We start from the raw sequence: 55,465 nt of genomic DNA on the forward strand, positions 1-55,465 counted from the left end.
TCGTGGCCGATCGTTTCCTGCCTCGTTCATGTCAGCCACGCTGGCTGAAGGCGGATCGCAACATGCTGCTTGAGACCGGCGGTCTTGCTCTCAACCTTGCTGATGGAGAGGTCACTACTGTCGCCGCATCGCAAGGGGAGCATGGTTGGTGGCGCGGGGAAGGGGACTGACACCCCTTAAGACCCCGCGCTCACCTTAAATCAGTGATAGCGACGAAGCAGGCCTGCAAGCTTGCCTTGGACCTTTACCTCGTCGGAGCCATAGACCTGCGGGTCGTGAGATGCATTGGCGGGATCAAGCCGCACCAACGCGCCGTCCTTGTGCAGGTATTTGAGAGTGGCCTCCTCATCGCGGACAAGCGCCACGACAATTTCGCCATCGCGGGCAGTGTCAGTCCGACGCACGAGCGCGAAATCGCCATCGAAAATGCCCGCTTCGATCATGGAATCGCCCGAAACTTCGAGAGCATAATGTTCTCCCGGCCCAAGCAACGCTGCCGGAACCGGCAGGGAGCTCTGCCCCTCGAGCGCTTCAATCGGCGCACCTGCCGCAATCCGTCCATGAAGCGGGATCTCGATCACGTCATTGGCCGCTGCGGGCACAGGCGGCGCAGAGGCAACTGTCGAAGCCATTGGATCATTCGCCGGAGCCACGCTGCGCGGAGCAGGCGTTGAATCCTCTGGCATCTTGATCACTTCAAGCGCGCGCGCCCGGTTGGGCAGACGCCGGATAAAGCCTCGCTCCTCGAGCGCAGAGATCAAGCGGTGGACGCCCGACTTGCTCTTCAGGTCGAGCGCTTCCTTCATTTCTTCAAAGCTCGGCGAGATGCCGGTTTCTTCAAGCCGCTGCTGAATGAAGCGGACCAATTCGTGTTGCTTTGCCGTCAACATGGGCAAACTCCGTTAAGGCGCACATATCAAGCGGCGTGAGAACGCCCCTAAGTGCCGAATCTCAACGCGCCCCCAGAGGCACCTCCATTTGGGAACATGTGAGGTGCATTTCAGAACGCTGCCCGCGCACCGTATGGTGAACGAATGTGGAACAAGTAGGCAACTTGATCCGTCAAGTCAAGCCGGTGAAACCGTCAAAACCGCGCAATTCAGGCGTTTAGGAATGGAAGAACCGTAACCGGCTCCCATTCTTCGAGCGGGCCAGAGTTTTCGTCCCGCACAATCAAGCAGTTTGCCTCTGCGAGCTCCCGCAAGGCGCTGGAGTCCTTGGAAGCCAGTGGGATCACTCGGTGCCCGCCAAACCAGCCTCTCAAGAATGCGCGGCGCGGCCCTGTTGCCGGAAGTGGTGCATCAGTGCGGGCCTTGCGAAATCGGGGGAGGGGATTCGTTCTTGCCCATCCCCAAAGCACGACGCAGCAAAGGTAGGGCAAAGAGGAAGCAGGTGACAAAGCTCGACACCGGATTACCGGGTAGGCCGAGGATCACCTGCTTGCCGCGCTCCGTCTGTCTTTGAGCCACCATCAATGGTTTGCCCGGTTTGATCGCGACCTTCCAGAAAGCGATCTCCGCGCCCCAGTCGCGCAAGGCGGCCTGTATAAGATCGTGGTCGCCGACTGACGCCCCTCCAGAGGTGATGAGGATGTCGCAATCCTCTGCTTGAGCCAGAGCTTTGGCCAAAGCCACATGGTCGTCTGCGACCGGTCCGATGCGCAAGGTTTCCCCAGCCAAAGGCGCGAGCATAGCGGCTATCATCGCGCCATTGCTGGCAGGAATCTGGTCCGGTCCACAGTCTTCGGGATTTGCGGTGAGCTCGTCTCCGCTGTCGAGGATTGCGACCTTGGGACGCTTGCTGACGGAAAGGCTTGCATGGCCCGCTGAGATGGCGAGAGCGATGTGACCGGGACCAATCTGTGTGCCGGGTTTTAGGACTGTGTTGCCCTGGTGAAAGTCGAATCCTGCTCGTCGTACATGTTGGCCCGAGACGGGTGGAGTGGTTGCAGCGACAGCCTCGCCTTCGACCAGGGCGTTCTCCTGGATCAGCACCCTGTCCGCGCCTTGCGGCATATGCGCGCCCGTTGAGATACGCGCGCACTCTCCGGGGCTCAGTGCACCGTCAAACGGAGCGCCAGCGCGGCTTTCTCCGACCAAGCGCCATGGCCCATCGCCGGCGCCAATCGCATAGCCATCCATCGCGGAGAGATCGGCGGGAGGCTGAGTACGGCGCGCGGCAACATCGCCTGCCAGAACCCTCCCTAGCGCTGCCTCAACGGCGACGCGCTCGCTCTCCATCTTTGGGGCGAGGGAGAGGAGCAGACCTTGCGCCTTTTCGAGGACCATCAGTTCGGGCATTAGTCGGAGGGAAGCTCCGGCGCTGTCCAATCCCCTGACTTGCCCCCGCGCTTTTCCAACAGACGTATCTCGCCGATCACCATCGCCTTGTCGATCGCTTTGGCCATATCGTAGATCGTAAGCAGCGCTGTTGACACCGCGACCATCGCTTCCATCTCGACCCCGGTTTTTCCCGTCAGCGAAGCTGTGGCGGTGGCGCGGATCGCGGTTTGCTCAAAGGCAAATTCCACGCTGACCGCTTCAAGGCCCAGCGGATGACACAGCGGGATCAGCTCTCCGGTGCGTTTAGCGGCCATGATCCCGGCGATGCGCGCCGTGCCCAGGACGTCTCCTTTGGGAGCATCGCCAGCGCGGATAGCGCCGAGGGCTTCCTCGCTCATACTGATCTGGCCAGAGGCGATGGCGACGCGCTGAGTTTCAGCCTTGCCGCCGACATCGACCATATGCGCTGCGCCCTCGTCAGACAGGTGCGTGAGTCGGCTCATTGGTACGCTCCCACAGGTGCGGTTTGACACACTTGGCACACTGTCCAAGGGTTGAAATCCTCTCGATCAATAAGACGCGTTTCAATCGTCTTTGTCGATGTGTGGCTGAGCGGTGTTTGCGTCATCCGGAGACCTTGCCAGCTTTGCGTCCTGTAGGACAGGTTCTCACCCTTCGATCAGCGCCCGTGTGGCCGCAGCAACATCGTCAGCGCGCATCAGGCTTTCGCCGACGAGGAAAGTGCGCACGCCGCTTTTGGCCAGCCTTTCGCAATCCGCATGGGTCGCGATCCCGCTTTCGCCCACGAGCAGAGTGCCTTCCGGCGCGAGTGGGGCGAGGCGTTCAGTGACGCTGAGCGACGTGGTGAAGGTTTTGAGGTCGCGGTTGTTCACCCCGATCAGGCGGCTTTTGAGATGTGTCGCCGCGCGCTCCAGCTCCGCTTCATCATGCACCTCGACCAGAACGTCCATCGCATGGTCACGAGCGGCGGCTTCGATCTCTTGCATCAGCGTATCGCCCAAAGCTGCAACGATGATCAGGATCGCGTCGGCCCCCATGGCTCGTGCTTCGAGGCATTGCCAAGGATCAACCATGAAGTCCTTGCGCAGGACCGGCAGGTCGCAGGACCTGCGTGCTTCGATCAGGAATTCCGGAGCACCCTGAAAATACGGCCCATCGGTCAGCACAGAAAGGCAGGCCGCGCCTCCCGCCTGATAGTCGCGGGCGTGGTCGGCGGGGCGGAAGTCTTCTCGGATGAGGCCTTTGGAGGGGCTGGCCTTCTTAACCTCGGCGATCAGCGCAAAGCCGGTTTCGGCGCGGGAGCGCAGGGCAACCTCGAAACCACGCGGGGCTGATTGCTCAGCCGCGAGGTCAGCCAGCGTCGCCTGCGTGACAGCAGCCTTGCGCGTCACGATCTCTTCGCGCTTGGCGAGGCAGATTTCTTCGAGCTTGTTCATTTCCGTCAGACCGCCATCTCGATCCATTTGGCTAGCAAGCGAGCTGCCGCGCCGCTGTCGAGAGCCTCTGCAGCCATCTCTGCCGCTGTGCCCCAATCCTCTGACTTGCCAGCCACAACCAGCGTTGCCGCCGCGTTGAGGATGACTGCATCGCGGTACGGGCCGGGTGTGCCTTCCAGCAGGGCCTTCAAGGCCTTTGCATTATGCACCGCGTCATCACCCCTGATCGCCTCAATCGGCGCGTTGGGGAGGCCGATCTGGCTCGCATCCATCCGGCGCATTGTGAATCCATCGCGCGTTACGTCCGCAAGCTCGTTCCCGCCAGCAAGTGAGAGTTCATCCAGCCCCTCATCACCCGACACGATAAAGGTCTTCTCCGTGCCCAGCTTCGCCTTCGCTTCGGCATAGATTGGGACATAGCCGGGGCGCGCAATGCCGATCAGCTGGCGCTTCACACCGGCGGGATTGGAGAGCGGGCCCATGAGGTTGAAGATCGTGCGCTTGCCGATTTTGAGGCGGATGGGCTGGATGCGTCCCATTGCGGGGTGATGGTTCTTCGCGAAAAGGAAGCAGATGCCAATTTCCGCGAGCGTCTTTTCAGCTGTGCGGCCCGCTGCATCCATGTCGAGGCCGAGCGCTTCGAGGGTGTCCGCCGCGCCCGATTTGGAGGAAGCTGCGCGGTTGCCGTGCTTCGCCACCGGTACGCCGCAGGCTGCGACAACAAGGCTGACTGCGGTGGAGACATTGAGCGTATGATGCCCGTCGCCCCCAGTGCCGCAGCAATCGACCGCGCCTTCAGGAGCCTCAATCGGGATCAGCCGAGCGCGCAAAGCCCGTGCGGCCCCTGCGATCTCGTCCGCCGTTTCGCTGCGCTCGGTCATTGCTAGGAGAAAACGCGCGATTTCCTCTTCGGACGCCTCTCCGTCGAGGATCCAGCCGAAGACTTCTTCAGCTTCCGCCTCATTCATATGCGGAACGGCAAGCGGTAGGGTCTTCATGGGCTTACGCCTTCCGGAATTTTCGCCTCGATCCCGCAAACTTCCAAGAAGTTAGCGAGCAGGTCGTGGCCATATTGGGTAGCGATGCTTTCCGGATGGAACTGCACGCCGTGAATGGGAAGTGTGTCATGCCGAAAGCCTTGCACATGATCGTCGTCGGAGGTCGCGTTGACCTTCAGGACGGTCGGAATATTCTCGACCACGAGGCTGTGATAGCGCGTCGCGGTGAAGGGCGAGGGCAAGCCTTTAAACACGCCGGAGCCGTCATGCGTTACCGGAGATGTCTTGCCATGCATAAGCCCGCCTCGCGTCACTGTCCCGCCAAAGTGCTGGCCGATCGACTGGTGACCCAGACACACTCCTAGGAGCGGCTTTCCCGCATCCGCACAGGCTGCCACGAGTTCAAGGCTGATCCCGGCCTCATTCGGAGTGCACGGGCCTGGCGAGATGAGGAAGCCTTTGGCGCCCGTCGCCAGCGCCTCAGCAGCGGTCAAAGCGTCATTGCGCTCAACGCGCACCTCCGCCCCTAACTCCATCAGGTAATGGACGAGGTTGAAGGTGAAGCTGTCGTAATTGTCGATGACAAGGATCATGGCATGCGCTTTGTCTGATTTGTCGGGGCGGTTCAAGGCTTGGAAAGGCGTCTATCGATCACCAGCGCTGCCACCGCTCCGACCAGATAGGCGACAATATCTCCCCAGCTGAAGGTCGTCCCCAGCACAACGCGCGCAATCGGGTGCTGCTCGAGGCCCAACAGCGTGAGCGCGTCGAGATATTGCATAGCCTCCACAAGGCAGGCGATGGCAAACGCAATGATCGCGGCTGTGATGCGACGCGTGTCAAACACAGCGAGCCAACCGCAATAGACCAAAGCCGCCGCCAGTACATCTCCGAAGATGGGCCGAATGAAGGCGTCGCGCACAAACAATGCGATCACCACCTCGACCGCAAAGATGGCGAGGGCAGCGCCCAAATAGCCGCGATGAAGCCTAACGATCCGCAAACTCATCCGTCGCGCGCACTAGCCCGTCGATAATCCCCGGCTCCATTGCCGAGTGGCCTGCATCCTGAACGATCCGAAGGTCCGCCTCCGGCATTGCCTTCTTCAAGTCCCATGCAGAGCGGGGCGGGGTGCAGATGTCGTGGCGCCCTTGAACGATGATGATCGGGATATCGCGGATCTTCTCGACGTCGCGCAACAGCTGCGCTTCCTCGAGGTAGAAGTCGTCCATGAAGAACCGCGCGCAGATACGGGCAAATGGGACAGCCTTGGAAGGATCTTCGAAATCCGCCAGCAAATCGTCATTGGGCAGCAAAGTCGCGACATTGCCTTCCCATAGCGACCACTCTTTGGCAGCGGGCAGGCGCACCGCGTCATCGTCGCTGGTGAGGCGCTTGTAATAGGCTTGGACAAGGTCCCCGCGCTCGTCAGCAGGAATATGGCCGGAGAAGCTGTCCCATTGCTCGGCCATGATCTCGCTCGCGCCATATTGGTAGAGCCAGCCTTTCTCAGCCTGGCGGGCAAGGAACACACCGCGCAAGATGATCTCACTCGTCCGCTCGGGAAAGGCCTGTGCATAGGCGAGGGCGAGCGTCGCACCCCAGCTGCCGCCAAAGACCTGCCACTTCTCATGCCCGCACATCGTGCGGAGAGCTTCGATGTCAGAGACGATGCGCCATGTGTCGTTCGCCTCGATCTCGGCAAAGGGCAGCGACTTGCCGCAGCCACGCTGGTCGAACAGAAGGACGTCGTATTTGTCTGGGTTCCACTGGCGGCGGTGGGAAGGCGCCATGCCACCTCCCGGGCCACCGTGAAGGAACACAGCCGGCTTTGCACCAGGCGTGCCGACCCGCTCGTAATAGAGCTGATGGCCTTCGCCCACGTCGAGCATGCCGGTCTCATACGGCTCAATCTCGGGATAGAGCGTGCGCTCATAACTCAGCATGTTGCTATTCATCCATTGTCTCCACCACGATCAGCGGGCCCACGCGGCGATTGTCCATCCGGCCCGTTGCCGGATCCCAGAGCGAGGACACATTGCCATCGAGGAACAGGGCGTTGGGCGTCTCCACCTCATCGCGGAAGAAGCGCCCGAACTGACCAAAGCTGATCGGCTCGTTCGAAATAACGAAATGCGCACGACCTTCCGCGTCGATCCCGACCCCGTTGCGCAATTGGCGCGAGGGGCCATTGTCCTGAAATTCGGGATGGAGATCACCGTCGATCACCAGCATCGGGCCTGATTGCGTGCCGAATTGCGGCCGAGTGCCGACAGTGCGCAGAAACGTCTCGCTATCGAGAATACGCCAGCGCCCGCCGGTGCCGAAGAAAACGCCGTTGGGTTTGAGGTAGAAATTCCCCGATCCACTGCCCGTATCAAGCTCCTTCAACCGGTCGCTATCACTGACGAAGTATCCCAAGGGCTTGAGCACATCGTCATACATTCCGCCATTCATCACAAAGGCGATGGAGCTCTCGTTCCGCCCCGCAGCCCATCCCTGAATCGTCCCAAAATTCTCGCCCGAGACCGGAGCAAGGCTTGTGCTGATACGATGCTGGGCCGGATCGGCGATGCAATGGGTGAGGGCAATGCCTTCAAAGGTGGCGGGCTGGCAGGCGGAGCCTGTGTCAGTGGACGCCACTTCAGGCGCAATATCGAGTGGCTCATCACTGGCCACAGGCTCTCCGATTTCCGCGCGCACAACGGGCTCTCCCGCAGGCCGTTCATTGCATGCGGTGAGGGCGAGGGCCGTGCCGATTAAGAGCGCAGAAGCCCTCACTGCCCGAACCCCGGTTCGCTGGCGAGGCGCACGGCTTCGCGGGCGGCGGCGGCGAGGGCGCTGGCCTTGGCTTTGCACTCGGCGAGTTCATAATCGGGGTCGCTGTCGGCGACGATTTCTGCGCCGGCTTGAACATGCATCGTCTGGTCCTTCACGACCGCGGTTCTCAAGACAATACAGGAGTCCACCGATCCATCGGGCGCGAAATAGCCGACGCCGCCTGCGTATGCGCCGCGTGTTTCGGGTTCGAGTTCGGCAATGATTTCGCATGCGCGGATCTTGGGAGCGCCTGACACGGTGCCTGCGGGGAAGCCAGCAAACAGCGCGTCGAGCGCGTCTTTGTCACCGGCCAGCTCTCCGATCACGTTGCTGACGATGTGCATCACGTGGCTGTAGCGTTCGATGGAGAAGCTGTCGGTGACTTCGACCGTGCCTTGCGCGGCCACTCGGCCCACGTCGTTACGCCCCAGATCGAGCAACATCAGGTGCTCGGCACGCTCTTTTGGGTCGGCGATCAGGCTAGCCTCATTCGCGTCATCCTCAGCGCGGGTGGCTCCGCGTGGGCGCGTGCCAGCAATGGGCCGGATAGTGATCTCCGCTTTACCCGCGGGGTTGTCGCGAACGCGCACTAGTATCTCCGGGCTCGATCCGACGATGGCAAAGCCGGGCAGGTCGAGGAAATAGAGGAAGGGCGAGGGGTTTACGCGGCGAAGGCTCCGGTAAAGTTCCAGCGGAGGCAGCGTGAATGGGCAGGTGAAGCGCTGAGCGAGCACTACCTGAAAGATGTCGCCAGCAAGGATGTAGTCCTTTGCGCGGGCCACCAGAGCCTTGTAGTCCTCGCCCGCCATGGCTGGCTCCAGTGCAGGTTCTGGCGTGTCGGCGACGATGCGCGGTTCGTCCGGACGAGGTTGGATGAGAGCGCGCAGCGTCTCGTCAATCTTCTCGCCCGCTGCGGCGATGGCGGCATTGGGGTCGCTAGCGCTCCAGATCGGGGCCACGCAGAACAGAACGTCCGAGAGGCTGTCGAACACCAGAATAACCGTCGGACGCACAAACAGCATGTCGGGCAGAGCCAACTCGCTAGCGGGTGCACGCGGCAGCTTCTCTACAAGGCCGATCGTCTCATAGCCGAAATAGCCCACGAGGCAGGCTAGGGCTGGGGGCAAGGGGTTGGTGACGTCTTCGGGAACGTCCACCCGGCAGCTATCGGCAAGCGCACGCAACTCTGCCATCGCATCGCCATGGCATGGCACAAACGCGTCTCGGTCGGCCTGCCAATGCCGGTTGATCTCTGCCTTTTCCTCGCTTGCCCGAAAGACAAGGTCGGGGTTTAGGCCGAGCAGGCTGTAGCGTCCGCGAACCTCTCCGCCTTCAACCGATTCCAGTAGAAAATCCCCGCGCCCTGGCTCAATCAGTCGGCGCGCGGCGCCTACCGGCGTATCGCTGTCGGCTACGACTTTTCGCCAAACCAAAGCAGGTGCGCCGCTGGCGAGCGCTTTGGCCGCTCCCGCGTGGTTTTCCAGTCCTGAATAGGGCGCGGCTGCGGTTGTCACTTGGGCTAGATCAGTTTTCGCCCAGCAGACGCCGACGCAGCGCGTCAATCGCGTCTTCGTTGCGCTCGACACCGACTTCAGCACGGATCGCTGTGGCAAGCTGAGAATTGTATTCCAGCGCCAAAGCCTGGCTGAGCTGATTGCGGGTGTTCTCAAGAACGGGATTGTCGTCCGCGACCTCTTCTGTCTCAATTGCCGCGAGGTTCACAATGAACCAGCCGAGATTGCCTTGCTCTTCAAGAACCTTGGTCGAGCCCGTCGCCATCGAGAACATCAGCACAAGAGCGCTCGGCACGCGGCCCTGAGCGCTGGCGAGAAGCTGTTCGCGCGTGGTGTCGATGTCTTCGACCTGCGCTTGGTCGGTGCCGATACCCTCGGCGCGCAGAGCATCGCGCAGAGTTATCTCGCCGTCCATCGCGGCCATCACACGGTCAGCGACTTCCTTGGCCGCCTTGGCGCCTTCAGAGCGCTTCCACGCAGCAACCACCTGTTCGCGCACTTCGGCAAGCGGTGGAGCGGCGCTTTCCGTAATGTCAGAGACGTCGAAGATCATGAACTGCGCGCCGGGGACCAGTTCAGCCAGTTGCGGCTCGCTTTCGTCCATCTGGAACGCGGTCGGGATGATCGGGCGCAGGGCTTGGCCGACGCCTTGCAGCGATCCCATGATCCGGCCGTCTTCGGTAACATCGGGCACTGCGGTGACCTCCAAACCGTATTGCGTTGCCACATCGGTGAGCGAAGTGCCGTCATCAAGCTGGCGCTCGATATTTGAGCTCAACTCAACCAACTGTGCAGCGCGGGTTTCTGTGCGGACCTGCTGTTCGATCTGATCCCGGACCTGCGCAAAGGTGCGGGCCGGGGTGCGCTCGATATTGTCGACGCGGGCGACGTAGAAGCCCAAAGTGCCCTGTGCGGGGTCAACAACTGCACCGCGCTCGGCTGCAAAGACCGCTTCAGCGAGCGCAAAGCTGCTGGCAGTGGCCAGCGATTCGCGGTCGCGCAGTTCGCTCGTCTGGACATTGAAGCCCGCTTCACGTGCCGCTGTCTCAAATGCCACACCGCCTCGGATGCGCTCGACCAGCGCTTGGGCCGCGTCTTCTGTGGGGACAACGAAGCTGGTCACAGCGCGACGTTCTTGAGCGGCATAGAGCGCGGCATCCGCTTCAAACCGAGTTTGGAGCTGTTCTTCCGTCGGATCGATATTGACCGTTATGCTGTCTGCACCGAATCGCGCCACACGGATTGTCCTGCGCTCTGGCACGATAAAGTCGTCGCGGCTCTCATCATAAAAAGCACTGAGTTGCTCATCGGTCGGATCGGCGTCCGGCGCATAAAAGCGGCTTGGAAGCAATGCGATCTGCCCCCGGCGACGCTCCAGCACCAGCGCTGCATATTGGCGCGCGGCTGACTTGGGCAGGATGGGGGCAGCAAAGGCAGGACGCAGGATTTGCTGGTTGAGCAGACCATCGCCAATGTCTGAGCGCAGAATGCTGTCAGTGATCCCCTCGCGCCGCAGAGCGGCCTGATAAGTCTCTTGATTGAATTCGCCAGTGAGATCCTGGAACGCCGTGATCTGCAAAATCTCGCTGTTCACCAGGTTGTCGCCTGCACGCAGGCCGTATTTCTTGGCAAACAGGCCCGTCGACATCCGATCGATCAACAAGTCGAGCTCTTGCTCGTAGCCGCCGGATTCGATGAATTGCGGCATTGTGATTGTCGGGTTCTGAGCCCGCGCACGGGTGAGGCCATTGTTGACCGTGCCCTGCAATTCATTTGCGCCAACGCCTTCGCCGCCGATCACGACAACCTTATCGTCTCCGGTCAGGCCGCCAAAAGTAGCAGAGCCTGTCAGGTCACTCGCCGCGAAAGCGATGGCGACGATGGCGAGGAAACCGATGAAAATCGGCAGACCGATCTTCGACTGGAAGAAATTGCGGAAAAGCGAAATCATTACGGGGTGTCTTCCAAGATTTAATCAGCACAACATCAGCTGCGCATTGTGACTATTGCCAGCGCGCTTTATCCGCCCTGCGACCTCCCCGCAACAGGTTGGGACAGGTTTTGACTAAACTGCGACCCTCGGCTAGCGGACGCCACCCCCTGACCCTACATCGGGCAACCTAGAATCACTTTTCGCATAAAACATTAGACGGAAATTCAGACCTGATGCCATTGCGTCCCTACATCGTTGGTAACTGGAAGATGCACGGCACCCGCGCCATGCTTTCCGAAGCGCGCGCGATTGACCGCGCAGCCCAGCGTCACATGAAAGTCGAAGTGGCAATCGCGCCGCCTTACACACTGATCCACCCAGTCCACCGTGAGGCAGAGCAGATCGCGGTCGGCGCGCAAGACTGCCACCATGAAGAGGGCGGTGCCTTCACTGGGGATATCTCTGCGACAATGATCGCCGATGCGGGCGCAAAGTTCGTCATCTTGGGCCACTCAGAGCGCCGCGATGCGCATGGTGAAAAAGACGATATCGTGCGAGCCAAGGCCGATTCGGCGCTTGCCGCTGGCCTGCGGATCATCGTGTGCTGCGGAGAGAGTGAGGCTGTGCGCGATTCCGGCCGCGCTGTGACTACGGTGAAGAAGCAACTGCGTGCCTCTTTGCCTGAAAGCATCGAAGAGGTCGTTGAAAAGCTCACCGTTGCCTACGAACCCATCTGGGCTATCGGCACCGGCAAGACCGCTGAAGTCGCCGACATCGCTGAAATGCACGCCAAAATCCGTGCACTCCTTGTCGAACTTTATGGTGAGGAAGATGGCGCAGAAATCCGCATCCTTTATGGCGGCTCAGTCAAGCCAGAGAACGCCGCGGAAATTCTCGGCACGGCGGAGGTTGGCGGCGCGCTGGTGGGCGGGGCTAGCCTGACCGCAGACAGCTTCATGGGCATTGCCCTTGCTGCTGGGGAAACCGACGAAGCTTAGGTCCTCTTGTCGCAGCTCTCTTGCCGAGAGGCCCCAGTGTCCCTAGATGCGCTGGCAAGCACACTCACATAAACGTATTTCAACAGAAGAAACCTCATGTCGCTGTTCATTATCCTAACCGTGATCCAGGCCTTGGTGGCCGCTGCGCTGGTTGGCGTGGTTCTGATGCAGCGTTCTGAGGGCGGTGGCCTTGGTATTGGCGGCAACCCCAACGGCGCACTTGGTGCGCGCGGTGCGGCGGATTTTCTGACCCGTTCGACCAAGTGGCTCGCTGTTGTATTTGTCGCCTTGTCGATCCTGCTCGCCGCCTTGGCCGTTCAGGGATCCAGCATTGGCGAGGTCAATACGACACTCGACCGCGAAGTAACGACGCCAAGCTCGGACGATCTGCTGGGTGAAGGCGACGCTTCTGGTGCCGGAGCTTCTGCCGACGATCTGCTCGGCGAAACGTCTGAGGCCGAGGGTGCTTCAGACGACTTGCTCGCTGAATAAGTCGACCTTTTTGAACATGCTTGTGGATTGAGAGCGTCTTAGCGCTGCATTTCGCTTGCCCCGAATCCGCTTCGCAGCTTAAGGCCCAACTCCCATGGCGCGGTACATTTTCATCACCGGCGGCGTGGTCTCCTCGCTCGGCAAAGGTCTCATGGCGGCAAGTCTCGCAGCGCTTCTTCAAGCGCGCGGGTACAAGGTCCGTATTCGTAAGTTCGACCCCTATCTCAATGTCGATCCGGGCACGATGAGCCCGTATCAGCATGGCGAGGTCTATGTGACCGATGACGGGGCGGAAACCGATCTCGACCTCGGGCATTACGAACGCTTCACCGGCGTGTCGGCCGCGCAGAGCGACAACATTACGTCAGGCCGCGTCTATCGCGACATCATCGCGAAGGAACGGCGCGGAGACTATCTGGGCGCAACGGTGCAGGTGATCCCGCATGTGACCGACGCGATCAAGGAATTCGCGCTCGCTGGCCAAGACGACCATGACTTCATCCTGTGCGAGATCGGCGGGACCGTGGGCGACATCGAATCGCTGCCCTTCATGGAAGCCATTCGGCAGCTGCGAAACGAGTTGGAGCCGATGCAAACGCTCAGCGTCCACGTGACGCTCGTTCCCTACATCGCCGCGGCAGGCGAGTTGAAGACCAAGCCGACCCAGCACTCTGTCCGCGAACTCGCTTCACTCGGCATCAAGCCCGACGTGCTGCTCTGCCGCGCAGAGCATGAGATACCCGATGGAGAGCGGCAGAAGATCGCCAATTTCTGTAACGTGCGCAAAGAGGCGGTAATCCCGGCTCTCGACGCGCCATCGATCTATTCGGTGCCGCAGCAATATCACGAGGAAGGCCTCGACGCGGAGGTCCTGCGCGGCTTTGGCATCACCGATGCGCCAGCGCCTGACTTGTCGGCGTGGGAAGACGTAACCGATCGCTACTTCAACCCCGAAGGCGAAGTGACGATCGGCGTTGTCGGCAAATATGTCGGGCTGCCTGACGCCTATAAGAGCCTTAACGAAGCGCTCGTCCATGGCGGCCTCGCCAACCGCGTGAAGGTCAACATCAAGTGGATCGACGCAGAGATATTCGAAGGCGATGACAGCGAAATCGCTTCCGCGCTTGAACCGATGCACGGCATCCTTGTGCCAGGCGGCTTTGGAGAGCGCGGGTCAGAAGGTAAGATCGCAAGCGTCCGCTTTGCCCGCGAACGCAAAGTGCCGTTCTTCGGTATCTGCCTCGGCATGCAAATGGCCTGCATCGAAGGCGCGCGCACCGCAGGATTTGATGCAGCCTCCTCCACAGAATTCGGTGAAACCAGCGAACCGGTCGTCGGCATCATCGAGGAATGGATGAGCGACGAGGGGCTCCAGACGCGCGAATTTGGTGGGGACCTTGGCGGGACAATGCGGCTTGGCGCTTATGACGCAAAGCTGTCGGCAAACAGCCATACCTCCGCGATCTATGGTGGGGCAGAGATGATCTCCGAACGCCATCGCCATCGCTACGAGGTGAACGCGAAATACATCAAACCGCTCGAAGATCAGGGTCTGGTCTTTTCCGGCATGTCGCCAGATGGCCTGCTTCCAGAGATCGTGGAGCGTCCGGATCACCCGTGGTTCGTCGGTGTTCAATTCCACCCAGAGCTCAAATCAAAACCGTTTGATCCACACCCGCTATTCGCTGGTTTTATTGCTGCAGCGCTGGAGCAATCACGTTTGGTGTGATTGCCCGGCATTAGGGGCTGGAACTTGACCAAGTTTCGGGTATTGGACCGAGCGGTAAGTCTCATTTCGAGATTTTAATTGCGCAGGCGCTTTTCAGCGTGTCGCTTTTTTACAAGTTTGTAAGTTTGCCCTTGCGCAGGCGCGCCTATGCGCTTTACGCGAGGAGAGGCTAGAGGGTTTAATAAGGGAATGGCGTCAAAACCGTTCGTGGTTCCTCCAAGGAGCCGAACTGGTTTGAGTGCCTGTATCCAGAGTTACGCAGCGAAGCCGATCCGTCGGCTAACTCATTAAACGCTGCAACACAGCTCGCGCCTGGATTGGCCGTCTTCTGCGACCCGGACGGTCAGACCAAAGCGAGGCGACTTAATTGTCGCGGGGGCGGTTCCGCAAGGAGCCGCCCCCACTTGTTTTCATGTCGGTGTAGAACCTGCTGCGTGCCGAAATTTATGCGGCATTTGCAGCGTCATCAGACGCTTCATCGCTCTCGTCGGGAACAGCGGTCAGCGTCGTGCCGCCATTTACAGCGATCTTCTTTGGCTTCATGGCATCGGGCACTTCGCGCACCAGATCGATCACCAGCAGGCCGTCGGCGAGTTGGGCATTCTCCACGCGGACATAATCAGCCAGCTCAAAGCGGCGCTCAAAGCCGCGATTCGCGATCCCGACATGGAGCAGTTCTGCCCCATCATCGATATCGTCGCGCTTCTTGCCTTGCACGGTGAGCAAATTCGCCTGAGCCGTGATGTCGATATCCTGCGTGCGGAAACCGGCCACGGCGAGCGTGATGCGGTAATTGTCCGCGCCGCTCTTGGCGATGTTGAAAGGGGGGTAATTGTCACCCGAATTCAGCCGCGCCTGGTTCTCAAGAAGATCGAACAGGCGGTCAAAACCAACGGTTGAACGGCGATAGGGTGTAAAATCAAGACGTGACATAATCTTCAAATCCTCTTTGCTTTGAGCAATTTGTATGTTGCGCAGACCTGCCTCGTGCAGCGCCTGCCGGATGTCTCCTCAATGGATGCTTCCCGAAACCGGCGAAGCGACTGGATCATTGCGGCGACACACCCTAGTTAAGGGGCTCTGATTGGCTTTCAAGGGGGCGTGTGGAGCGCTCCCGAGGGACTTGAAAACATGACACTTCCGACGATCGATATTTACACCAAATTCGCCTGCCCGTTCTGTGTGCGAGCGAAGCATCTGCTCGACCAGAAGGGTGCTGCCTATAACGAATATGACATCACCATGGGCGGAGAGAAGCGCGATGAGATGATGGAGCGTGCTCCTGAAGCGCGCACTGTGCCGCAAATCTTCATTGGTGAGACCCATGTAGGCGGTTCGGATGATCTTGCTGCACTGGAAGCGGCCGGCAAACTCGACGCTCTGCTGGCGGGGTAGGGGGCTTTCTTGCCCAAGATCGCTGTCCTCCAGATGAATTCGGGCATCGACCCGGAGGAGAACTACGGCGTGATTGCTGCGGCGATGCAGGAGGCTAAGGCTGGCGGTGCTGAGGCTCTGTTTTCGCCGGAGATGGCGCTGCTGCAAGACCGGAACCGCAAGCGCGGGGCCGCAATAATGGCGACCCCCGATTACGCTGATTTTGACGAGCGGCTGCGCGAACTGGCGATCAATGTAGGAATTGATCTGGCGCTGGGATCGATGCCTGTGCCGCTGCCGAGCGGCAAGTGTGCCAATCGCTCACGCTACTTCGGCGCAGACGGTGCACAGCGCGCGCAATACGATAAAATCCACATGTTCGACGTCGAGCTTTCCACCGGAGAGACTTGGCGGGAGAGCAGCGCCTATCAGCCGGGCGAAGAGGTGGTCACGTTGGAGGATACTCCGCTTGGACGGCTTGGTCTGACAATCTGCTACGACATGCGCTTCCCCGCTATGTTTGAGGCTCTGGGCAAGCGGCGCTGTGATGCCATCGCCGTTCCCGCCGCTTTCACCAAGCCCACGGGTGCCGCGCATTGGCACGTTATGCTTAGAGCTCGCGCTATCGAGGCCTCTGCGTTCGTCATCGCCGCCGCCCAGGTCGGTAAACATGAAGATGGTCGCGTGACCTACGGGCACTCGCTCGTCGTTGACCCGTGGGGAGAGGTGCTGCTCGACATGGGCGGAGAGGAACCCGGCCTCGGCTTTTGCGACATTGACCTCGCGCGTATCGCAGAGGTCCGCGCTCAAGTCCCAAGTCTTGCCAACCGCCGCAAAATTCCCAATTAGACCAGCAGCATGATCGTATTCGACCTTCATTGTGAGCATGGCCACCGGTTTGAGGCGTGGTTCGGTTCCTCCTCCGATTATGAGGATCAGCGTGAGCGCGGGCTTGTGACGTGTCCGCATTGCGGCACAGATCAGGTAAGCAAGGCCCCGATGGCTCCAGCGGTACCTGCCAAAAGCAACCGCGAAGTGGCTCGTCCCGCCCCCAATCCTGCGCCGCAAGAGGTAGTCGAAGCGGGTGGCTCAACGCCGGTTTCCAACACCGAAATGCCCGCTGAAGTACAGGCCGCAATGCAGAAGCTGGCGGAGGCTCAGGCCAAGGCGCTCGAGAAGAGCACCTATGTGGGCAAGGACTTCGCCTCACAATCGCGCGAAATGCACTATGGCGAGCGGGATGAGGCTCCAATCCACGGGCAGGCTAGTCTTGAGGAAGCCAAGGCGCTGGTGGATGAAGGCGTTCCGGTTGCCCCGCTGCCATTTCCGGTCGCGCCGCCTGAAAAACTGAATTGATTGATTAGAGTGAAGGCAGTGCTATTGGGACGAGCAAGTCCCCGTAGCTCAGTTGGATAGAGCGTCGGATTCCTAATCCGAAGGCCACAGGTTCGAATCCTGTCGGGGACACGCTCTGCCGATCAGATCGAAAGGAGCGCTCGGCAAATCCGCAAAGTGGCTCAAAAGCCATTCGGAAAAGCCGAAGCGCCCTTTCAAATCCCAAGTCTCAACAGCAGACTGCTCTGCATCCGAAGCATTCGGTTAAACCGGAGCGAAGGGATGTGTGGTTCCCCGCATTCGGTAAGTTCCTGAGTGCCTCCGAAAGACACTTGATGACTACCTAGGTAGGGTCATCAAAACAAGAATGATGTCATAGGCATAGACGCGTAGGTACTGCTCCGAGGGCGCGCATTCAGACCTCGCTGTGCGCGGTCAAATCATTCCCGCCTTCTTGGCGACCAGGATGACGCCTTGCGCCAACTCGACGGGCCGATCTTCTTGGCAGAAGTGTCCGCAGGTCGAAAGGATGTCATGGGGCAAACCTTTGGCGCCTTTGACGCGCTCTGACAGGGTTTTGCCTAGACCCCCAGTCACCGGATCGTCCGCTCCGAACAGCGTCAGGAACGGCTTGTCAAAGGCAGAGAGGCCTTCCCAGGCAGCCTTGTTTTGCGCGATCCCGTCCATACCGTCTTCGACTGGGACCAATTGTGGGAAAGCGCGCGCGCCGGCCTTGCTCGGTTCATCGGGGAAGGGAGCGTCATAGGCAGCGATCTCTTCCGCAGTTCGTTCGGTTGCGGTGGCGCGTTGGAGCAGCTCTCCGATTGCAAACTCAGGCGAGCTCTTGGCGAATTCACGCCATGCAAGGAAGGCGGGGGAAGGCGTGCCTCCGGTCGGCAGGAAGGTGTTGCTGGCGACGACGCAGGTGAATTTCTCGGGTTCCTCACCCACCATGCGAAGGCCCAGTAATCCGCCCCAATCCTGACAGAAGAGTGCAGCAGGCTGCGGCACAACCGCCTCGCGCCATTGCTTAAGCCAGCTGATATGGCGGTCATACGTGTAGAACGCGACGTCATCGGGCGTGTCGCTTTTGCCAAAGCCGATGAGGTCAGGCGCAAGCACGCGGAAGCCTGCATCGACCAGCACCGGGATCATCTTGCGATAGAGAAAGCTCCAACTCGGCTCTCCGTGGAAGAGTAGGACGGGCGGGGCGTCCCTTGGTCCTTCGTCGATATAGTGCATGCGGCCTTCAAAGCCGTCACCCAGATCGACCGTCACCCAATTCTCCGCAAAGGGATAATCGGGAATGTCGGCAAATCGCGAAAGGTCCGCTTTGAGCACTTGCATGTTTCTCTCTCTCCCACGTATCGAATGGCGACAATCAGTAGCATAGGAAAACTGAAGAGCAATGCAGACCGAGACCGAAGAAATTGCCGAGATCCGGCGCGCGGTGCGCAGCCTATGCGATGACTTCCCCGGCGAATACTGGCGCGCAAAAGACGCCGCGCGCGAATATCCGGGCGAGTTCGTTGACGCGCTGACCAAGGCCGGTTTCCTCGCCGCTCTGATCCCGCCCGAATATGGCGGTAGTGGACTGAGCCTGGATGCAGCTTGCGTCATCATGGAGGAGATTCAGGCGACCGGCTGCAATGGCTCCTCTGCCCATGCGCAAATGTACATTATGAACACTCTGCTGCGTTACGGATCGGATGAGCAGAAAGCGCAATATCTCCCGCGTATCGCGAGCGGTGAATTGCGACTGCAGGCCTTTGGTGTCTCCGAACCTACCAGCGGGACCGACACGTTGAGCCTCAAGACAAAGGCGGTGCGCGACGGTGATGAGTATATCATCTCAGGTCAGAAAATCTGGACGAGCCGAGCCGAACACTCCGACCTGATGATGTTGCTTGCTCGAACGACCCCTCGCGAGTCAGTTGAGAAGAAGACTGAGGGCCTCTCGATCTTCCTCGTCGACATGCAGGAGGCTCTCACGTCGGGCATGAGCATCAAGCCGATCCGCACGATGATGAACCATTCGTCTTGCGAGGTCTTCTTTGACGATCTGCGCATCCCGGCTTCGGCACTGGTAGGCGAGGAGGGGAAGGGCTTCCGCTACATCCTTTCGGGCATGAACGCAGAACGCATCCTGATCGCTGCCGAGTGCATCGGCGATGCGAAGTGGTTCATTGACCAGGCCAAAACCTATGCCAGCGACCGCAACGTCTTCGCGCGGCCCATTGGTCAGAACCAAGGCGTGCAGTTTCCCATCGCGCGCTCTTACGCTCAGATGCGTGCGGCCGAGCTGATGGTCCACCACGCCGCACAGGTCTATGATCAAGGCGGCAATCCGGGGGCAGAGGCGAATATGGCCAAACTGCTCGCGTCCGAAGCCAGCTGGGCGGCGGCTGATATGTGCGTCCAGACCTTTGGTGGTTTCGGCTTTGCCGAGGAGTATGATGTCGAGCGCAAGTTCCGCGAGGCGCGGCTCTATACTGTTGCGCCGATCTCTACGAACCTGATCCTCTCATACCTTGCTGAGCATGTTCTGGGGTTGCCCAGATCGTACTGAGTAAGCGCGTTCGCGCACGTAATATGCCGATCTGGCAGCATTTTGCTTGCGCCGGGCGGTTAACTATGATTCTGTGACAATTCTTACACGGGAGTAGAGGGACCCCATGCACCGGCCGCCACGCGAACATGTCAAACAAGGGCTAGCACTGCTTGTGCTGGTTGCTTTGACCGTTGCCGCGATTGCTGGGCCGACGGGGCTTCTGGCGTGGGCAGAGAACTCTGAAGCGCTTGAGCAGCGAGAGGCCCGTATTGCTGTCCTTTCCGAGCGGCGGGATGCGCTGCGCAACCGTGTCGAATTGCTCGACCCCAATGGCGCCGATCCCGATTTGGTGAGCGAGCTGGTTCGCAAGGAGCTGGGCGCGATTCACCCGGATGAGATCGTCGTAACTTTGGAAGACGAATAGGCTGAAAGGCCACAATTCAGACGCCATTGGGTTGGCGATTTTTCCAGTTATAACCAGAACGGCTAAAAGCACGGCTTTCGTGCCACTTTACGTTGCGTCAGTCTGTGCTTTGCGTATAGCAAGCCGGACTTGGATATGCGCGCACTTCTCCTCCCCGGACGCGCATATTGGGATGAGAAAAAGGGATCAAAAACTTGGCTAAGAAACCAGCCCGCAAAACGCCTGCGGCTAAGAAAACCGCGCCTGCAAAGAAGGCCGCTTCGACTGCTACGGCAGACCCTCTGGCCCCATCGGATGATCCGGATTTCATCCTCCATTCGCTCCAGGAAGAGTTTGAGGCAGCGAAGAGCTTTGCGGCTTCTGACGATCAGATGTTGGAATTTTATCGCCAGATGCTCCTCATCCGCCGGTTTGAAGAGAAAGCGGGCCAGCTCTATGGCCTCGGCCTGATTGGCGGCTTTTGCCACCTATATATCGGTCAGGAAGCGGTCGCGATTGGGCTTCAGTCTGCGCTCGACAACGATAAGGACAGCGTGATCACCGGTTACCGCGATCACGGCCACATGCTTGCCTATGGGATTGACCCCAAGGTGATCATGGCTGAGCTGACCGGGCGCGAAGCGGGTATCTCAAAGGGCAAGGGCGGGTCGATGCACATGTTCTCGACCGAGCACAAATTCTACGGCGGTCACGGCATCGTGGGCGCGCAGGTCGCGCTGGGCGGGGGCCTTGCACTGGCTCACCAGTACAATGAAGATGGCGGACTGTGCCTTGCCTATTTCGGAGACGGCGCTGCCAACCAGGGTCAAGTCTATGAGACCTTCAACATGGCAGCGCTCTGGAATCTGCCGATCGTTTTCGTGGTTGAGGACAACCAATACGCGATGGGCACAAGCAGCTCTCGCTCCTCGGCAGAGACCCGCTTCCACCGCCGCGGCACCGCCTTCCGCATTCCGGGCATGGACGTGAACGGGATGGACGTGCTCGAAGTGCGCGCTGCAGCTGAAGTTGCCTTCAAGCATGTGCGCGATGGCAAGGGTCCTGTGCTGATGGAGCTCAACACCTATCGCTATCGTGGCCACTCCATGTCCGATCCCGCCAAGTATCGCACCCGCGATGAAGTGCAGGAACAGCGCGAGAAGCACGACCCTATTGAGCGGCTCAAGAAGACGTTGATCGAGGCGGGCCACGGCGAGGATGATCTCAAAGCCATCGACAAGGATATCCGCAAGATCGTGACGGAGGCGGCAGACTTTGCCGAAAGCTCGCCGGAACCCGCGCCATCCGAACTCTACACCGATGTTCTGGTGGAGGAGTATTGATCGATGGCTATTGAACTGAAAATGCCCGCTCTCTCTCCTACCATGGAGGAAGGCACGCTCGCCAAATGGCTCAAGGCCGAAGGTGACGCGATTGAACCCGGCGATATCATCGCCGAGATCGAGACTGACAAGGCGACGATGGAGTTTGAGGCGGTGGACGAAGGTGTCCTGTCCAAAATCCTCATCGCGGAAGGCACTGAGAATGTCGCGGTTGGCACAGTGATCGCTGAGTTGGAAGGGGAGGGTGACGAAGCTGCTCCTGCGCCGACGCCGGCTCCTGCCGCCGCAGCGCCTGCGCCTGTGCCCACTCCGGCACCCGCACCCACTCCGGCAGCAAGCAGCGCGCCTGTTAGCGATCCTGAGATCCCGGCAGGCACGAGCTTCACCTCCACGACGGTGCGCGAAGCTCTACGCGATGGTATGGCCGAAGAAATGCGCGCTGATCGGCGCGTCTTTGTCATGGGTGAAGAAGTCGCTGAGTACCAAGGCGCGTACAAAGTCACCCAAGGACTGCTCGACGAATTTGGCCCAAAGCGCGTCATCGACACGCCGATCACCGAATACGGCTTTGCCGGTATCGGCAGCGGGGCTGCGATGGGTGGGCTTCGTCCGATTGTGGAGTTCATGACGTTCAACTTTGCGATGCAGGCGATTGACCACATCGTGAATTCGGCGGCGAAGACGAATTATATGAGCGGCGGCCAGATGCGCTGCCCGATTGTCTTCCGTGGTCCCAATGGCGCGGCGAGCCGCGTGGGTGCGCAGCACTCACAGAACTACGGCCCCTGGTATGCCAGCGTGCCCGGTCTGATCGTGATCGCGCCCTATGACAGCTCGGACGCCAAGGGTCTGATGAAGGCGGCAATCCGCTCAGAGGACCCCGTTGTCTTCCTTGAGAATGAGCTGGTCTACGGCCGTTCCTTCGACGTGCCGGACCTCGACGACCACGTCCTGCCTATCGGGAAGGCGCGGATCGTGCGCGAAGGCAAGGATGCGACCATTGTGACCTACTCAATCGGCGTGGACCTTGCTCTTGAAGCGGCTGACGCGCTGGCAGAGCAGGGGATTGATGCCGAGGTCATCGACCTTCGCACTCTGCGTCCGCTCGACAAGGAAACGGTACTCAAGAGCCTCGCCAAGACCAACCGTCTGGTGGTCGCGGAAGAGGGCTGGCCCACGTGCTCCATTGCCAGTGAGATCATTTCGATCTGCATGGAAGAAGGCTTTGACGACCTCGATGCGCCCGTACTGCGGGTCTGCAACGAAGATGTTCCGCTGCCCTATGCCGCAAACCTTGAACAGCTCGCGCTGATCGACGCGCCTCGGATCGTCGAGGCGGTCAAAAAGGTCTGCTACGTCTAAAGAACCGCTGGGCGGGCTGTCCGAGCTAATTTAGCTGGGGCGGTCCGCCGAGAAGGTGCTGCACGAAGCCACGGGGCTCACCGGATTGGTTTGGTACAGCTGTGTGAGATCGCGGCTATCGCGTACGTTGAAAGCAGCGGTGTAGTTGAGGTCGGTATCACCAAAGAAGTCCAGCGGCGTGAGCGGCTGATAGGTGTAGGACACCTCCACGAACATCACGGCCGTGCCAGAGCTAGCGGTGATCATGCTGCCAGTCTCGCCCATGCCGGCAAGGTCAGTGCCTGAAGCGCCATCGCCTTCAACACCGTAGCTCGACGTGTGGTTCTTGGCACCGCGACAACGCTGCCAAGCGATCCATTGCCCGCCGTCAGAGTTCACTTGGAGGCTGGAGACGATAATCCGGCCTTGCTCGTAAATGTTGTATTGCGCACCCAGCTTCTCGGCGCCGACCAGCGTGCCATTGATGTCGTCTTCATAGACCTTTTTGGAGGTCAGAACATCGGACTCACCCACACGCGATGCGTTATCGGCCACCTGCATGGCGACCTGACTGATCTGCATATGCGTGATGGTATAGTAGGCTGTCTCGGTCCCAAGCAGGCCAAGGCCCAGCACAATCGGGGCCGTAAAGGCGAATTCAACCATAGCCACAGCGGAGTTGTCGCGGCCAAGATCTTTGAGCCACGCAAAACGCGATTTCGTCGGAGCAGGTGTCTGAGTGGTCATTAGGGGCAATTCCCGGTTGCAACGGTGACGTCTTGGACGTCGTAAGGTTGGTTACGAAGCACTGTCGAAGCGCGCACTTCCACAGTTTGGGGTAGGCCAGCGAGGCCGTACATCGGGAACAGGCGATTATAGCTCACAACAGCGGTGTAGAGCACAGCGTCGCGCGCGCCGCCGATCCCGGCTTTACCACGGTCAGCATCCCACTGACCGTTGCTGTTATAATCAACGAAGGGCTCGTTGTTATTGCAGACGCCGTCGCCGTTATCGTCGGAATATTCCTCTTCCTCGCCGATATCTTCGAACTCGAAGTGGGACAGTTTCTCGAGCGTGACGGTTGCGCTGTCAGGGACAACGTTCTGAACCTGAGTAATCACGACGTTGTCGATCTGACTTTGGTTCAGACCCGCACTCTCCAGCGTCAAGTCACGGCCCGCTTTCTGCATCGCGCCATTGACCAGGGCAGAGGTGTACTGCGTGTGCGCCAGATCAAAGATGCCCATGATCATGAGGATCAGAACCGGCGCGACAAAGCCGAACTCGACCAGTGTCGCGCCGTCTTCGTCACGGCGGATGCGCTTGATGGCCTTACCGAACATCATGCCGTCAACCTCAGCGCTGCGATCTTCTCAGCGATTTCCTTGAACGCTTTGTCCAGCGCATCGGCGTCCTGAGCAGAATATGCACGGCCCGGGGTCGCACAATCGATCAGGTTCTGAGACAGCGCAGTACCAAACGCGATCACCCAGACAGACACGTTCTTGTTACGCGCGGCACGGCAGGCGGCCTGGAAGCGCGCCGCGTGACGGTCATCAAGATCCGTGCTGCCGTCGGCAGTGACGCGGCGGTCCCACCACTCCAAACCATACGGATTATAGGAGTAGTTGATAGGCTGCAGCGTACCATCCGTCATGAAGACGATGTGGCGGGCAATGCTCTCACCGTTCGGTGCGGTGGTGTTTTCTGCCGCAAAGATCCCGTCCGGCGAGATGAAGCGAGCGCCCCAGATCATGCCGATATCGTGATAGGTGTTACCGGTTGCGGTAAAGCCATTGGAGGCCTTGAGCCAATCGGCCAGATCATCACGATCATCGAATTCAGCAAGCTTGCGCGCTTCCTTCGGACAGATTTCATAGCCCTGAGTCTTGTTCTCAGTCGAGATCAAGTCGGTCAAAACGCGGTCGGCTGAAGTGGCGTATGATCCGCCATCGACATACCGAGCAAAAGACAGCGATGGGAGCATCGGTGCCCACTTCTCGTCTTCAGTGGTAGGGATCAGATCGACGTCGAGGTCATAAGCGCCTGTTGGCACTGGATCCCAAGTTGCCGAGTTGACGGTTGCCGCTTCTTCGATGCAGCCGTCCCAGCTGTGGGTCTCATTGACCTCGTTCCAGCCCGTCGGGAGCGACACCGATCCGTTGGTGTACACGTTAGAGATGTTCCAACTTACCGGAGCGTAGTTCCACTCAAATGTCTGAACTTCGATCTCTTCACGAGTTTCGATCTGTGTGATCGTCGATTCACCATCATATCGATAATAGTTGTAGTCGACGGTGCACGCCCCGGTAGAGCTGTTGTAGTTCCAATTCGTCCAGTACCAAAGCCCGTAGTTTACAACGCCTTCATAGGTCGTAGTGCGGGGGTCGGATCCTGATTGAGAGACCTGGGTCCACCCTGATGAGTCGGGGCGAGGGTCAATGTCCCAAAAGTCGACGCGGTAAGAATCGCGACACTCAGATTCGCTCGAGGTGTTTACTGACGAGCCAGAGAAGCCATGTGCATCACCCACGTTGCCGGTCGTCTCGACGATATAGTTATAGCCGCCGCCTGTGCGGGTGTAGGTCGACGAAACGGGTTCGTAATCACCATAATCAATCGTGGTGGTCCATTCGGCCTCACGTGATTGGTAGGTGTGGCTGGTCTTCATGTACTGGGTAGGGATCGACTTCCCGACATTGACCTGCTGCGAATAGGGCACGATGCCATAGCGGACCTGCGCGCTGTCAGAGGTCGCAGCATCAACCGTGTCGTAAAATGTCAGAGCCGATTTCCGCAGCGACTCGATCCGAGTGCCGTCGGAGCTGCAAGAGGTCCAAGTGCCGTCGGGGCAGCGGTTCATCGAACCGGTGACGTCGAGGACGAAGACGATATCGGTGTTCGAAATGTTGATGTCAGCGGAGCATTCAACCTCAAGATCGAACGTCTCATAGCCAAAAGCGCCCATGATCGTCGTTGGCATATTGCCAGTCGCCGTACCGCTCACGATGCCATCGTCATCAGAGCTGTATTGGCGGCTTAGATCCTTCAGGCCAAAGGTCCCCTCGGGATAGTTGTGGTCGAAGAAGTTCTCGCCAATCGTGCGGTGTTCATCGTTGAAGTCGAGCTTGTCCATCGCCCGGCGCGCGGCGAGAGCGCCGGCGTCACAGGCTGCCTGGAGGCGCGTTTCCGCCATGTAGTAGCGGCTTGCATCGACACCCCCGCCGACCATCGCCATCAGCGGCACCAGTGAGGCGGCTGAGATTGCGATCGTGTTCGCAGCATTGTCCTTCGCAAAATTGCGAAGGAAAGACAGCGGTTGCCCGCCCGTCTCTGGTTGATCAATGTTATGGCCCATAACGTCTGCGTCCTTCAGGTCGAATCCAGCACGAAATAGTGCGAAATTTCCGATAGATGCGACATCAATAGACTATGGGGGGTAAGCGAATTCCCAAGCTGCGTGGTTAACGACAAGTTACTTTCGCCCTTTGCATTTAACTTCGATTTCGAACTGCGCATCGCGGTGGTCAGCCGCTTGACAAACACCCGACTTACAAGGCTAGCACGCACGCTGATGACCCATGAAGCCGATGAAAATCTGCCTAACGAAGTGCAACTGGCGCTGGCCTATACAGCGCCTGATTTGCGTGACGCGTTAAGGATATTCTTTGAGCTAGATGCGCGTCTGGCCCGCATTGTCGCGGGCACAAATGAAGCGATGCTGGGGCAAATGCGGCTCGCGTGGTGGCGTGACATGCTTGGACAAGAGGCGGACCAAAGACCCCGAGGCGATGCCGTGCTTGACGGGATCGGGACCTATTGGGGCGACCACGCGCCCGCTTTGATCGCACTGGTCGATGGCTGGGAATATATGCTGGCGGAAGAATTCGACGCCAAAGCTGCGATGCAATTCGCAACCAACCGCGCAAAGCCAGCTGGTGAGTTTGCCAGGATGGTGTCAGGCGACGCTGAACAAGCTGAACTGCTTGCCAAGACCTTTACACTCTGGGCGCTTGCCGATGCGGCGGTGAACATATCGGATGCGGGTGAGCGCGAGACCTTGTTGAGCCTTGCACGAGCCGAGCCTGCTAAGTCTCAGCGCTTCCCAAAGGCATTGCGCGGGCTAGCTGTTCTGACAGCGCTTGCCCGTCGATCAGTCCAACGCGATGCGCGTCCTTTGATGGAGGGACGGGGTGCGGCGTTGACTGCGATGAGAGCCGCTATGCTCGGGAGGTGATTATGTGTTATCCCTTGTCTTGAAGGTGCAGAACTTCAGGGGGTCGTAAGGCCCAAAACAGGGTCGGATAGAATGCGTCAAACAGTGTTGGGAGTGTTCCTGGGTCTCGTCTTTGCGAGCATCGGGGTTTTCTGGTGGCAAGGCCGCGCGCAGGTGGAAGACAATGCTCCGCCACCGCCCGAACCCGAAGCCTTGGCGGAGGCTGATCCAGAGGCACTGCCGGAGGTTGATCCGGGTGACATGGTGGGCCCCGCACCGCCTGAGGCAAGTGAGCTTACGCGCGAAGAGCGTCGCTTCTTCCGCTATGACCGCAATCGCGACCGGATCATCACCCGGCAGGAAATGCTCTCCACCCGCACCGATGCTTTCCGCAAGCTGGATGTCGATGGAAACAACCTGCTGACATTTGAGGAATGGGCGGTCACCACCTCGGACCGCTTTGCCAAGATGGACGGGAACGCAGACCAGCGTCTGACACCGGCTGAATTTGCAACCTCAGCCCCTGCGCCGCGCACAACGACGCGGCGAACCAGCTGCAATTGCTAAGGTGCGTGGTTAGGCGGGGGCCAGTTCCTCGCTCTCCCTGAGCCAGCTTTGCAGATCAGCCTTTGCGCGCGAGGTGTAGGCCTCCTTGCGCTGCTTCTTCTTCACCTCGTGCATCGGAGGGAAAAGGCCGAAGTTTACGTTCATGGGCTGAAACGTATCTGCCGCGGCATCGCCGGTAATGTGGCTCAGAAGCGCTCCAAGCGCAGTTGAGGCAGGCAAGGCGCGCCATTCGCGTCCCGCCAATTCGCACGCAGTCATCATGCCTGCGACAAGGCCGATGGCGGCGCTTTCAACATAACCCTCGCATCCCGTCACTTGCCCCGCAAAGCGCACATGAGGCGCTGCTTTCAGGCGCAACTGCCGGTCGAGGACCTGCGGCGAGTTCAGGAAGGTGTTGCGATGGAGCCCGCCGAGCCGCGCAAACTCCGCATTCTCAAGCCCCGGTATCGTCCGAAACAATTCAACCTGCGCGCCATATTTCAGCTTCGTCTGGAAGCCGACCATGTTCCAAAGAGTGCCTAGCTTATTGTCCTGACGCAGCTGCACGACGGCATAGGGCCATTTGCCCTGAGGGTGCTCCTCAGAAGTATCGTAGGGATTATCGAGCCCGACGCCCTTCATCGGGCCATAGCGCAAAGTCTCCACTCCGCGCTCGGCCATCACTTCGATCGGCATACAGCCGTCGAAATAGGGCGTGTCCTTCTCCCACTCCTTGAACTCGGTCTTCTCGCCTTCGACGAGGCCTTTGTGGAAGGCGAGGTACTGTTCCTTCGTCATCGGGCAATTGATGTAGTCGCCGTCCTCGTTTGACGCTTCAGTCCGCTTGTTCCAGCGTGATTGGATCCAGCATTTCGACATGTCGATGCTGTCGCGGTGGACGATGGGCGCGATGGCGTCGAAGAATGCGAGCCGTTCTTCTCCGGTCGCGCCCACAATGCTCTGCGCCAGCGATTGTGCGGTCAAAGGCCCAGTGGCAACGATGGTAAGGCCAGCTTCGGGGAGTTGGTCGATCCGTTCGCGCACGACGGTGACGTTGGGATGCTCTGTCAGCATCTTCTGAACTTCGTCAGAGAACACATCACGGTCCACCGCCATCGCGCTGCCGGCCGGCACCCGCGCCACTTCGCCTGCGCGCATCACGATGGAGTCGAGCTCGCGCATTTCGTGGTGGAGCAGGCCTACCGCGTTCTTGGTGTCATCGTCTGAGCGGAAGGAGTTCGAACATACCAGCTCTGCCAGTCCATCGGTTTGGTGTGCAGGGGTCATCTCCCCAGCGCCGCGCATTTCCGAAAGGCGCACCTTTACGCCGCGCCGGGCGAGCTGCCAGGCCGCTTCGCTGCCGGCGAGACCGCCGCCGATTATGTGGACATCGTGGAAGTTGGAACTGTTCGTCATGGAGAGCGAAGTAGTTGCGTGCTAGCTTCCTAGCAAGTCCGCATCAGGGAAGGGCCGTTTCAAAATGGCAAAACGAGCGCTGATCGAACATCGCCCTTGGCTGCTGGCCGCGGTGGCTTGCGCGGTTGCGTTCTACTTCCTGCGCGACAATCCCATCGGCGGCGTCTGGCTGATCCTGCTAAAAGGCGCGGGCGTCGGCTTTCTGGCGATCTATGCGATACGCCGTGCACCGGGCGCAGACGGTGTGTTGTTGGGCGTCGTTATGGCCTTGTCCGCGCTCGCTGACATGGCCTTGGAGCTCTATTTCACGGTGGGTGGCGCGATCTTTGCGGCCTCCCATGCAGTGGCAATCGTGCTCTATATGCGCAACCGGCGGGAAAAAACTGTCATCAGTCAACGCTTGTTAGCGGCGACCATGCTGATCGGAGTGCCATTGGTGTCGTACTATCTGAGCGGACGCATCGACATCGCCATTTACGCAGCCGTTTTGGGAGCCATGGCCGCAGCCGCCTGGACAAGCCGCTTTCCGCGTTATCGCGTCGGTATCGGAGCGGTGCTCTTTGTCGTGAGTGACTGGCTGATCTTTAGCCAGGGCGGGGCAGTGGACCTTGGCGATATTCCGAGCCTGCTGATCTGGCCGCTCTACTTCGCGGGCCAATTGATGATCGCCACGGGCGTCACGCAAACCCTGCGCGGCGAGCGGGTTACAACCTAGGCCGCAATCGTGGTCCGGTGTAGCTCGCGGCGATAGCCGTCATAGCCGCCTGTCGCTTTGTGCAAAACGCTGCGATTGTCCCACAGAACGAGCATGTCCCGCTCCCAGCGATGGCGATAGACAAACTCGTCACGCGATTGCCACGCGGCAAGTTCCATCAGCATCGGGATGGCTTCGTTTTCCTCCATCCCCTCTATTCCGATGATATAGCCAAGCGTAGAGTAAATCGCCTCTTCGCCTGTCTCTGGATGAGTGCGGATCAGGGGGTGTGTGCGGGTGGCATTGGCGCTCTCGTCTGGGCGGATCGCCATGGAACGTCCTGCTTTTGCGTCTTTATCGCCATAGGTGCCATCAGGGGCATAGGCCAGCTTGGCCGAGTGGATCGCGGTAAGGTGACGCAGCTCCTCTTTGCGGGGTTCGGGAAGGGCGGCAAAGGCTGCAACTTGGTCTGCGAACAAAGTGTCGCCGCCAACCGGAGGGATATCTATCGCCAGCAGGCAGGTGCCCGAAGGCGGTGCGGCAAGGAAGCTCCAATCCGAGTGCCAATTCTCTGCAAACAGCGGCGAGGTTTCATCCGCCTCACGCAGGATCGCGGCGATGTTCTGACGGCCTTCGATGGGATCAAAGAACGGGTCTTGGCCAAAGCCGCCCATGGCTAGAGTAAAGCGCTCCAGCGCATCGTCATCCATGCGCTGGTCAGCAAAGGCGAGCACCTTATGCTCCAACCATGCCCGCCGAATGCCAGCGGTGGCTTCGGCATCCAGCGGCTGCCCCAGATCCAGTCCGCGCACAATAGCCCCGCATGCCTGTCCCGATGGTTCAACAATCATACCTGAGCCTCTCCCTCCCAAGTCTGACCTTAAGGCTAATGAGGAGGGGGAGGCTTGGCAATTGCCCTATTCGGGTGGCTCTTCGCCGATATCCTTGTCGGTCTGAGGCGTAGTGTCAGGAGCGGTTTCGTCGCCTCCGCCGCGACGCTCGACCATTTCCTCGGCGATGGCCTCTTCGGCCTCGTTCTCTGGTTCTTCGGTCTCGTCAATTTTGACCGCGCTCACGATCTGCTCGTTCTTGCCAACGTTGAACAGGCGGACCCCTGCGGTGTTACGGCCCATGACGCGCAAGCTTTCGAGCCCGATGCGGATCAGCTTCGCTTGATCGGTGACAAGCATCAATTGCTCGCCCGTCTGGACGATAAAGCTCGCCACAACAGAGCCATTGCGGTCAATGTTGTCGATATTGACGACACCCTGACCACCGCGTCCGGTCTTGCGATATTCGTAGGCGCTAGAGATCTTGCCATAGCCGTTGGCGCAGACGGTGAGGATGAATTGCTCCTTCTCCTTAAGCATCTCATAGCGCTCTTCGGAGAGGTCCGGTTCACCCTCTTTCTCGCCCTTCCATGGGGCGAACTTGATATATTGCTCGCGCTCTTCAGGAGTGGTGCCGGTCGCGCCCAGAGTGGCGAGCGAGACGACCTCGTCGCCATCAAACAGCTTCATACCACGCACACCGGTCGAGGTCCGCGAAGTGAACTCGCGCACGTCCTCTGCACCAAAGCGGATCGCCTTGCCTCCCTTGGCCGCCAGCATCACGTCATCGGATGGCGCGACAAGGCGCACGCCAATCAAGCGATCCTCACTGCCTTCTTCAAACTTCATCGCGAACTTGCCGTTGGATGGGATATTGGTGAAGGCGTCCATCGAGTTGCGGCGGACATTTCCCTTGGCCGTCGCAAACACAACCGAGAGCGCCCCCCATTCATCCTCATCCTCTGGCAGAGGCAGCACGGTCTGGATTGTCTCATCACTGTCGAGAGCAGGGAGCAGGTTCACAATCGGTCGCCCACGTGTCGTCGGGCCGCCTTCGGGCAGCTTCCAGACTTTGAGGCGATAGACCTTGCCTGCGGTCGAGAAGAACAGCACCGGATTGTGCGTCGAAGTGACGAACATCTCGGCAATCGCATCCTCGTCCTTGGTGCTCATCCCCGCGCGGCCCTTGCCGCCACGGTTCTGAGCTCGGAAAGTCGAGAGCGGCGTGCGCTTGATGTAACCGTCGAGCGTTACCGTCACGACCATGTCGTCGCGCTCGATCAGGTCTTCATCATCAAGGCCGTCCCAAGCAGGAGCGATCTCAGACACGCGCGGCGTGGCGTAAAGATCCCGGATCTCCTCCAGCTCTTCGCGCATCACTTGGTAGAGCTTCACCCGGTCAGCCAGGATCGCGAGATATTCCTCAATCTGGTCGGCGAGCTCTTTCAGCTCATCCCCGATCTCGTCGCGGCCCAGCGCGGTCAGGCGGTGCAGGCGCAGGTCGAGGATTGCCTTCACCTGACGGATGGAGAGGCGGTAAGTCCCACCCTCCTGATCCGCACTCGGCTCAATTGCTTCAACCAGACGGATATACTGCACGATGTCGCCAATCGGCCATTCCTTGGCGCGCAAACGTTCACGCGCCGACGCCGGATTGGGAGCGCCGCGGATGATCGCGACGACCTCGTCCAGATTGGAGACCGCAACCACCAGACCCAGCAAGATATGCGCGCGCTCACGCGCCTTGTTCAGCTCAAACTTGGTCCGCCGGGTGATGACTTCTTCACGAAAGCTGATGAACGCTTGGATGAAGTCGCGCAGCATCAGCGTTTCAGGCCGTCCGCCGCGAATGGCGAGCATGTTGGCCGGGAAGCTCGACTGCGCAGGCGTGTGGCGCCAAATCTGGTTGAGCACGACCTCTGCAGTCGCATCACGCTTCAGGTCGATGACGACGCGCACGCCAGTGCGAGAGCTTTCGTCGCGAATGTCGGAAATACCCTCGATCCGTTTGTCTTTGGCGGCCTCCGCGATCTTCTCAACCAGACCGGCTTTGCCGACCTGATAGGGGATCGAGGTGAAGACGATGCTCTCGCGGTCGCCGCGCATCGGTTCGATTTCATGCCGGCAGCGCATCAGGATCGATCCGCGTCCGGTCGTGTAGGCCGCCTTCGCACCGCTTGTGCCGAGGATCAGCGGTGCAGTCGGGAAATCAGGTCCCGGAATATACTCGATCAGCTCTTCCGAAGTGATCGCCGGGTTGTCCATAAAGGCAAAGCAGCCGTCGATCACCTCACCCAGATTGTGCGGCGGCACATTGGTCGCCATGCCGACTGCGATCCCGCCCGCTCCATTGACGAGCAGATTGGGGAAGCGCGCAGGCAGAACGGAAGGCTCTTTCTTGCGGCCATCATAATTGTCGACGAAATCGATCGTGTCCTTGTCGAGGTCATCGAGCAGCGTGTCCGCCACCCGCGCCAGTCGCGCTTCTGTGTAACGCATTGAGGCGGGCGGATCGGGGTCCATCGAGCCGAAATTGCCCTGACCATCGATAAGCGGCACGCGCATCGACCATGGCTGCGTCAGGCGTGCGAGTGCATCATAGATCGCGCTGTCGCCGTGCGGGTGAAAATCGCCCATCACATCGCCGACGATCTTAGCGCTCTTCACGTAAGGACGCCCGGCCACAAAGTTGCCGAGCTTGGACGCATAAAGGATCCGGCGGTGGACCGGTTTCAGCCCATCGCGCACATCGGGAAGTGCGCGGCTGACGATCACGCTCATCGCGTAATCCAGATAGCTGGTCTTCATCTCATCGACGATGTCGATGCGGCCATAGTCGCCCGAAGGTGCCGGGGCGGCGGGGTCGATAATGTCGGTGTCGTCGCTCAAGCGAATGCCCGTTCTTTATTGTCTAATTGATGGAGTTGTAATGTAGGCGCTCGCCCCCCTTTTCGCCACTCGAAGAAGCTCCAAAGACGGACCAAAGCCACGTTTTTCCACACTTGGAATAATGCGAGGCGAAGTGGGTTGTTATTGCGCTGGCCTGCGAACGATAATTTCAAGGCGCAGTAGCAATCTTTCCAACCATTCAATCCTCGTTCAGCCGCCATGCGCTAGATCGAATTGCAATCATGCGTGCTCTCGTTCAAGGAGCGCTCAGAATATACAAGGCAGCTCGGCCACCCCGGCTCGCCCCCTAGAAAACCACCCGTTGGAGGACCTTCGATGATTACCCTTTTCTCGCGCCAGCGTGCTTCAGCTCTTGCTTTGGGGATCGCTCTTGCGACGGGCACAGCAACTGTCGCGACCGCCGTAATCCCGACTGAGGCCAGCGCCCAGCGCAAACGGGACCGCGACCGTGGCGACTCCGATGGAGGCGGCTACAGTGATGAATTCCGTGCAGTCTACGTGCCCATTGAAGAGGCGGTGAAGGACGAAGCGGCTGACCTGACGCCCTATCGCGCGCAGTTCTTCCAGCTTGGTGATCTGATGAACACCAATGATGAGAAATATGCCGGCGGCAGCATGATCTTTAACGCTGGTGTCCGGACACAGGATCAGCAGCTGCAATTGTTGGGTATGGAAGCCATGATCGCCTCTGGCATGGTGCCAGTTGAGCAGACCGGCCGTTACAACTTCATCGCCTATCAACTTTCCAACGCAGCAGGCGACTTGGGTAAGGCACGCCAGTACCTTCAAGGCGCGATCAACTATAACTTCACGACCGATGGCATTGATGCTCCCGCGCTTCAGATTACCATGGCTGAGAACCATTTCTCCGCTGGTGAGTATGCGGAGGGTTTCACCTATTTCGACAATGCGGTCTCGATGCAGAAGAGTCGCAACGCCGCAGTTGATGAAAACTGGTATCAGCGCGGTATTTCAGTCGCTTACCGCAATGATATGCCTGAGAAGGTCTATGATATCGCCTATATGTGGGTCGCTGAATATCCCAGCGATTTCTCATGGCGTGAGACGATTAACCTGACGCGCAATCTCAATGAATACAGCGCTTCAGAGCGCCTCGATCTGCTGCGCCTCAACCGCAAGCTAGGATTGCTGGACGATGAAGCTGACGTAGAACGCTATGTCGAGGCCGCCGATCCGCGTCTTCTGCCGCAGGAAGTCAGCGATGTGGTGCGCGAGGCGCAGGCCGCTGGTGTCGCATCCTCGGGCAATCTCTACCTCGAAGAGGCGCTCCAGACCGCAACAACCCGCATTGGCATCGATCGCCGCGAATTGGCGGATATTGAACGGGATGCAAATGCTGCCGATGCGAGTGTCCGTTTTGTCGGTTCGACGGGCAACACTTTCATGAGCTATGGTGAATATGCCAAAGCGATCACCTTCTATGAGCGCGCCTTGACAATGCCCGGCGTCGACGAAGGTGAGATCCTGACGCGTCTGGGGATCGCTCAGATTGGTGCAGGCGACATGGATGCAGCCCGCGCAACCTTTGAAAAAGTCGGCGGCAATCGCGTGACGATTGCGCGCTTGTGGCTGGCCTATATCGATCAGGAAACCGCTGGCGAAGCGGCTCCGTCGCTCTCCGACCTGCTGGGCTAAGCTCCGCAAGGCCTAGGCCAACAAAAAGGGCGCTGCGAAATACTCGCAGCGCCCCTTTTTGTGCCTGTAACAGATGGGATCAGCGCAGGCGCTTTACATAGACCTGATTACCATCGCGCCGCTCCATGTCGAAGTTATCGAGCGTGTTGAAGAGGTCCGAAAGGCTCTTAAAGCCATAATTGCGTACATCGAAGCTGGAGCGGTTGCCGGCGATCTGACCGACTTGCTGGAGCTTCGCGAAGCCTTGTTCATCGCGCTTGGCCTCGGAATAGGCAGCAGTGATCAATTCTAACAGTTCATCATCGACTGATCCGTTGGGTGGCTTACTCGCCGACTTGGCCTTGTTCTCCCCAACATCAGCCTTGTCCGCCGCGTAATTCGCAATCAGCTGTTTGATGTCGATGAAGCGGGTGCAGACCGATTTGAAGGCAGGCGGGGTCTTCGCTTCGCCAAAGCCATAAACAATGATCCCATCCTGCCGCAGCCGTGTGACGAGCGGGGTAAAGTCGCTGTCCGATGTCATGATGCCAAAGCCATCGACCTTGCCTTGATACAGCAGGTCAATTGCGTCGATCGTCATCGCCATATCGGTCGCATTCTTGCCCTTCGATACGTCGAATTGCTGCTGTGGACGGATGCCGAACTTGTTGGTGATCTCAGCCCAGCGCTTGAGGTTGTCCTTGGCAAAGTTGCCATAGGCGCGGCGGATATTCACTTGTCCCAGCTCCGCCATCACGGTCAGCACAGGGTCAATCCCCTCCGGCGTCGTGTTGTCAGCGTCGATCAGCAGGGCGATGTTTTTAAGTTCTGTAGAAGTCATGCCGGGTTACATGGGCCGCCGGGCAGGGCGGGGCAAGGGCCAAGGCCCCGTGCCTCTAGTCTTCGGGCAGGAACTCCCCCGTTTCCTCATCGAGGGAATAGAGCACGCCTTCCTTGATCGAGAAATGTGCGCCGCGCAGTTTGAGGATGCCCGCCTCTTCCTTCTCATGCACCCAAGGGAAGGTGCGCAGGTTTGCCAAGCTTTGACGTATCGCGGCGAATTCCATGGCGAGCTCTGCCTTGCGCCCAGTGGTGCCGTGTTTGCGCACCACTGGCTCGCGTGCTTCGCTCAGCAATTCGATCCAATTGGCAACAAACCGGCCATCGCCTTCGCTGGCATCGGCAAAGGCGTTGGTGAGCGCTGCTTTGCACCCGCCGCAGCGACCATGGCCCATAACAACGATCTGCCGCACTTCAAGCATTTGGACTGCGAACTCCACCGCCGCTGACACACCATGCAGGCCGGGCTTGGGTTCACATGGGGGAACGAGGGCGGCGACATTGCGGACGACGAAGATATCACCCGGATCAACGTCAAAGATCTGCGCAGGGTCAACGCGACTGTCGGAGCAGCCAATGATCATCAGCTTAGGGTGCTGCCCCTCACTGACGGTCTGATCAAAAATCTCTTTCTGGCGTGGGTAAGTGTGTTCTCTGAAACGGCGATAGCCTTTCAGAAGCTCTGCAAATTCCGGCAATCATCCCTCCCAATGCGAAAGGGGCGGGTGATCAGAACCGCTCCCCTCGGACCACCTGTACGTCCCACATAAGGAGCAGAATTCCAAGCGGGTTCAACATCGGGGCAAGCTCATCAGCGAGTTTTTCAGCCTTATCTTCAGACGCGATGGTGAGAACAAAGACTTTGTCCGTGCTCATCACGCTTTCCTCACGCCACAGGCCCTCGCGACCCTTGCCGCTCTTCACAGGCGTAACCGTCCAACCAGTAATGCCGACCGAATCAATCGTATCGGTGATGCGCTTTTGCAGCGCCTTGTCGGTCAGGATTTCGATCCGTTTGCGGGTTACCGTCTCAATCATGGCGCCACTCCACTTCCGCCGGTGAGATACACAGCAAATGCGCTGATCAAACCAATATTGATCAGGACATTGAAGGGGAAGGTAATACTGAGCGACATCGTCAAATAAATGCCGGGATCCGCTTCGGGCAGCGCCAACCGCATAGCCGCTGGCACTGCGATGTAGCTCGCACTGGCGCACAGCACGCCAAGCGCGGCGGCAGAACCTGCATCAAGGCCGATCACCACACCCAGAGCTGTCCCAGCGGCTCCATTCACGATGGGCAGGAAGATCGCGATTGCGGTGAGCCTCCAGGTAATGGCGCGTGAATCCATCACCCGCCGGGCCGCAATCAGACCCATATCGAGCAGGAAAAGGCACAGGACGCCCTTGAAGCCTGCCTCGAAGAACGGGCTGACCTCGCCAAATCCGCTCGCCCCGCCGATCATCCCGATCACAAATGCGCCCAAAAGCAGCATGATGGAAGAGTTAGTGAAGACCTCATGCAGCATTTCAGAGGTCGATTGCTGACCGCTCTTGCTACCGAGCCCGCGCGCTAACAACAGGCCGCTGAGGATCGCAGGCGCCTCCATCGCGGCCATAACTGCGACCATGTAGCCGCCCGGCTCGCGCGATTGGCCGGTCAGGATTTCCACAGCTGTGACGAAGGTGACGACGCTGATCGATCCGTAGTGGGCCGCAACTGCTCCCGAATTGATCCGGTCGAGTCGGCCAAAGGTTTTAAGCACCGCATAGGCGAAGAAGGGCAGGGCAAAGCCTGCGACTATGCCCGCTCCCAGCGCAGAGATAACGGTCGCGTCGATGCCCGATTTTGCGACGGCGACCCCGCCTTTCAGACCAATCGCCGCCATCAAATAGAGCGACATTGCCTTCGCAATCGGCTCTGGGATCGCGAGGTCAGACCGGACGAAGGCCGCAAACAGGCCGAGCACGAAGAACAGCACAACGGGAGACGTGAATGTCTGGATCGCGGTTTCGAACATTTAGGGATAGCCGTTCTTGAAAAGGTGGGCGTTGAGGTTGCATTGAACTCAACAAACGCACTGCCCCTTAGGTTCCCCGATAGGCTTTGTGCAAGTCGGAGTAGCTCAGCCAGCCTAGGCCTGCTTGCAGCACCGCCTCTGTCGCACTAGATGGGCGGGCATGAACGATCTCGCCAATGCCCCTACGGCCCAGAGCTCTTCCGGCTCTGACGACGCGACCAGCGAAGCGCGGCCCGCTCGCCAGCGCAAACCTGACTGGATCCGCGTGCGCGCTCCGGTGAGCAAAGAGTATCACGAAACGCGCAAATTGATGCGTGAGCTCAACCTCAACACCGTGTGTGAGGAAGCCGCATGCCCCAATATTGGAGAGTGCTGGAGCAAGAAGCACGCGACTGTCATGATCCTTGGCGATGTCTGCACGCGCGCCTGTGCGTTCTGCAACGTCAAGACCGGTATGCCGCGTGCCGTTGATCCGATGGAGCCGGAGAACACGGCTGTAGCTGCTGCCAAGATGGGCCTTGAGCACATCGTCATCACCAGCGTTGACCGCGATGACCTGCCCGACGGCGGAGCAGGGCAGTTTGTGAAGGTGATCGAAGCCTTACGGCGCAACACGCCGGACACAACGATCGAAATCCTGACCCCCGACTTCCGTGGCAAGATGCGTCCGGCGGTTGAGGCTATCTGTGAGGCGGGTCCAGACGTTTACAATCACAATCTCGAAACCGTGCCGCGCCTCTATCCAACGATCCGGCCCGGCGCGCGCTATTACGCCTCGCTGCGTCTGCTTGAGGAAGTGAAGTCGCACAATCCGCTTATCTTCACCAAGTCGGGCATCATGCTAGGGCTGGGCGAACAGCGCTTGGAAGTGCACCAGGTGATGGACGACATGCGCTCTGCCGACGTCGATTTCATTACGATGGGGCAATATCTCCAACCCACGCCGAAACACGCTACGGTTGAGGAATTTGTGACGCCGAAGGCTTTCAACGCCTATGGCTCCATCGCGCGGGCCAAGGGCTTTCTCCAAGTCGCCTCAAGCCCGCTGACGCGCTCCAGCTATCATGCGGGCGATGACTTTGCGCAGATGCGTGCAGCTCGTGAAGAGAGGTTGCGCAAAAAAGACCGACTGAACGTCTGATGGTCGGGATTCGCGAAACCCGCCGCCTGCCTTACAGCGCCGAGCAGATGTTTGATCTGGTCGCCGATGTGAAGCGCTATGGCGAGTTTCTCCCTTGGGTCATCGCAAGCCGCGTACGTTCGGACAGCGAGACCGAAATGGTCGCCGACATGGTCGTTGGCTTCAAGAGCCTGCGGGAAAGCTTTACCTCCCGCGTCACCAAGGACCGCCCGCGAGAGATTGCGGTGCACTACATCGACGGGCCGCTCTCCGACCTCGACAATGTTTGGACCTTCCGGGAAGTGGATGAGCGCACATGCGAGATCGACTTTTCAGTCGACTTCCAGTTCCGCAACCGCGTGTTCCAAGCGCTCGCGGGTCAATACTTCGACCGCGCCTTTCGCAAGATGGTCGAAGCGTTCGAGCAGCGTGCAGCAGTGCTTTATGGTAACAACAATTCGAGCGCGCAAATCGTCGCCTGATTGCGGATCGCGGCACGGCCACCGGGCCCATCACCGCCTTCAAACATCTTTAGCTCACCTTCCGGCTCGCCCGTCTGATTGCGATAGGCGCGGGCAAAGACGACGGTGCCGACCGGCTTTAGCTGGGTGCCGCCGCCCGGCCCCGCCACTCCGCTGATCGCCACCGCGACATCGGCGTTGGAGCGCTCCAACGCGCCCTGAGCCATGGCCCATACACAGGCGATGGAGACCGCTCCAAACGTCTCGATAATGTCCTGAGCCACGCCCAGCGATTCCATCTTGGCTTCGTTCGAATAGGTGATGAAAGCGCGGTCGAGCACGGCGGAAGAGCCTGCCACTTCTGTCACTGCCGCTGAAACCAGACCGCCGGTGCAGCTTTCCGCCGTCACGATCTTGCGGCCCGCTTCGATATTTTCAGCCACTACGCGCTCAGCAAGGGTGGTCAGCTCGTCGGAGAGGAGATAGTTGCTCACGCCGTTACTCGCCGCCCGTCCACTCGCCATCATCTTGAGCCGCTTCATCGCGCTGGCCCATCTCGACGACAAAGCCGATCAGTTGCGCGACATTGTCGGCAGGCATCGGGTCGAGGATTTCGAGGCCGCGTTCAATCGTTGCGCAATCCTCGAGTTTGATTTCCTGCGCGACAAGGCTGCCGACCATCGCGTCCATGAAAGATCGCACTGCGTCATCGCCCATCATGTCGAACAGGCCGCTCATATCGTCCTCACCCGATCCGGCGGCCATGGTGATCATGGCTTGCTTGGCAGCTGGCCATGCAGCATCGGAGCCTTCTGAGAACTTGACGCTTAGTCGCTCGGCATTCGACAAGGCGTAGCCATCATGATTGAGCTGCGCACCGCAGGTCGCCACATAGGCATCAAACGCCAGAGGCAGCGCATAGCGCGAAGCAGCGGCGACTGCTGCCGGGTCGAGATCATCGGCCTGCGCCATGGCGGGGCTGGCGCTGACCATCGCTGTAGCGGCAAGGCCAGCGAGGAGGAAAGAAGGGGCTTTCTTCATGGATATTCTCCTGAATAGGGAGGGGGTTAACTTGCGCGTTGGACGCCGACGATGGCCTGCGCTGCAATGCCTTCGCCGCGGCCTGTAAAGCCGAGTTTCTCGGTAGTGGTTGCCTTGATGCTGACCGCTTCTTCAGGAAGCCGTGTCAGCCGAGCAACTTCTGCGCGCATGGCGGGGCGATGGGGGCCGATCTTCGGCGCCTCACAAATGATGGTAAGGTCGATATTGCCAATCGCATAGCCAGCATCACGCGTCAGTTTTGCCGCATGCTGAAGGAACTGCCCAGACCGTGCGCCCTTCCATTTCGGATCGCTGGGCGGGAAATGGGTGCCGATATCGCCATCGCCAATCGCGCCCAAGACCGCGTCGGTGATCGCATGGAGCGCCACGTCTGCGTCGGAATGGCCAGCGAGACCATGCGTGTGTTCCAACTTCACTCCGCACAGCCACAACTCCTCACCCTCAACCAGGCAATGTACGTCATAGCCTTGACCGATGCGGAAAGCGGGGAGGGTGGGTTCGTCCATCAGGTCCTGCTCAAAAGTGATTTTCTTCAATCGCTCATCGCCTTGGACGAGCGCAACTGAATGGTTGCTGGCCACAAGGACCTGCGCGTCATCCCCAGCGCTCGCTTCGCCCTGCCAATCGCGGTGCGCGGAAAGGATCGCGTCATAGAGAAACGCCTGCGGGGTTTGCACGCGGTGGAGGGTGTCGCGGTCTGCGGTGCCTTCCATCGTGTCGCCGGCGGTGGAAACGACCATGCTGTCGACCACAGGCAGCACCGGGATCGCTCCGGGTGATACCGTAGACACCGCCTCAACCAGCGTTTGCGTCACCGCGCGAGGCAGGTCAGGGCGCGCCGCGTCGTGGATCAAAACAATCCTCGGCGGGGTGCCGGACATGGCCTCCAGCGCGTTAAGCACCGATGCCTGCCGAGTTGCTCCTCCGATAACGAAGCGCACAGGAGAAAGTCCCTCCAAAGCCCTCGCTGAAATTGCCTCGCCGCCCTCAGGGATCGCAACAACAACCTCGCCAGCGCCATGCACTAACAGCCGCTCAACTGAGTGCCGCACGAGCGGTTTCCCGCGCCATTCACGGAACTGCTTGGGAAGATCGCCGCCCACGCGCAGGCCCTTGCCAGCAGCCACCACGATGGCCGCAAATTGGGGAAGAGGCGCTTTATCGTCCATAGGCCAAGGCGCTTAAGGTCTGGACGGATATTACGCAATCCACTATGCGCTGCCCATAATTTAGGCACTCCTCTCCATGACACAGCTTCCAAACCCTCCGGCCTTGAAGCCAATCCAGATTGGTCCGGTCACGATCAACGAGCCTGTCCTGCTCGCGCCGATGACCGGCGTGACCGACATGCCGTTTCGCACTCTGGTGCGGCGCTATGGCTCTGGCCTCAACGTGACTGAGATGATCGCGAGCGAGGCAGCTATCCGCGAAACGCGTCAGTCGATCCAAAAGGCTGAATGGGACAAGACTGAAGAGCCAGTGTCGATGCAGCTGGTTGGCTGCGATCCGGGATCGATGGGCGAGGCGGCCAAGCTGCAAGAAGGCAACGGTGCCGCGATCATCGACATCAATTTCGGCTGCCCGGTGCGCAAAGTCGTAGGGCAATATGCAGGCTCTGCCTTGATGCGCGAAGTGCCGCTCGCGACCAAGTTGATGGAAGCCACCGTCAAGGCGGTCGATGTGCCGGTGACGGTCAAAATGCGCATGGGCTGGGATCATCAGAGCCTCAACGCACCAGAAATGGCGCGCATTGCTGAAGACCTGGGGGTCAAGATGATCACTGTGCACGGACGCACGCGCAACCAGATGTATAAAGGCTCTGCCGACTGGTCCTTCATCCGCAAGGTGAAGGAAGCGGTGAACATTCCCGTCATCGTCAACGGCGATATCTGCACGATCGAAGACGCGTCCAAAGCGCTCGAGCAATCGGGTGCGGACGGGCTCATGATCGGGCGCGGCGCCTACGGCAAGCCATGGCTGCTCGGCCAAGTCATGCACTGGTGGCGCACGGGTGAGAGCATTCCGACTCCCAGCTTTGACGAGCAATATGCGACGCTCGTCGAGCACTATAATCGCATGCTCGATCATTATGGCCGCAATGTCGGGACCAAAATCGCGCGCAAGCATCTGGGCTGGTATACAAAAGGCATGCATGGTTCGGCAGAGTTTCGCCATCATGCGAACTCGATCGACGATCCGGACCAGGTACTGGGCGAAATTGAGCGGTTCTATCAGCCCTTCCTCAACCGCACCGCCAAAGCGGCCTGAGGATGACGAAGGTACCTGGTGCGAAGCCGACGGATGCGACCACCGAGCCAAGTCAGTCAGATCTGGCCAGCTTCGACCCCTCACGCCCCTCAGCCGGGGCACAGATTTCTGGGCTGCTCTTTGCGGTCCTCCTAGTCGATCCGGGTACGCTTATTTGCGAGGCAAATCATGCCGCAGAAAACATGTTGGGTCGCAGCGTAAGTCGATTGATTGGCAAACCACTCACCGAGGTCATCGGACCGCTCGATCCGCGTGTCGAATACCGTTTGAGCGATGCGGAATCCGCGCTCGTCGCGCGTGACATTCGCATTACCGCCGGTGAAACGGAGAAGCGCGTCAACATGACGGTTTCAGCGCTCAGCGGTTTTACCGGGTGGCGGGTCATCACTCTGTCTGAGATCGGGCATGAGGAAACGGGCAGCGATGATGAGATAGCCTCGTCACTAGGTGCGCCGTCCATCCTAGCGCACGAGATCAAGAACCCACTCGCCGCCATACGCGGAGCGGCTCAGCTTGCGGCGCGCAAATTGCCGCTGAAGGACAAGAAACTCGCCCGGATGATCACGGATGAGGTGGACCGCATCGCGCGGCTCATTGACCGGATGCAACAGCTGGGTTCGCGCAGTTCAGAAGCTGCGGCGGAGTGCAACCCGCACGAGGCCATCCGCTCTGCCATTGCCACCGTGCGCGCAGCTGGCGCAGCTGGGGTGGAGATCAAGGAAGAATTTGACCCCTCAATTCCCCCCGCCTGGGTCAATCGCGATGCTTTGGAGCAGGTGCTGATCAACCTCATCAGCAATGCCCGCGATGCTGCATCGACCGGCGCGCGCGGCGAAGTGACCGTGCAGACCCGCTTCGTCAGCGGCCTAGCCTTTAGCGCCATTCGCCTTGGCCGCGCTGTGCGACTGCCGATTGAGATTACCGTCAGCGACAATGGTGCAGGCATCGACCCAGCGGTGCGCGACCATGTGTTTGAACCCTTTGTTTCCTCGAAACAATCAGGCCAGGGACTGGGTCTCGCGCTGGTTCGCAAGCTGGTGCGCGACATGAACGGTTCCATCAGTCATGAACGCGATATCCGGGCCGGGCTCACCCATTTTCGTCTGCATCTGCCGATGGCGCGCAGCAAGGTCGAGAAAAGCCGCAAAAAGTCCAAGACAAGAGGGGAAGGCGCGTAAATGCCAAGCAAAGTTCTGCTGGTCGAAGATGACCGCGCCATTGCGACCGTTATCCTCGCCGCGTTGGAGGATGAGGGCTTTGACATCACTCATTGCACCTCGATCCGTGAGCGCGATGCGCAATTGCTCGACGGCAAATTCGACGTGATGCTCACCGATGTGATGCTGGAAGATGGAGACGGGCTCGCCACACTGAGCGAGGTCAAGGATCACGCGCCTGACATGCCAGTGATCGTGCTTTCGGCTCAGAACACGCTCGATACGGCAGTCAGAGCCAGCGATAGCGATGCCTTTGAGTATTTCCCCAAGCCGTTCGACCTGGATGAGCTGGTGCGCGCGGTCATGCAAGCGGCGGGCACCGGGACTGAGGAAGAAGCAAGCGCTGCTCCCGAAATAGACGGTGATGGCATGCCGCTGGTTGGGCGCAGTCCCGCGATGCAGGGCGTCTACCGCATGATCACGCGTGTGCTGCGCAACGATCTGACAGTCCTCGTCACCGGTGAAAGCGGCACGGGTAAGGAATTGGTCGCGGAGGCAATCCATCAGCTGGGCAGCCGCCGAACGGGGCCATTTGTGGCGGTCAACACCGCGGCCATTCCAGCTGACCTTGTTGAAAGTGAGCTCTTCGGCCACGAGAAGGGCGCGTTTACCGGAGCGGTGGCTCAGGCCATTGGTAAGTTTGAACAAGCCAATGGCGGCACGCTCTTCCTCGATGAAATCGGTGACATGCCGGCTGAGGCCCAGACTCGGCTGCTGCGTGCGCTGCAATCAGGGCGCATTAGGCGCGTTGGTGGGCGGCAAGAAATTGCGGTGGACGTGCGCATTATCGCTGCCACAAATCGCGATCTTGAACCCATGATCGCCGCAGGCAAGTTCCGCGAAGACCTGTTCTACCGCCTGAACGTCGTGCCGATTGAGCTGCCGCCTTTGCGCGACCGGCGCGAAGATGTCGAAGTCCTTTCCAACCACTTCCTCGCTCAAGCGGCGGAAGACGGCTTGCCGCGCAGGCAATTGTCTGCGGATGCCGTAGAAGCCTTGGAGGCGCGCGGGTGGCGCGGCAATGTGCGCGAGCTGCGCAATGTCATTTACCGCCTTGCCCTGATGAGCCGCGAGGATGTCATCGACGCTGGCAGCCTGCTCGACATTCTGGGCGAAGAAGCGCCATTTGCGCATGACGGTGAAGAAGAGAAGGGCGGTATTGGGGCCGCGCTCGAGATCTGGCTGACACGTGAGGAGCCTGTCCCCGGCACAGTCTATTCCAGCGCATTGGCGGCTTTTGAGAAGCCCCTTATTGAGCACGCCCTTGGCCAAACCGGCGGCAATCAACTGCGCGCGGCCAAGCACCTCGGCATCAATCGCAACACTCTTCGCAAGCGTATCAGTGAGCTCGGCATTGAGCCTGATCGCTTCGCAAGACCGGTTTAACGCAGAACTGCGGCAGAATTGCCACTTTGTGCTTGCATGATTGCAACAGCGGCGTTGTAACTGCGCAACTATGGGCAGTGCAGCGGCGCATCCTGGTGAGGATCGAGACTTAAGCGAGCAAGAAGCGGCCAACACGGCGCCGCTCGACGGCTCGCGTGAGGCGCCCAGACAGCCGCCGCGCCAGACGCCGAGATGGTGGCGTCAGTTCATCGTAAGCTCTCGGCGGGCCAACATCTTTGCATGGATGGAAGGGCTCGCAGTCGTTGCGCTGATCGGTGCCGTCGTCACCAATTACTTCGCGTACACCAGCCAGCCTGAGGATTCCGGCGGGCTTCCTGCCCTGCAAGTGTCGTTGCTGCTGGTCGCAGTCCTGATCCCGGCCATGGCGATCCTTGTCCTAATTGGGCGGCGCATGGCGCTCAGCCGAGCCGCAGGAAGCACCGCGCGGCTACATGTGAGGCTGGTGTTCTTCTTCTCCATGGTCGCGGTGATCCCAACGCTGCTGGTGGCAGGCTTTGCGGCGTTCCTGTTCCAGACTGGCGTCGCCTTCTGGTTCTCTGATGACTCGCGAGGATTGATGGAGAACGCAAACTCGCTCGCGCAAAGCTACTACGATGCGAACCAACGCGAGGTGGAGCAAAACTCCATCGTCATGGCCACCGATATGCGCGAAATCCTGCTGCGCGTGCCCATCACAGATCCCGATTTCGTGGACTTCTACCTCTACCAGATGCAGGGGCGCGAATTCACTGAGAGTGTGATCCTTCAGCGGATGGAGGACGACACCCTGCGCACAGCCGTGGCGCTCAACCTGCTTGAAGGCAATGACCCCATCGCTTGGAGTGAGGGGGCTTTGCAAAGGCTTGATGCGGGTGAGCTAGTGGTGATCGAGGCCAGCTCAGAACGCATCGCGGCGGTCGCCCCGATTGACCGTGAGGCTGGCATCTACCTCTACAATGCGCGCACCACTGAAGAGGCGACGTTCAACGCCTGGTCCAACGCGCAGGCCATCTCAACCGCTTATGCGACGCTGACGCGCGAGGCGAGGGACCTGCAGCTCCGCTTCAACATCGCGCTGGTCGCGATGAGCCTGCTGCTCGTCGGTATCGCAGTTTGGTTTGCTCTGCGCTTCGCAGACCGTCAGGTTGAGCCGCTGACCGATTTGGTCGGAGCGGCACGTAAAGTGGGGCAGGGCAACTTCGCTCTGCGGGTGGAAGGGCGGACCGGAGCCGATGAGATCGGTCTGCTAAACCGTGCCTTCAATCGCATGACCTCGCAGCTGGAGAAGCAGACCGACGCACTGGTCAGCGCCAACCGCCAGATCGATGATCGCCGTGCGTTTATGGAAGCGGTGCTCGAATCCGTCACCGCAGGAGTGATTTCCGTCGACGAAGACGCCCGCGTGCTGCTGATGAATGGATCGGCACAGGCGCTGCTTTCGGACGGGGGCGAGGGCGATCTGGTGGGGCAATCATTGTCTGACCTCTCGCCCGAAATCGCCACCATTGTTGCAGAGGGCAAAGACCGCGCGATCGTCACCCATCCGCGCGGGAGTGAGCTGCTGACACTGGCCGTCACCGTCTCGCCAGAAACAAGCGGCCATGTGGTGACGTTTGAGGACATTACGCGCCAATTGCTCGATCAACGTCAGGCCGCCTGGTCCGACGTTGCTCGCCGGATCGCGCATGAGATCAAGAACCCGCTCACTCCCATTCAGCTCGCGACCGAGCGCTTAAAGCGCCGCTATCGCAAACAGGTTGAGGAAGTGGACGGGGAGCTATTTGATGAGCTTACCAGCACTATCGTCCGGCAGGTCGGAGACCTCCGCAAGATGGTTGACGAATTCTCCTCCTTTGCGCGCCTACCCAAGCCCGTGTTCCGCAATGAAGACGCGCTCGACCTCGTCCGGCAAGCAATCTTCCTCCAGCAGGTCGCGCATCCACAGATCGCCTTTGGTGAGGATGCAAGCGACATGGGCGACCGGGAGATACAGTGCGACCGCCACCAGCTGGGTCAGGCGATGACCAACGTGCTCAAGAACGCGGTCGAAGCCGTCGAGGCAAGGGCGGCCGATGAGGATGATGACTACACTGGAGCCATTGGCATAACCCTCGTCGACCAAGGCGATTGGATCGCCATTGCGGTTGAGGATAACGGCATCGGCCTGCCCACCGACCGCGAGCGTATCGTCGAGCCCTATGTCACCACCCGAGAGAAGGGCACCGGCCTTGGCCTCGCCATCGTCAACAAGATCGTCGACGAACATGGCGGCGACATGAGCTTTGCGAGCGCTGAGAATGGCGGAACGCGCGTCACCTTACGCTTTGCCCGCCGTCCCGAACCCAGCGAGGACGACGCTGGATGAGCCTTAGAAATACCCCCAACCCCCTGAAAATTACCCGTGCAAGGAGAGGCGCATGTCGCTCGAAATCCTGATTGTCGATGATGAACGCGATATTCGCGACCTAGTGGCCGGCGTGCTCGGCGATGAAGGTTATGAATGTCGTACCGCTGCGGATTCGACCAGCGCCCTGGCCGCGATTGATGAACGGCGCCCCAGTCTCGTCCTGCTCGACGTGTGGCTGCACGGAAGCGAAATGGACGGGCTCGAAACGTTAGACGCGATCAAGCAGCGCGAGCCCGATCTGCCCGTCATCATCTTCTCTGGTCACGGAAATATCGACACCGCCGTCTCTGCCGTTGGGCGCGGCGCAATGGACTTTATCGAGAAGCCGTTCGAGGCGGAACGCCTGCTCCTCTTGGTCGAACGCGCGACGGAAACCGAGCGGCTTCGGCGCGAGAACACAAACCTGCGCGATGCCAGCTGGGGTGGCTCCGACTTTACGGGCAATTCCAGCGCGATTAACGCCGTTCGTGCCACATTGAAGCGGGTCGCGAACACGGGCAGCCGCGTTCTGATCTCCGGCCCTGCTGGCGCAGGCAAGGAAGTGGCCGCCCGAATGCTTCACGCATGGAGCAACCGCTCCGACAGCGCCTTTGTGCTGGTCAATTCGGCGCGCATCACTCCGGAGCGCTTTGAGCAAGAGCTTTTCGGAGAGGAAGCGGACGGCAAACAGGTTCGCCCTGGACTTCTGGAACTGGCAGACGGCGGCACGCTCTACCTTGATGAAGTCGCGGACATGCCGCTCTCCACCCAAGCTCGCATTTTGCGCGTCCTTACCGAACAAAGCTTTGTCCGCGTCGGCGGCACGCGCCAGATCGGTGTCGACGTCCGCGTGGTGTCCTCCACGACACGCGACCTTGCGGTGGAAATGGAGGAAAAGCGGTTCCGCGAAGACCTGTTCTATCGCCTCAACGTGGTGCCTGTGACGATCCCATCGCTCGCAGACAGGCGCGACGATATCCCGACACTCGCTGAGCATTTCTTCACTCGCTATTCGACCGACCAAGGCATCCCACCGCCTGAGATCAGCGAAGAGGCGATGGCCGCGCTGCAAGCCTATGACTGGCCCGGTAATGTCCGCCAGCTGCGCAACGTGGTCGAGCGTACAATCATCATGACCCCGCGCGAACGTCTCACCACGGTTGAAACCGACATGCTGCCCGCAGAGATCACCGGCGGCAGGCTTGCAGGCTCTGGCCCCGGTCTTTCGACCATGATGGGCGTACCCTTGCGAGAGGCGAGGGAGAGCTTTGAGCGCGAATATCTCACCATTCAGATCCGGCGTTTCTCGGGCAATATCTCAAAAACCGCTACTTTCATTGGGATGGAGCGCTCCGCTTTGCACCGCAAGCTGAAGCTGCTTGGAATGGCTGACCGGCGCGAGGTTGAGCGTAAGGGCTAGAAAACCCGACTAAATTTCAAGCCTGAAATCAGGGGCTTGCGCGGGCGCGCCGCAATCGTCATGATAGTGTCAACGCAGCTTGTCACTTAGACTCTGCGTATTTGCGGACCGTAAAGACGGCCGCCAACAACAATAGGAGCATAAATATGTCCACCGGGCGAACCCTCTCAGCGCGCCCTCGATCAACCCCTGATGGCTCTTCGTCGGGGAAGGGATCCAAGCAAGCCAACCTTCAGGACGCATTCCTCAACCTGCTGCGTAAGAACAAGACGCCAGTGACCATGTTCCTGGTCAAAGGCGTGAAGTTGCAGGGCATTGTGACCTGGTTCGACAATTTCTCGATCCTGCTGCGGCGCGATGGTCAGTCGCAACTGGTCTATAAGCACGCGGTTTCCACCATCATGCCCGGCGGCCAAGTCGATGCAGAGCAGTTTGCGAGCCGCACAGGCGGGGGCAAGCAGCGCCAGCTACAGGATGTCTTTCTCAGCCGCGTAAGCGACGCCGGGGTCGAAGTGACGATGTTCCTTGTGAACGGCGTCATGCTGCAAGGCCGGATCGCGGCTTACGATCTGTTTTGCATGCTGCTTGAACGTGATGGCGCGGTCCAGCTGGCCTATAAACATGCGGTCTCCACCATTCAGCCCGCCACGCCGGTCGATCTCTCCGATGGGGATGACGACGCGGATGAGGGCGGCTTTGATGATGACGATGACCTTGGGGCCGACATCTGAGCTTTGACGAAACCCTCATGGACGAGGTCACCCGCGGTGCGCGGGCCCTTGTCTTGTGCCCGGATGTGCGCACGCTTTCCTACGACCTAGACGCGGCCGAAAGGCTGGCTGAGGCGGAGGGACTTGCGCTCGCCATTGGTGTGGTGATCGAGCATTCAGCGGTACTTACGGTGCGCCAGATGCAGCCCAACACGCTGTTTGGCTCCGGTCAGGTCGAGAATATCAAGGTCTGGTGTGAGCAATATGAGTGCGAGCTGGTCGTCGTCGATGGCGCTCTATCGCCCATCCAGCAGCGCAATCTGGAAGACAAGCTCAAACGCAAAGTCATCGACCGCACCGGGCTAATCCTTGAGATATTCGGCGAGCGAGCGGCGACAGCAGAAGGCCGCTTGCAGGTTGAGCTTGCGCATCTGGACTACCAACAGAGCCGCCTGGTCCGCAGCTGGACTCACCTTGAGCGGCAACGGGGTGGTTTTGGCTTCCTCGGCGGTCCGGGTGAGACTCAGATTGAGGCTGATCGGCGGATGATCCGTCAACGCATGGGCCGGCTGCGGCGTGAGCTGGAGCAGGTCCGCAAAACCCGCGCGTTACATCGTGATCGTCGGGGAAGGGCGCCTTGGCCTGTGATCGCGCTGGTTGGCTACACCAATGCAGGAAAATCAACGCTTTTCAACCGCTTGACGGGTGCTGATGTGATGGCGGAGGACTTGCTCTTTGCCACACTGGACCCGACCATGCGCGCAATCAGTTTGCCAGGCGTCGAGAAGGCGATCCTGTCCGACACGGTGGGTTTCATCTCCGATCTTCCAACGCAGCTTGTCGCCGCTTTCCGGGCGACTTTGGAAGAAGTCACAGGCGCTGACATAATCTGCCATGTGCGCGATATGGCGAACCCGGCTCACGTAGCGCAAAAGAAGCAAGTGCTTGAAGTACTGGGTGATCTTGATGTTGTCGACCCAGAGACGGGCACAGGCGAGATACCTATCCTCGAAGTCTGGAACAAGGCCGACTTGATCGCCCCAGACCGCTTGTCCGAACTGCGGGACGCTGCGGGAGGCCAGGACGCTGTGCTGCTCTCAGCCATCAGCGGCGAGGGACTAGATGATTTCGCGGACACAATAGCCGCCATGCTAACCGCCAAGGCGCAAGAGCTCACGCTCACATTGCCGTTGTCCGATGGTCGCCGGATCGCTTGGCTGCACGCGCATGGTGATGTGCTGGAAGAAGTGGATGCAGGCGAAGGCGAGCAGGGGCCTCAGACCCGTCTAACCGTGCGTTTGAACCCCAAGGAATTGGGTCAATATAACACTTTATAGCCCTGTTTTCTAGCCCTTTTTCACGCGCTGCCAATAGATCTCTTGATTATCCAGGGACAGTGCGCTGAAATCATGGCCATCAGCAGCCGCAAGCGCTTCCATTGCGCGAAACCGTCGCTCAAACTTGGCGTTTGAGGCCTTCAAAGCCTGTTCTGCATCCACGCCATAGCGCCGTACGATATTGACCGCGACGAACAGGACATCGCCAGCTTCCATCAGCCGCTCATCCTCCTCCGCCTGCTCAAGTTCCTCGAGCTCTTCTTGCAGCTTCTCAAGTGGCCCCTTGACGTCATGCCACTCAAACCCGACCCGCGCGGCTCGTTTCTGGAGCTTTTCTGATCGCATCAACGCCGGAAGGGCCTTGGCAACGCCATCCATAGCGCTGGAGGAGCCTTCGCGTTCACGCTCAGCCGCCTTCAGATCTTCCCAGCGCTTGCCATCCATAACGCCGTCTTCATCGCCGAAAATATGCGGATGGCGTGCCTCCATCTTGTCTGAGATGGCGCGCGCAACATCCTCAAACGAAAACAGATTGGCTTCTTCGGCCATGCGGGAATGGAACACGACTTGAAGCAGGAGGTCGCCAAGCTCGGATTTGAGCTCTTGCATATCCTTGCGTTCAATCGCGTCGGCAACTTCGTAGGCTTCTTCGATCGTGTAAGGCGCGATGCTGTCAAAGTCCTGCGCCAGATCCCATTCGCATCCGCCATCCGGATTGCGCAGTTGCGCCATGATCGCGAGAAGGCGCTGCATTTGTGGGTTTTCTGGAGCGTTTTTCATGAGAGGGGGCTTTGCCTAAACTTCGATCCTCGAGAATGATAATATATATTATGTTAAATGGAATATTGCTATCTCAGGCTACAGTCAGCCCTCCGTGCCCTCACGCAACCATTTCCAATCCATCATACCCCACGGTCACGAAGTCTGGAACTTCATCGACCAGTGTCTGATAGTCCATGCTTTTGTCCAGATGGCTGAGGACGAGATGTTTGGCTCTGACCCGCTCGCCCAAGTCGATCGCCATGGCAAGATGTGCGTGCGTCGGATGCGGATCGCGGCGCAGGCAGTCGCTCACCAAAATGTCGACGCCATCATAAAGCTCCAACATTTCATCAGAAATCGCACTGTAGTCCGTCGCATAGGCAATCGATTTACCATCGGCCTCGAAACGGTAACCCGTGGTTTCACCCGGTCCATGTTCCATCTGGCACCATTCCACGCCGAACCCGGCGACGATTTTCAACCGGTCCAGCGTTTCGATTGAGCAAATCGTTGGATAGCCGTCCTGCCCGGCAAAGACATATCCGAACCGGTTCCGCAAGCGGCGCACAGTCTCTGTCGAGGCATAGCTCGGGATTGGACCACCGCGCCCATAGCGCATGACGCGCATGTCATCGATGCCGTGGCAGTGATCCGCGTGATCATGTGTCCAGAACACCGCATCGACCTTGTTGATTTTGTTCGCGAGCAGCTGTGCGCGGCAGTCAGAGGACGTGTCGACCAGCAACCGCTTTCCCTCATTGCTCTCTACCAGGATCGAGACCCTTGTGCGCCGGTTGCGCGGTTCATTCGGGTCGCAGTCCCCCCAATCGCCCGTCCCATCTTCTCCGCCTATCCGAGGCACCCCGGTAGACGTGCCAGAGCCGAGCATGATGAACTTCACTTACAGGGCGGCCTTGCTGAAGAGTTGCTTGAAATTCGCGGTCGTCTCCTCCGCGAGCCGCTCCGCTTCAGTCTCGCGCAAATCGGCAATAAAGCGGGCGGTGTCAGCCACATAGGCCGGTTCGCACACCTTCCCACGATTGGGCACCGGTGCGAGGAACGGGCTGTCGGTTTCAACAAGCAAGCGATCGACGGGCACGTGTTTCGCCGTCTCCTGCAAGCTCTTGGCGTTCTTGAACGTCACAATGCCAGAGAGCGAAATGGTGAGGCCAAGATCAAGCACTTTACGCCCAAACTCATCCGAGGCGGTGAAGCAGTGGATCAGAGCCGGAAAGGCCCCCTTCCCCATCTCGTCCTCGAGAATTTCGAGCGTATCCTCCTCTGCATCACGCGTGTGAATGATGACCGGCAGACCGGTCTCACGCGCAACATCAATATGCATGCGGAACAGCTTCGCCTGCGTGTCGCGGTCGGAATGCTCGTAGAAGTAGTCGAGGCCGGTCTCGCCAATCCCGATGACCTTGGGGTTCTCGGTCGCGGCGAGCAATTTGGCCCGGCCTAAGTCTTCGTGGTCGTCAGCATGGTGCGGGTGGATGCCGACACTGGCATAGACATCGGCTTCACGTTTGGCCGTGCCAACGACCTGATCCCACTCAGCCTCTTTGGTCGAGATGTTGAGGAACGCCCCCACCCCGGCCTCACGCGCACGGGCAAGGACGCCGTCCTGATCTTCGACGAGGCCCTTATATTCAAGGTGGCAATGGCTATCGATCAGCATCACGCGTCTTCCTGTTCCGGCATTTCCAACCGTGGGAAGATGGGTGTTGGCTTGGCGACTTTGAAGTCAGATCCAACCAAATGCGCCCACCAATCGTAGCCTTCGTGTATGTCTTTAAACCGACGCTCGTCCTCCGGCACACCTAGTGTATCGAGCAATAGAGCAGCCTTTTCGGGCACAACTGGTTGAACAGCGATGGCAAGATCGCGAAGGGCCCGAAAGAGAGTCATGAGCACTCCCTTCATTCGCTCTGGGTCAGTCTTTTTCAGTGTCCATGGAGCTTGCTCATCCACGTATTGGTTGCATTCGTTTACGGCCTGCATCCAGTTCACGATACCAACTGAGAACGATAGCTTCTCAAACTCGATTGGTAGTGCAAGACCGCACCAGTGCCGAACGGATTGGAGCAAGTCCAAATCCGCGTCCAATTCTTCGTAAAACTCAAGTTCCCCATCCATGTTCTTGTTAATCATGGACAAAGTGCGCTGCGCCAGATTGCCAAAGCTGTTCGCAAGTTCGGCGTTGCAGCGGGTGACAATAGCTTCGGCGGAGTAGCTTCCGTCCTGCCCGAAAGCGACTTCGCGCATCAGAAAGTAACGCAAGGCATCGACGCCGAATTGCTCGGCCAGTTCCAGTGGATCGGTGACATTGCCGAGCGACTTCGATTCTTTCTGCCCACGGTTGAGCAGGAAGCCATGTCCGAAAACCGCTCTGGGCACGGGCAGCTTCGCGCTCATCAGAAATGCGGGCCAGTAGATCGTGTGGAAGCGGACAATGTCCTTGCCGATCAGGTGCAGGTCGGCGGGCCAGAACTTGCCCATCTCTTCCGTCTCGTCAGGGAAGCCGAGGCCGGTGAGGTAGTTGGTCAGCGCATCGACCCAGACATACATCACATGATTGTCGGAACCGGGCACCTTCACACCCCAGTCAAAGCTGGTGCGGCTGACTGACAGATCGCGCAGGCCTTGCTCGACAAAGGCGATCATTTCGTTGCGACGACTCGCGGGTTCTAGGAAGCCGGGTGTCTTGAGCAGTTCGAGCAGCGGCTCTTCATATTTCGACAGGCGGAAGAACCAGCTTTCCTCAACCGTCCACTCCACCGGCGTGTCTTGAGGTGAGAGCTTCTGGCCGTCCTCTCCCTCTTTCAACTCGCTTTCGTCGTAATAGGCTTCGTCACGGACTGAGTACCAGCCTTCATATCGGTCGAGATAGAGGTCGCCGGCCTCTTCCATCCGCTGCCAGATGGCTTGCGACGCGCGGTGGTGGTCGTCCTCGACTGTGCGGATGAAGCGGTCGAAGCTGATATTCAGCTTCTCATCCATCTGTCGGAAATAGCCGGACATTTCGTCCGCCAGATCGCGCGGTGTGCGGCCCTGCTCCTCCGCTTTGCGCGCCATTTTGAGGCCATGTTCATCCGTGCCGGTCTGGAAGCGCACTTCGCGGCCACGCAGGCGTTGGAAGCGGGCAATGACGTCGGCTGCGATCCCCTCATAGGCGTGCCCGATATGCGGGCGGCCATTGGGATAGTTGATCGCAGTGGTGATATAGAACGGTTCAGCCATGGGCGCGTTCGCTAGCGGGCGCAGCGCGCATGAGCAAGCCGCCGATTTCAACCGACAGAAGGCCGGTGTCGAAATTGTAGGTCGGTGCCTGCGCTGCGAGGGTTACGAGCGCCCCGTGCGTCTCCACCAAAGCGGCTCTGTGCGCGGCATCTGGCGTTGTGCGGGCGGTCTCAGCCACGATGGCTTGAGCCAGCTCGAACACCGCATCGAGCCTGGCGCGGTCGGCGCGCGGACCGATCATTTTGGATAGGTCGGTTCGCCCACTCATATCGCGGTCGCCCTGTGTGATCAGCGACTGGATGGCTGCCGCCACTGGGCCAAGGTCCTGCTCAGCGAAGCGCAGGGCTGCTCCGTATGATCCTTCCGCCGCGCGGATGGCCGCTTCGCGCGCCCCGCCCTCGCCCGTTCCCGATGCGTC

The 55,465-nt window shown here is 59.4% G+C and carries 56 protein-coding genes and 1 tRNA gene (2 of these 57 running past the window's edge); 25 read left to right on the forward strand and 32 right to left on the reverse strand.

Features of this window, described 5'->3' with window-relative positions:
- A protein-coding gene (locus AC0V6X_RS05435; protein WP_486183571.1) for a ComEC/Rec2 family competence protein crosses the window boundary here: on the forward strand, nt 1-170 show its final stretch. The gene continues 2,086 nt to the left of window position 1, outside the view; only the last 170 of its 2,256 coding nucleotides appear in the window; the start codon falls outside the window, past its left edge; its stop codon occupies nt 168-170.
- Nucleotides 171-200: 30 nt separating this feature from the next.
- Here AC0V6X_RS05435 and lexA read toward each other — a convergent pair whose 3' ends face one another.
- The 12 genes from lexA to AC0V6X_RS05495 form a co-directional block, all read right to left on the reverse strand.
- Nucleotides 201-890, reverse strand: a complete 690-nt coding sequence (gene lexA / locus AC0V6X_RS05440) for a transcriptional repressor LexA (protein ID WP_486183572.1) — start codon at nt 888-890, stop codon at nt 201-203.
- A 209-nt stretch (nt 891-1,099) separates the two neighbouring features.
- Nucleotides 1,100-1,360: a hypothetical protein gene (locus AC0V6X_RS05445; protein WP_486183573.1), complete on the reverse strand. Its 261-nt coding sequence runs from the start codon at nt 1,358-1,360 to the stop codon at nt 1,100-1,102.
- Entirely contained in the window at nt 1,302-2,300 is a 999-nt protein-coding gene (locus tag AC0V6X_RS05450) for a molybdopterin molybdotransferase MoeA (RefSeq protein WP_486183574.1), read from the reverse strand. The genes AC0V6X_RS05445 and AC0V6X_RS05450 overlap by 59 nt, the downstream gene beginning before the upstream one ends.
- Nucleotides 2,300-2,785: a cyclic pyranopterin monophosphate synthase MoaC gene (gene moaC, locus AC0V6X_RS05455; RefSeq protein ID WP_486183575.1), complete on the reverse strand. Its 486-nt coding sequence runs from the start codon at nt 2,783-2,785 to the stop codon at nt 2,300-2,302. The genes AC0V6X_RS05450 and moaC overlap by 1 nt, the downstream gene beginning before the upstream one ends.
- 165 nt (nt 2,786-2,950) lie before the next feature.
- Nucleotides 2,951-3,739, reverse strand: coding sequence for an indole-3-glycerol phosphate synthase TrpC (trpC, locus tag AC0V6X_RS05460; protein ID WP_486183576.1), 789 nt, complete (start codon nt 3,737-3,739; stop codon nt 2,951-2,953).
- A gap of 5 nt (nt 3,740-3,744) precedes the next feature.
- A complete protein-coding gene (gene trpD / locus AC0V6X_RS05465) occupies nt 3,745-4,737 on the reverse strand; it encodes an anthranilate phosphoribosyltransferase (protein WP_486183577.1) in 993 nt (330 codons plus the stop codon).
- On the reverse strand, nt 4,734-5,330 hold the full coding sequence (locus tag AC0V6X_RS05470) for an anthranilate synthase component II (RefSeq protein WP_486183578.1): 597 nt from the start codon (nt 5,328-5,330) through the stop codon (nt 4,734-4,736). Before AC0V6X_RS05470 ends, trpD begins: the two co-directional genes overlap by 4 nt.
- A 32-nt stretch (nt 5,331-5,362) precedes the next feature.
- Nucleotides 5,363-5,746 (reverse strand): ribosomal maturation YjgA family protein, encoded by a 384-nt coding sequence (locus tag AC0V6X_RS05475; RefSeq protein ID WP_486183579.1) that lies wholly within the window; start codon nt 5,744-5,746, stop codon nt 5,363-5,365.
- Nucleotides 5,727-6,695 (reverse strand): prolyl aminopeptidase, encoded by a 969-nt coding sequence (pip, locus tag AC0V6X_RS05480; RefSeq protein ID WP_486183580.1) that lies wholly within the window; start codon nt 6,693-6,695, stop codon nt 5,727-5,729. Before pip ends, AC0V6X_RS05475 begins: the two co-directional genes overlap by 20 nt.
- Entirely contained in the window at nt 6,688-7,518 is an 831-nt protein-coding gene (locus AC0V6X_RS05485; RefSeq protein WP_486183581.1) for a phosphodiester glycosidase family protein, read from the reverse strand. Before AC0V6X_RS05485 ends, pip begins: the two co-directional genes overlap by 8 nt.
- Complete coding sequence (locus tag AC0V6X_RS05490; RefSeq protein WP_486183582.1) at nt 7,515-9,071, reverse strand: anthranilate synthase component I family protein; 1,557 nt, start codon at nt 9,069-9,071, stop codon at nt 7,515-7,517. The genes AC0V6X_RS05485 and AC0V6X_RS05490 overlap by 4 nt, the downstream gene beginning before the upstream one ends.
- A 10-nt stretch (nt 9,072-9,081) precedes the next feature.
- Nucleotides 9,082-11,022, reverse strand: coding sequence for a peptidylprolyl isomerase (locus tag AC0V6X_RS05495; RefSeq protein WP_486183583.1), 1,941 nt, complete (start codon nt 11,020-11,022; stop codon nt 9,082-9,084).
- A gap of 215 nt (nt 11,023-11,237) precedes the next feature.
- On the opposite strand from AC0V6X_RS05495, the gene tpiA reads away from it, so the two are divergent.
- From tpiA to pyrG, 3 genes are all read left to right on the forward strand, one after another.
- Complete coding sequence (tpiA, locus tag AC0V6X_RS05500) at nt 11,238-12,002, forward strand: triose-phosphate isomerase (RefSeq protein ID WP_486183584.1); 765 nt, start codon at nt 11,238-11,240, stop codon at nt 12,000-12,002.
- A gap of 102 nt (nt 12,003-12,104) precedes the next feature.
- On the forward strand, nt 12,105-12,494 hold the full coding sequence (gene secG / locus AC0V6X_RS05505; protein ID WP_486185518.1) for a preprotein translocase subunit SecG: 390 nt from the start codon (nt 12,105-12,107) through the stop codon (nt 12,492-12,494).
- Nucleotides 12,495-12,588: 94 nt separating this feature from the next.
- A complete protein-coding gene (pyrG, locus tag AC0V6X_RS05510) occupies nt 12,589-14,223 on the forward strand; it encodes a CTP synthase (RefSeq protein ID WP_486183585.1) in 1,635 nt (544 codons plus the stop codon).
- Nucleotides 14,224-14,667: 444 nt separating this feature from the next.
- Here the strand turns inward: pyrG and AC0V6X_RS05515 are convergent, their stop codons facing one another.
- The gene (locus AC0V6X_RS05515) at nt 14,668-15,156 is read right to left on the reverse strand and encodes an Hsp20 family protein (RefSeq protein ID WP_486183586.1); all 489 of its coding nucleotides are present in this window, start codon (nt 15,154-15,156) and stop codon (nt 14,668-14,670) included.
- A gap of 198 nt (nt 15,157-15,354) precedes the next feature.
- On the opposite strand from AC0V6X_RS05515, the gene grxC reads away from it, so the two are divergent.
- The 4 genes from grxC (at nt 15,355) to AC0V6X_RS05535 (ending at nt 17,064) form a co-directional block, all read left to right on the forward strand.
- On the forward strand, nt 15,355-15,618 hold the full coding sequence (grxC, locus tag AC0V6X_RS05520) for a glutaredoxin 3 (RefSeq protein ID WP_486183587.1): 264 nt from the start codon (nt 15,355-15,357) through the stop codon (nt 15,616-15,618).
- 9 nt (nt 15,619-15,627) lie between these two features.
- Nucleotides 15,628-16,446, forward strand: a complete 819-nt coding sequence (locus tag AC0V6X_RS05525; RefSeq protein ID WP_486183588.1) for a carbon-nitrogen hydrolase family protein — start codon at nt 15,628-15,630, stop codon at nt 16,444-16,446.
- 9 nt (nt 16,447-16,455) lie between these two features.
- Entirely contained in the window at nt 16,456-16,953 is a 498-nt protein-coding gene (locus AC0V6X_RS05530; RefSeq protein WP_486183589.1) for a DUF1178 family protein, read from the forward strand.
- A gap of 37 nt (nt 16,954-16,990) precedes the next feature.
- Nucleotides 16,991-17,064 (forward strand) — tRNA-Arg (locus AC0V6X_RS05535).
- A 303-nt stretch (nt 17,065-17,367) separates the two neighbouring features.
- Here the strand turns inward: AC0V6X_RS05535 and AC0V6X_RS05540 are convergent.
- Entirely contained in the window at nt 17,368-18,279 is a 912-nt protein-coding gene (locus AC0V6X_RS05540) for a haloalkane dehalogenase (protein ID WP_486183590.1), read from the reverse strand.
- A 61-nt stretch (nt 18,280-18,340) separates the two neighbouring features.
- Between AC0V6X_RS05540 and AC0V6X_RS05545 the strand changes: the two genes are divergently transcribed.
- The 4 genes from AC0V6X_RS05545 (at nt 18,341) to AC0V6X_RS05560 (ending at nt 22,591) form a co-directional block, all read left to right on the forward strand.
- Entirely contained in the window at nt 18,341-19,501 is a 1,161-nt protein-coding gene (locus AC0V6X_RS05545; protein WP_486183591.1) for an acyl-CoA dehydrogenase family protein, read from the forward strand.
- A 106-nt stretch (nt 19,502-19,607) separates the two neighbouring features.
- Entirely contained in the window at nt 19,608-19,907 is a 300-nt protein-coding gene (locus AC0V6X_RS05550) for an FtsB family cell division protein (protein ID WP_486183592.1), read from the forward strand.
- Between the two features lie 194 nt (nt 19,908-20,101).
- Nucleotides 20,102-21,229, forward strand: a complete 1,128-nt coding sequence (gene pdhA / locus AC0V6X_RS05555) for a pyruvate dehydrogenase (acetyl-transferring) E1 component subunit alpha (RefSeq protein WP_486183593.1) — start codon at nt 20,102-20,104, stop codon at nt 21,227-21,229.
- 3 nt (nt 21,230-21,232) lie between these two features.
- Entirely contained in the window at nt 21,233-22,591 is a 1,359-nt protein-coding gene (locus AC0V6X_RS05560) for a pyruvate dehydrogenase complex E1 component subunit beta (protein ID WP_486183594.1), read from the forward strand.
- 30 nt (nt 22,592-22,621) lie between these two features.
- Here the strand turns inward: AC0V6X_RS05560 and AC0V6X_RS05565 are convergent, their stop codons facing one another.
- Genes AC0V6X_RS05565 through AC0V6X_RS05575 form a run of 3 tightly spaced genes read right to left on the reverse strand, consistent with a single transcriptional unit; the run spans nt 22,622 to nt 25,928 of the window.
- Nucleotides 22,622-23,317, reverse strand: coding sequence for a TadE/TadG family type IV pilus assembly protein (locus tag AC0V6X_RS05565; RefSeq protein ID WP_486183595.1), 696 nt, complete (start codon nt 23,315-23,317; stop codon nt 22,622-22,624).
- Nucleotides 23,317-23,916 (reverse strand): TadE/TadG family type IV pilus assembly protein, encoded by a 600-nt coding sequence (locus AC0V6X_RS05570; RefSeq protein WP_486183596.1) that lies wholly within the window; start codon nt 23,914-23,916, stop codon nt 23,317-23,319. The genes AC0V6X_RS05565 and AC0V6X_RS05570 overlap by 1 nt, the downstream gene beginning before the upstream one ends.
- Entirely contained in the window at nt 23,913-25,928 is a 2,016-nt protein-coding gene (locus AC0V6X_RS05575) for a pilus assembly protein TadG-related protein (protein WP_486183597.1), read from the reverse strand. Before AC0V6X_RS05575 ends, AC0V6X_RS05570 begins: the two co-directional genes overlap by 4 nt.
- A 216-nt stretch (nt 25,929-26,144) precedes the next feature.
- On the opposite strand from AC0V6X_RS05575, the gene AC0V6X_RS05580 reads away from it, so the two are divergent.
- Together AC0V6X_RS05580 and AC0V6X_RS05585 are read left to right on the forward strand one after the other, a co-directional pair.
- On the forward strand, nt 26,145-26,807 hold the full coding sequence (locus AC0V6X_RS05580; protein ID WP_486183598.1) for a hypothetical protein: 663 nt from the start codon (nt 26,145-26,147) through the stop codon (nt 26,805-26,807).
- A gap of 72 nt (nt 26,808-26,879) precedes the next feature.
- The gene (locus tag AC0V6X_RS05585; RefSeq protein WP_486183599.1) at nt 26,880-27,353 is read left to right on the forward strand and encodes an EF-hand domain-containing protein; all 474 of its coding nucleotides are present in this window, start codon (nt 26,880-26,882) and stop codon (nt 27,351-27,353) included.
- A gap of 9 nt (nt 27,354-27,362) precedes the next feature.
- Here the strand turns inward: AC0V6X_RS05585 and trmFO are convergent, their stop codons facing one another.
- On the reverse strand, nt 27,363-28,748 hold the full coding sequence (trmFO, locus tag AC0V6X_RS05590; protein ID WP_486183600.1) for a methylenetetrahydrofolate--tRNA-(uracil(54)-C(5))-methyltransferase (FADH(2)-oxidizing) TrmFO: 1,386 nt from the start codon (nt 28,746-28,748) through the stop codon (nt 27,363-27,365).
- Nucleotides 28,749-28,812: 64 nt separating this feature from the next.
- On the opposite strand from trmFO, the gene AC0V6X_RS05595 reads away from it, so the two are divergent.
- Nucleotides 28,813-29,463 carry a lysoplasmalogenase family protein gene (locus AC0V6X_RS05595; RefSeq protein ID WP_486183601.1) on the forward strand — a complete coding sequence of 217 codons (651 nt, stop codon included), beginning with the start codon at nt 28,813-28,815 and terminating at the stop codon, nt 29,461-29,463.
- Here the strand turns inward: AC0V6X_RS05595 and AC0V6X_RS05600 are convergent.
- Both AC0V6X_RS05600 and gyrA read right to left on the reverse strand, forming a co-directional pair.
- Entirely contained in the window at nt 29,460-30,293 is an 834-nt protein-coding gene (locus AC0V6X_RS05600; protein WP_486183602.1) for a TauD/TfdA dioxygenase family protein, read from the reverse strand. The genes AC0V6X_RS05595 and AC0V6X_RS05600 overlap by 4 nt on opposite strands.
- A gap of 66 nt (nt 30,294-30,359) precedes the next feature.
- A complete protein-coding gene (gyrA, locus tag AC0V6X_RS05605; protein ID WP_486183603.1) occupies nt 30,360-33,161 on the reverse strand; it encodes a DNA gyrase subunit A in 2,802 nt (933 codons plus the stop codon).
- Nucleotides 33,162-33,497: 336 nt separating this feature from the next.
- On the opposite strand from gyrA, the gene AC0V6X_RS05610 reads away from it, so the two are divergent.
- Nucleotides 33,498-34,838 (forward strand): hypothetical protein, encoded by a 1,341-nt coding sequence (locus AC0V6X_RS05610; protein WP_486183604.1) that lies wholly within the window; start codon nt 33,498-33,500, stop codon nt 34,836-34,838.
- Between the two features lie 79 nt (nt 34,839-34,917).
- On the opposite strand, the gene AC0V6X_RS05615 is transcribed toward AC0V6X_RS05610, so the two are convergent.
- Genes AC0V6X_RS05615 through AC0V6X_RS05630 form a run of 4 tightly spaced genes read right to left on the reverse strand, consistent with a single transcriptional unit; the run spans nt 34,918 to nt 37,678 of the window.
- Nucleotides 34,918-35,658, reverse strand: coding sequence for an NYN domain-containing protein (locus AC0V6X_RS05615; RefSeq protein WP_486183605.1), 741 nt, complete (start codon nt 35,656-35,658; stop codon nt 34,918-34,920).
- Nucleotides 35,659-35,713: 55 nt separating this feature from the next.
- Nucleotides 35,714-36,355: a carbonic anhydrase gene (locus AC0V6X_RS05620; RefSeq protein WP_486183606.1), complete on the reverse strand. Its 642-nt coding sequence runs from the start codon at nt 36,353-36,355 to the stop codon at nt 35,714-35,716.
- 31 nt (nt 36,356-36,386) lie between these two features.
- Nucleotides 36,387-36,695 carry a P-II family nitrogen regulator gene (locus tag AC0V6X_RS05625; RefSeq protein ID WP_486183607.1) on the reverse strand — a complete coding sequence of 103 codons (309 nt, stop codon included), beginning with the start codon at nt 36,693-36,695 and terminating at the stop codon, nt 36,387-36,389.
- Nucleotides 36,692-37,678, reverse strand: coding sequence for a sodium-dependent bicarbonate transport family permease (locus AC0V6X_RS05630; RefSeq protein WP_486183608.1), 987 nt, complete (start codon nt 37,676-37,678; stop codon nt 36,692-36,694). The genes AC0V6X_RS05625 and AC0V6X_RS05630 overlap by 4 nt, the downstream gene beginning before the upstream one ends.
- A gap of 160 nt (nt 37,679-37,838) precedes the next feature.
- On the opposite strand from AC0V6X_RS05630, the gene lipA reads away from it, so the two are divergent.
- Together lipA and AC0V6X_RS05640 are read left to right on the forward strand one after the other, a co-directional pair.
- Complete coding sequence (lipA, locus tag AC0V6X_RS05635) at nt 37,839-38,819, forward strand: lipoyl synthase (protein WP_486183609.1); 981 nt, start codon at nt 37,839-37,841, stop codon at nt 38,817-38,819.
- Nucleotides 38,819-39,280: a type II toxin-antitoxin system RatA family toxin gene (locus tag AC0V6X_RS05640; RefSeq protein WP_486183610.1), complete on the forward strand. Its 462-nt coding sequence runs from the start codon at nt 38,819-38,821 to the stop codon at nt 39,278-39,280. Before lipA ends, AC0V6X_RS05640 begins: the two co-directional genes overlap by 1 nt.
- Here AC0V6X_RS05640 and AC0V6X_RS05645 read toward each other — a convergent pair.
- From AC0V6X_RS05645 to AC0V6X_RS05655, 3 genes are read right to left on the reverse strand one after another with little or no spacing between them, the layout of a single operon-like run.
- Nucleotides 39,241-39,801, reverse strand: a complete 561-nt coding sequence (locus AC0V6X_RS05645) for a CinA family protein (RefSeq protein WP_486183611.1) — start codon at nt 39,799-39,801, stop codon at nt 39,241-39,243. The two genes, AC0V6X_RS05640 and AC0V6X_RS05645, sit on opposite strands and share 40 nt — an antisense overlap.
- Entirely contained in the window at nt 39,758-40,300 is a 543-nt protein-coding gene (locus AC0V6X_RS05650; protein WP_486183612.1) for a hypothetical protein, read from the reverse strand. Before AC0V6X_RS05650 ends, AC0V6X_RS05645 begins: the two co-directional genes overlap by 44 nt.
- Nucleotides 40,301-40,326: 26 nt before the next feature.
- Nucleotides 40,327-41,490, reverse strand: coding sequence for a bifunctional 2-C-methyl-D-erythritol 4-phosphate cytidylyltransferase/2-C-methyl-D-erythritol 2,4-cyclodiphosphate synthase (locus AC0V6X_RS05655; protein ID WP_486183613.1), 1,164 nt, complete (start codon nt 41,488-41,490; stop codon nt 40,327-40,329).
- A 76-nt stretch (nt 41,491-41,566) separates the two neighbouring features.
- On the opposite strand from AC0V6X_RS05655, the gene dusB reads away from it, so the two are divergent.
- The 7 genes from dusB to hflX all read left to right on the forward strand — a co-directional run bounded on the left by dusB (nt 41,567) and on the right by hflX (nt 51,045).
- Nucleotides 41,567-42,589 carry a tRNA dihydrouridine synthase DusB gene (gene dusB, locus AC0V6X_RS05660; RefSeq protein WP_486183614.1) on the forward strand — a complete coding sequence of 341 codons (1,023 nt, stop codon included), beginning with the start codon at nt 41,567-41,569 and terminating at the stop codon, nt 42,587-42,589.
- 2 nt (nt 42,590-42,591) lie between these two features.
- Nucleotides 42,592-43,767 (forward strand): two-component system sensor histidine kinase NtrB, encoded by a 1,176-nt coding sequence (locus tag AC0V6X_RS05665; RefSeq protein ID WP_486183615.1) that lies wholly within the window; start codon nt 42,592-42,594, stop codon nt 43,765-43,767.
- Nucleotides 43,768-45,192, forward strand: a complete 1,425-nt coding sequence (locus AC0V6X_RS05670; protein WP_486183616.1) for a sigma-54-dependent transcriptional regulator — start codon at nt 43,768-43,770, stop codon at nt 45,190-45,192. It begins immediately after the preceding gene.
- 70 nt (nt 45,193-45,262) lie between these two features.
- The gene (locus AC0V6X_RS05675) at nt 45,263-47,557 is read left to right on the forward strand and encodes a sensor histidine kinase (protein ID WP_486183617.1); all 2,295 of its coding nucleotides are present in this window, start codon (nt 45,263-45,265) and stop codon (nt 47,555-47,557) included.
- A gap of 52 nt (nt 47,558-47,609) precedes the next feature.
- On the forward strand, nt 47,610-48,998 hold the full coding sequence (ntrX, locus tag AC0V6X_RS05680; RefSeq protein WP_486183618.1) for a nitrogen assimilation response regulator NtrX: 1,389 nt from the start codon (nt 47,610-47,612) through the stop codon (nt 48,996-48,998).
- Nucleotides 48,999-49,144: 146 nt separating this feature from the next.
- The gene (gene hfq / locus AC0V6X_RS05685; protein WP_486183619.1) at nt 49,145-49,729 is read left to right on the forward strand and encodes an RNA chaperone Hfq; all 585 of its coding nucleotides are present in this window, start codon (nt 49,145-49,147) and stop codon (nt 49,727-49,729) included.
- A gap of 17 nt (nt 49,730-49,746) precedes the next feature.
- The gene (gene hflX / locus AC0V6X_RS05690) at nt 49,747-51,045 is read left to right on the forward strand and encodes a GTPase HflX (RefSeq protein WP_486183620.1); all 1,299 of its coding nucleotides are present in this window, start codon (nt 49,747-49,749) and stop codon (nt 51,043-51,045) included.
- 9 nt (nt 51,046-51,054) lie between these two features.
- On the opposite strand, the gene mazG is transcribed toward hflX, so the two are convergent.
- The 5 genes from mazG to AC0V6X_RS05715 form a co-directional block, all read right to left on the reverse strand.
- A complete protein-coding gene (gene mazG, locus AC0V6X_RS05695) occupies nt 51,055-51,825 on the reverse strand; it encodes a nucleoside triphosphate pyrophosphohydrolase (RefSeq protein WP_486183621.1) in 771 nt (256 codons plus the stop codon).
- A gap of 100 nt (nt 51,826-51,925) precedes the next feature.
- On the reverse strand, nt 51,926-52,708 hold the full coding sequence (locus AC0V6X_RS05700; protein ID WP_486183622.1) for an MBL fold metallo-hydrolase: 783 nt from the start codon (nt 52,706-52,708) through the stop codon (nt 51,926-51,928).
- Nucleotides 52,709-53,485 (reverse strand): TatD family hydrolase, encoded by a 777-nt coding sequence (locus tag AC0V6X_RS05705; RefSeq protein ID WP_486183623.1) that lies wholly within the window; start codon nt 53,483-53,485, stop codon nt 52,709-52,711.
- Complete coding sequence (gene metG / locus AC0V6X_RS05710) at nt 53,485-55,047, reverse strand: methionine--tRNA ligase (protein WP_486183624.1); 1,563 nt, start codon at nt 55,045-55,047, stop codon at nt 53,485-53,487. Before metG ends, AC0V6X_RS05705 begins: the two co-directional genes overlap by 1 nt.
- A protein-coding gene (locus AC0V6X_RS05715) for a DNA polymerase III subunit delta' (RefSeq protein ID WP_486183625.1) crosses the window boundary here: on the reverse strand, nt 55,040-55,465 show its end. It continues 555 nt past the right edge of the window; only the last 426 of its 981 coding nucleotides appear in the window; its start codon lies off the right edge, out of view; its stop codon occupies nt 55,040-55,042. The genes metG and AC0V6X_RS05715 overlap by 8 nt, the downstream gene beginning before the upstream one ends.

This window comes from Erythrobacter sp. S267 (assembly GCF_057365045.1).

Excerpts from the sequence above, each read along its gene's own strand:
- AC0V6X_RS05470 (WP_486183578.1), bottom strand. The coding sequence starts at position 5,330 with ATGATCCTTGTCATCGACAATTACGACAGCTTCACCTTCAACCTCGTC.
- AC0V6X_RS05575 (WP_486183597.1), bottom strand. The coding sequence starts at position 25,928 with ATGGGCCATAACATTGATCAACCAGAGACGGGCGGGCAACCGCTGTCT.
- AC0V6X_RS05515 (WP_486183586.1), bottom strand. The coding sequence starts at position 15,156 with ATGTCACGTCTTGATTTTACACCCTATCGCCGTTCAACCGTTGGTTTT.
- AC0V6X_RS05585 (WP_486183599.1), top strand. The coding sequence starts at position 26,880 with ATGCGTCAAACAGTGTTGGGAGTGTTCCTGGGTCTCGTCTTTGCGAGC.
- trpC (WP_486183576.1), bottom strand. The coding sequence starts at position 3,739 with ATGAACAAGCTCGAAGAAATCTGCCTCGCCAAGCGCGAAGAGATCGTG.
- AC0V6X_RS05670 (WP_486183616.1), top strand. The coding sequence starts at position 43,768 with ATGCCAAGCAAAGTTCTGCTGGTCGAAGATGACCGCGCCATTGCGACC.
- AC0V6X_RS05545 (WP_486183591.1), top strand. The coding sequence starts at position 18,341 with ATGCAGACCGAGACCGAAGAAATTGCCGAGATCCGGCGCGCGGTGCGC.
- AC0V6X_RS05640 (WP_486183610.1), top strand. The coding sequence starts at position 38,819 with ATGGTCGGGATTCGCGAAACCCGCCGCCTGCCTTACAGCGCCGAGCAG.
- mazG (WP_486183621.1), bottom strand. The coding sequence starts at position 51,825 with ATGAAAAACGCTCCAGAAAACCCACAAATGCAGCGCCTTCTCGCGATC.
- dusB (WP_486183614.1), top strand. The coding sequence starts at position 41,567 with ATGACACAGCTTCCAAACCCTCCGGCCTTGAAGCCAATCCAGATTGGT.
- AC0V6X_RS05495 (WP_486183583.1), bottom strand. The coding sequence starts at position 11,022 with ATGATTTCGCTTTTCCGCAATTTCTTCCAGTCGAAGATCGGTCTGCCG.
- AC0V6X_RS05625 (WP_486183607.1), bottom strand. The coding sequence starts at position 36,695 with ATGATTGAGACGGTAACCCGCAAACGGATCGAAATCCTGACCGACAAG.
- AC0V6X_RS05540 (WP_486183590.1), bottom strand. The coding sequence starts at position 18,279 with ATGCAAGTGCTCAAAGCGGACCTTTCGCGATTTGCCGACATTCCCGAT.
- trpD (WP_486183577.1), bottom strand. The coding sequence starts at position 4,737 with ATGAAGACCCTACCGCTTGCCGTTCCGCATATGAATGAGGCGGAAGCT.
- AC0V6X_RS05600 (WP_486183602.1), bottom strand. The coding sequence starts at position 30,293 with ATGATTGTTGAACCATCGGGACAGGCATGCGGGGCTATTGTGCGCGGA.
- tpiA (WP_486183584.1), top strand. The coding sequence starts at position 11,238 with ATGCCATTGCGTCCCTACATCGTTGGTAACTGGAAGATGCACGGCACC.
- lexA (WP_486183572.1), bottom strand. The coding sequence starts at position 890 with ATGTTGACGGCAAAGCAACACGAATTGGTCCGCTTCATTCAGCAGCGG.
- AC0V6X_RS05450 (WP_486183574.1), bottom strand. The coding sequence starts at position 2,300 with ATGCCCGAACTGATGGTCCTCGAAAAGGCGCAAGGTCTGCTCCTCTCC.
- metG (WP_486183624.1), bottom strand. The coding sequence starts at position 55,047 with ATGGCTGAACCGTTCTATATCACCACTGCGATCAACTATCCCAATGGC.
- AC0V6X_RS05645 (WP_486183611.1), bottom strand. The coding sequence starts at position 39,801 with ATGAAGCGGCTCAAGATGATGGCGAGTGGACGGGCGGCGAGTAACGGC.
- AC0V6X_RS05610 (WP_486183604.1), top strand. The coding sequence starts at position 33,498 with ATGATTACCCTTTTCTCGCGCCAGCGTGCTTCAGCTCTTGCTTTGGGG.
- AC0V6X_RS05530 (WP_486183589.1), top strand. The coding sequence starts at position 16,456 with ATGATCGTATTCGACCTTCATTGTGAGCATGGCCACCGGTTTGAGGCG.
- hflX (WP_486183620.1), top strand. The coding sequence starts at position 49,747 with ATGGACGAGGTCACCCGCGGTGCGCGGGCCCTTGTCTTGTGCCCGGAT.
- AC0V6X_RS05665 (WP_486183615.1), top strand. The coding sequence starts at position 42,592 with ATGACGAAGGTACCTGGTGCGAAGCCGACGGATGCGACCACCGAGCCA.
- AC0V6X_RS05550 (WP_486183592.1), top strand. The coding sequence starts at position 19,608 with ATGCACCGGCCGCCACGCGAACATGTCAAACAAGGGCTAGCACTGCTT.
- AC0V6X_RS05675 (WP_486183617.1), top strand. The coding sequence starts at position 45,263 with ATGGGCAGTGCAGCGGCGCATCCTGGTGAGGATCGAGACTTAAGCGAG.
- AC0V6X_RS05565 (WP_486183595.1), bottom strand. The coding sequence starts at position 23,317 with ATGACCACTCAGACACCTGCTCCGACGAAATCGCGTTTTGCGTGGCTC.
- AC0V6X_RS05630 (WP_486183608.1), bottom strand. The coding sequence starts at position 37,678 with ATGTTCGAAACCGCGATCCAGACATTCACGTCTCCCGTTGTGCTGTTC.
- grxC (WP_486183587.1), top strand. The coding sequence starts at position 15,355 with ATGACACTTCCGACGATCGATATTTACACCAAATTCGCCTGCCCGTTC.
- AC0V6X_RS05560 (WP_486183594.1), top strand. The coding sequence starts at position 21,233 with ATGGCTATTGAACTGAAAATGCCCGCTCTCTCTCCTACCATGGAGGAA.
- AC0V6X_RS05655 (WP_486183613.1), bottom strand. The coding sequence starts at position 41,490 with ATGGACGATAAAGCGCCTCTTCCCCAATTTGCGGCCATCGTGGTGGCT.
- AC0V6X_RS05475 (WP_486183579.1), bottom strand. The coding sequence starts at position 5,746 with ATGAGTTTGCGGATCGTTAGGCTTCATCGCGGCTATTTGGGCGCTGCC.
- lipA (WP_486183609.1), top strand. The coding sequence starts at position 37,839 with ATGAACGATCTCGCCAATGCCCCTACGGCCCAGAGCTCTTCCGGCTCT.
- hfq (WP_486183619.1), top strand. The coding sequence starts at position 49,145 with ATGTCCACCGGGCGAACCCTCTCAGCGCGCCCTCGATCAACCCCTGAT.
- AC0V6X_RS05705 (WP_486183623.1), bottom strand. The coding sequence starts at position 53,485 with ATGCTGATCGATAGCCATTGCCACCTTGAATATAAGGGCCTCGTCGAA.
- AC0V6X_RS05570 (WP_486183596.1), bottom strand. The coding sequence starts at position 23,916 with ATGATGTTCGGTAAGGCCATCAAGCGCATCCGCCGTGACGAAGACGGC.
- moaC (WP_486183575.1), bottom strand. The coding sequence starts at position 2,785 with ATGAGCCGACTCACGCACCTGTCTGACGAGGGCGCAGCGCATATGGTC.
- AC0V6X_RS05615 (WP_486183605.1), bottom strand. The coding sequence starts at position 35,658 with ATGACTTCTACAGAACTTAAAAACATCGCCCTGCTGATCGACGCTGAC.
- ntrX (WP_486183618.1), top strand. The coding sequence starts at position 47,610 with ATGTCGCTCGAAATCCTGATTGTCGATGATGAACGCGATATTCGCGAC.
- AC0V6X_RS05580 (WP_486183598.1), top strand. The coding sequence starts at position 26,145 with ATGACCCATGAAGCCGATGAAAATCTGCCTAACGAAGTGCAACTGGCG.
- pip (WP_486183580.1), bottom strand. The coding sequence starts at position 6,695 with ATGAATAGCAACATGCTGAGTTATGAGCGCACGCTCTATCCCGAGATT.
- pyrG (WP_486183585.1), top strand. The coding sequence starts at position 12,589 with ATGGCGCGGTACATTTTCATCACCGGCGGCGTGGTCTCCTCGCTCGGC.
- AC0V6X_RS05595 (WP_486183601.1), top strand. The coding sequence starts at position 28,813 with ATGGCAAAACGAGCGCTGATCGAACATCGCCCTTGGCTGCTGGCCGCG.
- AC0V6X_RS05650 (WP_486183612.1), bottom strand. The coding sequence starts at position 40,300 with ATGAAGAAAGCCCCTTCTTTCCTCCTCGCTGGCCTTGCCGCTACAGCG.
- trmFO (WP_486183600.1), bottom strand. The coding sequence starts at position 28,748 with ATGACGAACAGTTCCAACTTCCACGATGTCCACATAATCGGCGGCGGT.